The sequence below is a fragment of the Gilliamella sp. X-23 genome (assembly GCF_057063545.1).
The window spans coordinates 1-57,671 of the sequence record NZ_JBXSQG010000015.1 but is presented as its reverse complement, the minus strand read 5'-3'; the positions used below and the strand labels follow the sequence as shown (position 1 = coordinate 57,671).

The window sequence follows — 57,671 nt, the reverse complement described above, 5'->3', positions numbered from 1 at the left end:
CAGAGTGTTGGTACTAGAAGCTGACAGCGCCTTCTTCTGCTGAGGTTAAATTTTCACGGATAATAGTGAAAAGTTCACGTCCACAACCTTGATGAGAATCGGTGAGATCAAATGGGGCTGGTTGGCGTTTGGTTAGTTCTGCTTCGTCGACAAGTAGTGTGATTTCGCCAGTTTGTCCATTAACGCGGATCATGTCGCCGTCTTGGACTTTACTTAATAAACCACCATCATAAGCTTCTGGTGTGACATGGATAGCCGCCGGCACTTTGCCTGACGCGCCCGATAGTCGACCATCGGTTAATAAGGCAACTTTGTAACCTTTATCTTGTAGTACGCCTAGCGGTGTGATTAGTTTATGTAATTCTGGCATGCCAATGGCTTTGGGGCCTTGATAGCGTACAACAACTACGCAGTCTTTATCTAATTTGCCCGCTTTATATTCAGCATCTAAATCGTATTGGCTATTGAAAATAACGGCTGGGGCTTCGATAATTTGGTGCTCTGGCGCGATAGCCGATGTTTTCATTACCGCTCGCCCAAGGTTGCCTGACATGACTTTTAGCCCACCATGTGAGTTAAATGGTTTGTTTATTGAAGCAATGACGTTTTCGTCTAATGATTTGGTTGGACCTTCGCGGAAAACAAGTTGGCCATTTTCTAATATTGGTTCTTTGGTATAGCGGCTTAGGCCGTGTCCTGCAACTGTTTCAACATCTTCATGTAGTAAACCACCAGCCAATAATTCCCTCACTAATAAAGCTGTGCCACCAGCTGCTTGGAAGTAGTTGATGTCGGCGGGACCATTTGGGTAAATTCGACAAAGTAGTGGTACGGCGGTTGACAGGTCTGAGATATCATCCCAATTAATAATAATTCCTGCCGCTTTTGCCATCGCGACTATATGCATCGTTAAATTGGTTGACCCACCAGTTGCGAGTAATGCAACGAGTCCATTGACGATGACCTTTTCGTCCACCATTTTGCCAACAGGCATGTAATTACCTGATTGTTGGGTTAAGCGAGTAATTTGTTTGGCCGCTGCATTGGTTAATTCAAAGCGCAATGCGGTTTCTGGATGAACAAATGCAGCACCGGGTAAATGTAACCCCATCAATTCAATTACCATTTGGTTACTGTTGGCGGTGCCATAAAAGGTACAAGTTCCGCTTGTGTGATACGAGGCTGATTCTGATTCTAACAAATCTTCACGCGTTGCTTTACCTTCTGAATAAAGCTGGCGAATTCGGACTTTTTCTTTATTCGCTAATCCTGATGGCATGGGGCCTGCAGGTATGAAAATGGCAGGTAAATGTCCAAAGGTTAATGCGCCGACAAATAATCCCGGTACGATTTTGTCGCAAATGCCAAGGTATAAAGCGCCATCAAACATATTGTGTGAAAGACCAACTGCAACAGACATGGCAATGATGTCTCGGCTCATTAATGACAGCTCCATTCCGGGTTCACCTTGGGTAACCCCATCGCACATTGCAGGTACCCCTCCCGCCATTTGTCCAACCGCGCCCACTTCGTGCAGTACTTTGCGGATTTGTTCAGGGTAAAATTCGTAAGGTTTGTGCGCTGAAAGCATGTCGTTGTAAGAGCTGATGATGCCAATGTTGCTTTTTAGTATATTTTTTAGATCGTTTTTGTCATCAATACAACAAGCGGCAAAACCATGGGCCAAATTACTACAAGGCAAACTGGCGCGGGTGACTTTGTTGCTTATTGCCCTTTCTATTTTTTGTAAATAAGCTTCGCGTGATGCTTTTGAACGTTCAATAATTCGTTTTGTTACAGCTTGGACAGTTGAATTCACATTGACCTCTTCTTTGTTTTCTTTGTTCGCTTAAGTTTTATTTTATTTGTTTTTTTTAGCAATGGCATGTTGCGCGTATTACTTGCTCAGTATCATGCACAACGTCTTTTAATGGTTGTTCAATGTTGATGTTGTAGACATCTTTCTCATCGGCTGTTGGCTCTTCAAGTGTATCAAATTGCGATTGAAGCATGCCTGTTTTTTGGTAGTGGCCTGTGCGTTTCGCTAGGCGTTCAGCGATGACATCGAAACTGCCTTTTAAATAAATAAAATGTACGTTTTCATTTTCACCACGGATAATATCCCGATATTTTCGCTTTAACGCCGAGCAGATAATAATCGAAACATCGTTAACATTACTCATGGCAAATGCGGCATTGCTGATTAAGTTAAGCCAAGGCATTCGATCTTCATCATTTAAAGGTGTGCCACTGCGCATTTTTAAAATATTGGCTTTAGGATGTAAAAAATCGCCATCTAAAAATGCGGCATCTAAGTTATAAGCCACTTGTTTGGCTACCGCTGATTTACCACAACCCGATACACCCATTAATACAAAAACTTGTTTGTTTTTTTTCGTCATTGCAGTTCCTTCGTATACCTTTATCTGTTACGGGTAACATTTTTGCACGTTAATCTTTTTTTGCAATTGAAAAAAGTTTTTTTTGTGATCTGGATCAGATTTTATTTTTAATTCTTAAATAGATAGTGTTTTATCAATTATGATTGATGCCTCGTATTATCCATTTGAGGCTGATGTTTCTTTAGTTTTATATGGCGCATCGAGTATTCCCAAAAAAATGGTTAAGCAATCGATTCCTTTATTTAATCTCCTAATTTTACAAAGGCAATTTTGTTTGATTTAAGTAATAAGAAATAATTTGTACTGCCTAGATTCATAGTAAGCATTGAAATCACAATCAAGTATGGCTTACTATGAACGGTTTTATTCTTTATTTAGTGATATCTCCCATAATTTGTTTAAATGTTGAAAAAGAACAAAACCCCTTCGCATTAGTTGGGCAGTTTGTCATGGTTAGCGTAACTTTTTGTGGTGGATTATTACGATTTAATGGTGATAAATTGCGAATTTGTTCAGTGGATTGGTAAAAGTATTCTATTTTCATTAAATTCTCACCACTACGATTGTCGCGCCATTTTTGAAATACGACTTTACCTCCTATCGGTGTGGTTTCAAATTGATTAGGTAAGTTATAGGATTGAATTTGCATAGCGGAAAATAACGAAGCAATATTGGAATCGTGCCCCACTAAAAGAGTGAATTTAGCTGTCTCTCCATTGTCAGTAAAAGCGTGATTAATATAATTAACTAAATTTGCAGAAACATGTTTTGCCACGGTAGGTGAGCCAAATAGTACGGTATTATAATGCTCTTTAATAGCAACAAGTTGTTTAAACTGTTGCTCATCTTTTATTTTACCCCAAGCAACTTTTTTTAAAGGTGTTCCTTCATAATATTGTAAAATGAAGGCATCGGCAATGGATGTGCCGGTACGCAGTGGCCCAGTAATACCTGGTTCTTTTCCTTTTTCTATTATTAACTCTGTTGGTAAATCAATAAAGTCACACTGTTTGTCAGTGATGCAATTAGTTGATTTTTGATAATCAATTATCTTAGCCATATTTTGATATGCGTTGTTAAGTTTTTTATTTAAACCTGTAATACCATTTACATCCGCATTTTGGTTAATTGAAGCAATAGCAGCTTGCTTAAATTCAACACTATCATCTCTAATTACAGGGGAAAATAAGGGATCCATTTGACCAAGTTTTTCTTTATGAATGATCGGTAAAATACATCCAGGGTAGGCACCAACAATAAAAAATTGCCCTGTTGCAATCGTTCGTTGAAGACTATTAGTATAAATATAAATATCTTTTTCGTTTGGACAGTTATCGGCGGTTAATAATTTATTATCGGCTAACCACTGACTAAAATAGTGGCCAAAATAGCTTTCTAATGCTCCTCCTCGTGTCGTTAAATAACTGGCTGGCGTATCCCACTGTGGCCATTGATTGGGTGTGATTTTCCCTAGAGTACTTGTTGGACTAGCTAACGGAGCACGTAAACCATGGCGACTAAAAACCACGACTTGCTCTAGGGTGTAATCTTCATGATTATCTGTTGCATATGTTGAAAATGATACAATACATGCTAAACCGAATATCCCTTTTAATACTGTTTTTTTCATATGTTTTCCTCTGAATTATATAGATGATGATTTTATTGATGAAATGCTTAATTTTTTCTTTTTTATGATAATTGTTGTCAGCACAATGTTTTATAAGAATAAAAACTGGTTCTTGGTATTCGAGTTTTAATTGGATTATGCAAGAACGGGTTTCTTTATTTTTTGTAAAAAGATAATCCTTGATAAGAAGAAAAGAAATGAAATTTTATGCTATAAGTGATGGTGCTCACAAATTTTACCCTTTATGAGCAAGATAGTTGAAATTTACAGTCATTTAAACTAGAAACATAATGGGGTTTATGCTGAATTAAGTATGGTGAGTGAATTAGGCTTTTTTAATATAGATAATTGTATCGATTATTTTGTTTCGAGCGAAGGTATTGCATTGTTTTTTAATAATGCTTAAAACGCTCGAAACTAAAACTGCCAATAAATTATGATGCATTAGCTGTCTTTTTTACTCGTTCAACAAACATCATCACCACAAAAGCAATAACCGTTAAATAGATGATGTAAGCCCCATAAGTTGCTAACATATCAATCAGTGAACGCCCTCGCATGGCAAAATCACGGAAAAATCGAAATAACCAAACTAATGGAAACGCGTGGCTAACGTAGTATGTCCAAATAGGCATAATACCCACTGCCATTGTTGATCCTCCCATAATAAACCCAGGCGGAACTAAAAAGATCATTCTGCCCGCGCCTTCGCCCGGATTATTTGTTGTCCAAGAAAGTAAAAAGGCTAACCAACCAAAGGCAAGTCCTGTCATAAATACACTCGGCACAAAAGCAAAATAGTTACCTTCAAAACGTAGTTGCCCAAATATTACTAGTATAGCGGTAATAAGGGTTAATGCGGTTGTGTAAAATAGCGCATAAGGAATCGTTCTTGCTAATAAAGATAAGAAGCCTCTTTCTATGGCCATTTGCCACATACCAGTAACTTTTAATCGGCCAATAATCATCAATGAAGTTAACCCGTAAGTTAATGATGAGAAAAAGTAAACAAAATAAATAATTGTCGAAATTGTCGATGAACTTGCCGGATTAAACAGGTAACGTGTTTTTAGTTGCATGGGTGATAAGGTTGCTTCAATGCCTTCTTTACCAAGCCCTAATGCAGCAATTTTACCAACACTCAGTTCGGCACCTAATTCAGGAATATATTCGTTAAGGCTTTGTAGTACTTTGGCATTTTGTGCATCATTGGTGTCATCAGCAAAATAACCTAGGCGGACGGTTTGATCGCCTTTTTTTAGGCTTTTTTCTAAGCCTTTAGGAATATATAAAACACCTAAATTACGGTCGTGTGAAACTAACGTTATCGGGTTTACTGGCGATCTTATCACTTCCGTTACTTCAATATAAGGTGACGTATTGACTTTACTAATTAATTCGGTCGAATAATTTGATCCGTCAAGATCAATCACCGCAATTTTACCTTCAAATACGGCTCCGTGACTTAATACGATTGAAAATACCAGTGAAATAATTGCCGCTAAGCCAAGTGAAACTTTATAATAAGGGATAAAGTGACCTGACAACATGGCGTCAAGTTCTTCGAGCATAGATTTAATGATGTTTTGCATCATTGATCCACCTCAAGTGTCATTCCGGTTAATAATTTTGGAATCGATTCTATATAAATTCTAACTTGATAAGAGGTTAGATCGGCTTGGCCGCGTTCTCGTGTCATACGTAAATCGGCAAATGATGGCGCAGCGGTGGCAAAGCGGACTTTACCTTTTACTTCTTTATTCAGCGCAATCACATTAGCGGTGACAGTTGTGTCAGGTTGATAATCATTTACCATTTTTTCATTCACATAAATGTCGATATATTTACGGTTAGTCTCTAACAATACTGCGGGTGCGCCGTTTGGTACTATTTCGCCATCTTCAAACATCAGTTTTAATATTTTTCCATCTTCAGGTGCTCTTAACGTTAGTCGTTCATAATTGAGTTGTAACTGTTTTAATTCAGCTTCACCTTGCGCAAGTTGTGCTTTAAGCTGTGCTAATTGATTTTGGCGATTTTGGAGTTTTTGCCGAGCAATTAAGATGGACTTTAATGTCATGCCGGTTGCATTTTGCGTTTGTTCAAATTGGCTTATTTGTTCTGGTGTTGCGCCAATCATTAAAGTCGATAATTGACTTTCAATTTGCACAACTTGCATTTTGGCATTAATAAATGCATTACGTGCATTATCAAGTTGTGACTGTGAGTTGCCACCTGTTTTTCGTAATTGGGTTTGGCGATCAAATTCCGTCTTCGCTAAATTTTGAGCAGATTTTGCTGCTTCTAAATTGGCTTGTACTTCTTCAATTTTGCGCCAAGTTGTTAATTCTGAAAGGTTAGTCTCGTTTTCCGTAATTTCAATGGTTGCTTGTTCTTGATTGACTGCTGCTTTTTGACTATCAACTAAAGCTTGTAAGCGATCGATAGCCAGCTTGGTATCGATATCTTCTAATTGCATTAACCGATCACCTTTTTTTACCATTTGTGACTCTTGCACAAATCGTTGGGTGACTTTTCCGCCGACATTTTGAAAGGCAATATTAATTTCGTCAGCCGTTAATACGCCAGATTTAATGCTTTTGGCAACAGATACCGCATCATTTCTTGAACCTACAAAAATTAAAAATGAGCCAAACATTAGCAGAAGTAAAAAGATAACAGGAATTTTGACATTTTTTTTCATATATAGCTTATTTTCCATTTATTTAGTCAGCTAACTATTTAAGTAAAAAGAATGACTTTAATGATTAAAGTCCGTTATTTTCGTAATAATTTGCGCAACATTGCGATTAAAGACTCTTGCTCTTGCGAGTTTAGCACCTGCGCAAAAGCGCGAATCGATTTAAGGTGGTTGGGTAATGCCTCTTGAATCAGCCTTTCACCTGCATCTGTTAAAGTGATTAGGCGAGAACGTCCATCTTCACCACTTTTTGTCATCGAGATTAAAGGCTCTGGAGATGCCAGCATTCGCTTAACCATGACAGATACCGTCGCCGGTGTTACGCCAATGCGCAAAGCAAGATCGCTGGCACAGGTTTCACCTTCTGAAAACAGTGACATCAATAAGGCAAATTTCCCCTCAGAAACGCCGTAATCTTTATCTAATTGTGCATAGATATTCGCGCGAATGAGATCGGCGGTTGTGATTAAACTTAAAACCAGATCAACACCAGAAACTTCAACAATATCATTATTAAATCTTTGTGCACGTGCTAAGGTTTCACGTGAAGGAAGCTTTCTTGAATTGTAATTCAATTATCATTACTCAATTTATTTAGTCGGCTAATTATAATCGTTTAATTATTGTTGGCAACTTTTTTAACGGTTTTTTGTCGATTTGCTGGGTAATTAAGTCGGATATTTTGATAGGCATTTTTGATTTTTATCTATTTTTAAACAAGCCTTATCCTCAAATTATGGCTTCAACAATCACTCTTACTACTAAAGTGGTAATCCTTGAGGGTAGTTATATTCTGTACCAAGTTTCATACAATGTTATCAAAATAAAATTAAATCATTAAATTAAAATAAAATTGGAGTTTTTGTATGAGTAAAACCAATCTCGTTATTATTGGTAATGGGATGGTTGGGCATCGTTTTGTTGAAGAATTAATCGATAAAATGCAGTCCAATCAATTCAATATTACTATTTTTTGTGAAGAGCCGCGTCTTGCCTATGATCGGGTGCATCTTTCTTCTTATTTTTCTGGTCATACTGCCGAAGCGCTTTCTTTGGTTCGCGAAGGATTATACGAAGAGAATAATATTAAGGTTTTACTTAATGAACGGGTTATTTTAATCAATCGTCAGCGTAAGGAGGTGCATTCTCAACAAGGGCGAATTGTTGCTTATGATAAATTGATTATTGCGACCGGATCTTATCCTTGGGTGCCGCCGATTAAAGGTGCTGAGGGCTTGGATTGTTTTGTTTACCGTACGATTGAAGATCTTGATGCCATTCGAGAATGTGCGAAGCGTTGTAAAAAAGGTGCTGTTGTGGGTGGTGGGTTGCTAGGGCTTGAAGCTGCTGGCGCTTTGAAGAACTTAGGTATGGAAACGCACGTGGTTGAGTTTGCCCCAGTGCTTATGGCTGAACAGCTTGATGTGCAAGGCGGAGAACAATTACGTCGTAAAATTGAGGAGATGGGGGTCGGGGTTCACACCAGTAAAAATACCCAAGAAATAATTCATACGCCTGAAGGTAAAATCATGCAATTTGCAGATGGTTCTTCACTTGAAATCGATTTTATTGTTTTTTCAACCGGCATTAGAGCAAACGATAAATTAGCTCAACAATGCGAGTTAGAAATCGGTCCTCGTGGTGGGATTGTGATTAATGATTATTGCCAAACATCGGATTCTGATATTTATGCTATTGGTGAATGCGCTTGTTGGCAAAGCAAGGTTTTTGGTTTGGTTGCACCCGGCTATAAAATGGCTCAGATTGCTTTAGCGCATTTAATGGGGCAAGCCGATAAATTTGAAGGCGCCGATATGAGCGCTAAGCTAAAACTGATGGGTGTCGATGTTGGCAGTATTGGTGATGCTAAAGCGAAAACAGTGGGAAGTCGTAGTTATGTTTACTTAGATGAGACAGCGCCAGTTTATAAAAAATTAGTTGTTTCGGGTGATAATAAAAAACTCTTGGGTGCGGTATTGGTCGGCGATACGTCGGATTATAGTAATTTATTACAATTAATGCTTAATGATATGGATCTCCCCGAACACCCAGATACGTTGATATTACCAGCACATGCAGGCGCAAAGCCGACTATGGGTGTTGATGCGCTTCCCGATTCAGCACAAATTTGTTCTTGTTTTGATGTGACTAAAGAAAAAATTATCCATGCGATTAATGCAGGTTGTCATACAGTTGCAGCCATTAAGGCAGAAACAAAAGCTGGAACGGGATGTGGTGGCTGTATCCCACTTGTTACGCAAATTCTTAATTTGGAATTAGCTAAACAAGGGATCGAGGTCAGCGATGCCTTATGTGAACACTTTAAATACTCGCGCCAAGAGTTATATCATTTAATTCGTGTTGGAGGCTTAAAGTCGTTTGATGAAGTGATTAAAAAACATGGTAATGGCTACGGTTGTGAGGTTTGTAAACCCACGGTTGGATCGTTATTAGCTTCATGTTGGAATGATTATATTCTTAAAGATAATTTGATTCCTTTGCAAGATAGTAATGATATTTTCTTAGGTAATATTCAAAAAAATGGCACTTATTCTGTGATTCCCCGTAGTGCAGGTGGCGAAATTACACCAGAAGGATTAATTGCCATTGGTCAAATCGCTAAAAAATATCAACTCTATTCTAAAATTACCGGATCACAGCGTATTGGTCTATTTGGCGCACAAAAAGATGATCTGCCGGCTATTTGGAAGGAGCTTGTTGAGGCGGGTTTTGAGAGTGGCTATGCTTATGCTAAAGCGTTAAGAATGGCAAAAACCTGTGTGGGTAGCACTTGGTGTCGATTTGGTGTAGGCGATAGTGTGGGATTGGGGGTAGAACTCGAAAACCGCTATAAAGGTATTCGTGCACCACATAAATTTAAACTGGGTGTATCTGGTTGTACGCGTGAATGTGCCGAAGCTCAAGGTAAAGACATTGGGGTGATTGCCACTGAAAAGGGATGGAATCTTTATGTTTGCGGTAACGGGGGAATGAAGCCTCGTCACGCTGATTTACTTGCTGCGGATCTCGATAAAAACACACTAATTCAATTTATTGACCGTTTTTTGATGTTCTATATTCGTACTGCAGATAAATTACAGCGAACGTCAGTTTGGCTTGAAAATCTAGAAGGTGGTATTGATTATTTACGCAGTGTCATTATAGACGATAAGTTAGGTGTTAATGCAGAGCTAGAAAGTGAGATGGCGCGCTTACGTAAATTAATGGTATGCGAATGGAAAGAAACGGTTGAAAATAATGCAAACCAAATTCGATTTGCGCACTTTATTAACAGCAGCAAACGTGATGAGAATGTCCAAATTGTACCTGAACGCGATCAGCATCGACCAGCTACAGCCGAAGAACGTAAAGTAATGTTAGGGGAATAATATGAGTCAATGGATAACTATTTGTAAACTTGATGATATTTTGCCAGGCACTGGCGTTTGTGCTCTTGTCGGTAATGATCATGTTGCTATCTTCCGTCCTTATAATAATGCTGAGCTTTATGCGATTAGTAATATTGATCCTTTTGCTAAGGCAAGTGTTTTATCTCGTGGCATTATTGCGGAGCATGAAAATCAGTTATGGGTGGCAAGCCCGCTGAAAAAACAACGTTTTCGTTTAAAAGATGGCTATTGTTTTGAAGATGAACAATACTCGATCGCTCATTATGAAGTCATCGTCAATGATGATGGGATGGTACAAGTAAAGTCGCACTAAACCTATTTTTAAAAGGATAAAGTTGTTATGTATACTGAAACGATTAATAAATGTGCAGCCAATGCTGCGCGCATTGTTCGTTTGGCAAAAACGAATCCATTTGGTTTTTGGGTAAGTTCTGCTATGGCTGGGGCTTATGTAGGGCTTGGTATTATTTTAATTTTTACTCTAGGAAATCTCGTTGATCCTGCAATGAGACCGTTAGTTATGGGAGCAACGTTTGGTATTGCATTAACGTTGGTTGTTATAGCCGGATCGGAATTATTTACTGGGCATACCATGTTTTTAACGCTTGGTGTTAAATGCAAAAAAATTACCCATGGCCAAATGTGGTTGGTATTACCGCAAACATGGTTAGGTAATTTATTAGGATCAATTTTTGTAGCTGCATTGTATTGTTATGCTGCAACACCTTTATTATCCACAGATACCAGCTTGGTTCACGCCGCAGCTTTAGCCAAAACATCGGCTACGGCGTCCGCATTATTTTTTAGAGGCGTGTTATGTAACTGGTTAGTTTGTTTAGCAATTTGGATGGCTAATCGAGTTGAAGGCTCGGCAAAATTTATTGCTATCTGGTGGTGTTTATTAGCATTTATCGCTTGTGGTTATGAACACTCGGTTGCAAATATGACCTTATTTGCACTTTCGTGGTTTGGTCATCATAGTGATGCTTACACATTAACAGGAATTGGTTATAATTTGTTATGGGTCTCATTAGGAAATCTTGTTTCTGGTGCGTTATTTATGGGGCTAGGATACTGGTATTCAACGCCGAAAGCAGAGCGCCCAGCATAACGATTTAATTAACGAGATGTTATTACCATAATCAACCTAGGGGGGGAATGATAGTGAATAATTCCCCTTCTTTTAAAAAGCGCTAAATTGTTTAGTCTTCTATTTTGTTTTCATTGCTATTAGTGATACAAAATAACGGTGCGATTAAAAATAGGATAAGCAATAACATTCTATTATTAGAGGCTAGGTGTTGATAAATTTTTAAACAGAGAGTGTTCTATTTTGAGGTGCTATGGATTATTTTCCCCTATTTTGTAAGTTAGAAAACCGTGATTGCTTATTAGTCGGTGGTGGTGAAGTCGCTGAACGTAAAGCGCGATTATTGCTTGAAGCAGGTGCTCGCCTGACGGTAAATGCGCAAACATTTAATGAACAATTTATGTGTTGGCATGAGCAAAAGCAACTTACCCTAGCTCAAGGGGAATTTGATGCTGAATTACTTGATAATAAGTGGTTAGTCATTGCTGCGACAGATTGCCAAGAGACTAATCAAAAAGTAAGTATGGAGGCTGAAAAACGATGTATTTTTTGTAATGTTGTAGATGCTCCTAAAGCGGCAAGTTTTATTATGCCTTCGATTATTGATCGTTCTCCTATTATGGTTGCCGTCTCTTCGGAAGGGCATGCCCCTGTTTTGGCCAGATTATTGCGCGAAAAACTAGAGTCTATATTACCCCAACATTTAGGTAAATTAGCTAAATATGCTGGTTATTTACGCGATAAAGTTAAACTAACCTACCAAACAATGACAGAACGACGACGTTTTTGGGAAAGACTATTTTCGCATGATAGATTAGCTCAAGCGCTTGCTAATAGTGATTCTGATGATGTTGAAAAACTCACGAATGAGTTATTTGATACATCACTTGATGCTCGTGGTGAAGTCGTTTTAGTTGGCGCTGGGCCTGGTGATGCGGGATTATTGACACTAAAAGGATTACAACAGATCCAACAAGCGGATATTATTGTCTATGATCGATTGGTCTCAGATGACATTATGAATCTTGCTCGTCGAGATGCTAAGCGTGTATTTGTTGGTAAACGCGCAGGATTTCATTGTGTACCGCAAGAGCAAATAAACCAGATTCTTTTACAACAAGCGCAAAAAGGTAAGCGTGTTGTACGCCTAAAAGGCGGAGACCCCTTTATTTTTGGTCGTGGCGGTGAAGAACTTGAAACATTATTTAATGCTGATATTCCTTTTTCTGTCGTCCCGGGAATTACAGCCGCTTCGGGTTGCTCTGCCTATAGCGGAATCCCATTAACGCATCGAGATTATGCCCATAGTGTGCGTTTAATCACTGGTCATTTAAAGGATGGTAGTCGTCTTGATTGGCAAAGCCTAGCAGCTGAAAAACAAACGTTAGTGTTTTACATGGGATTGTCACAAGCTGAAAATATTGAAAAACAATTAATTAAGCATGGTATGAATGCAAATACGCCGGTAGCCATTGTTGAAGAAGGCACTACGACAAATCAAAAAGTAGTATCGGGCTTATTATGTGATTTAGCGCAATTATCTTTGCGGGCTTGTAGCCCAAGTTTAATTATTATTGGACCTGTTGTTGCATTACGTGAAAAGCTCAGTTGGTTTTCTGAACATTAATTGGAATAGGCAGGTTAGTTTTAGTTGTGCACAATTCTACGATTGTATTTTTTCGCCACTTATAAAAGGTTCAGTTATTCACTTTAAAAAATGGCTAATGAAATGAATCATTAGCCAATGAGTAAAGTATCTATCAATTTAATATGGGCATGATGCCTGCTAAATAATAAGACAAAATATCAGGTCGGGGTATCGACATCATCCCAATCCGCATTTTCAAAGCAAGTTAACCAATTTAATGCATAATGGCGTTCTTGAATAACATCACTTATAATCGATGCGGGGGGGTGCTTATCATTCATTCGAAAATCTGTGGTTATCCAATGTAAGCGGTAGTGCAAATCTAAAGCATCTAACAATTCACTAACAGGTCTTAAGGTCACTGTAGAAATGTCTTGCCCACTATGTTGCATTCCTTCGTCAACTAGCGATGAAACATTACAGATCGTATCAGCAAAAGGGAGCTCAGATTGCCAATTGATTGCCCATTGTAAAGGTAATAATGCTTCGTATTTCCAAGACATATCGATGACATCTTGCTCCGTTGGCTGCTCGCTATAAATAAAGTCACGTTCATTATTTGATAAAGCTGCAAACCCCGTTGGGCAACGCTCTTTAAATTCCATCGGATTAATCGGATCATTTTCTCGAAAGCTTTCGGCTTGAATGCCTGTTAACATTATCGCTAAAGCACGTTTAGCTACTTCTTCAGGTGTTCTAAGTATTACTTCGGATTCGGCAATAACCGGTGGTAAATGTGTCGGCGTATGCAATCCCAATTTGGCTAAATACTGCTCAGTTTTTGTTTTGCGCTTTAATGCTTCTGGTGGGTAAGGGATAACTGCATCTAAATCAATATCACCATCGGGATATTGCAATACTTCTCCATCAGGATTACGAATAGTTCCATCCGGTATCAATATAATGGCATTTGCCTGCCAGCCCCAAGTGGTAAACTCACTAAAATTATCTTCTTCAATCTCAAAGGCAAATTGATGTTTAACTCGTTGGATATGGCGATACAAAGCATAACGATGTGAATTCATCTGCCCATCTCCCGCTTGCATGACATAACCGATAAAACCATCAAGGTGTTTCATCAACTCAGAATCATCTAATCCGCGATGATATAAACGTTCACAAGGAAAATCAATGGCTGGTGGATGAGTGACTGTAGAATAAGCATTAATCAATATTGGCATTTCAAATATTCCTATTTCAGATTTTGTGTGTTTTATGGTTATAAATAGCGGATATCTTTTCGTCAAATTCTATTATAAGTCATCGTATCTTTCTAGCTTTGAATGCCATGCTTCATTTTTGTGTGTTGTGATTACCTTATTAAAGGCAAAGTATGATGATTTATCTATTTTTATTTTTCAATGAATAATTTTATTCCTTACCTTGTAAATACCATACTGTCATTTCCATTCGGGATTTAAAATTGAGTTTTTTGAATATACTTTTGATATGTACTTTAACTGTGCTTTCTACGATACCAAGTTCTTTTGCGATCAGTTTGTTTGATAATCCTTGGACTAATAAATTAAAAATTTCATTCTCTCTTGGTGTTAACAAGCTGACATCATGTATTTGCTTTGTGGTTGGTTGTATATTATGACGCATGTAATTAAGGATGATATGTGAAATAGCATTATCCATAATGAGCTTGCCGACCGAAATATCCTTTAGTGATGTTAAAAAGTCCTCTGGCTCCATATCTTTTAATAAATAGCCATCAGCACCGGTTTTTAGTGCGGTGATAATATCTTCTTTCGCATCTGATACCGTAAATATAATGATACGGCTAGAGATGTTTCTTTCTCGTAAATAGCGTAATATTTCTAGTCCATTAATATCTTGCATATTGATATCGAGCAGAATAATATCAGGATCAAGCTCTTCTGCTAGTTTTATGCCTTCTATACCAGAGCCTGTTTCACCCACAATTTCAAAATGGTTTACTGTATTAATTAACTGTTTTACACCATTTCTTAACATTGGGTGATCATCAATAAGAAGTATTGAACTGTTTATTTGTTCCATTTTTTTCTCATCTGCAATGGAATGGTTTTGTTCGCTTTGAATGTTACCACAATTTGTGTTCCTTGGTTGGGGTTACTATCTATTGCTAAATTACCATTTAGTATTTCGACTCTATCACGCATAATAATTAGACCATAATGATTATCTTTTTTTAAATCGTTTTGTAAACCAATGCCGTCATCTTTTATGCAAATAGAGATGATTTGGTTATCATCTATTTTTAAACTCACTGTGACATGTGAAGCTTTAGCATGTTTGTATATATTATTAAGCCCTTCCCTAATTACTTGTAATAAATGAAAAGCATATTTACTATTGATAATATTAAGTGGCAAGTGGTATTCAAACTGAATATTGAATTGTAATTTTTGATTAAATTCTTCAATTAATTCTATTAAGCTTGCATAAAAGCCTGTTTGATTAAGGCGTAAGTGAAAAGAGGTAATCAATTCTCTTAACTGAGAATAGCTGATATTGATCTCTTTGCGCATAGTTGCTAATAAATCAATACTGTTTTGAGATGTTAAATCTGACTGCATTTGTAAGCAGCTAAGGTGTATTTTTAAACAAGATAGTGATTGAGCGATGGAGTCATGTAGCTCTCTGGCCATGGCTGAGCGTTCTTTCATTAATAAATATTGCTTTTGTTGTTCTGTTTTTCTTTCTAGCTTCATTGCAGTGGTCATTTGCTCAATTAGTCCCATAATTAAGTTTTCTTGCTCATCGGTTAATATGATCTCTTCTGACTGTAAAGCGAATAATATCCCATATTTTTCGTCATCCTCTTGAAGATACCAATGACGTTGAAAACCATTTTTTTGATCAGGTTTTGATGAGATCAAACATGCACTGCAAGTGGGATTTTGGCAATAGGATAATTTTTGTTCATTATCATAACTGATTTGTTGGTAATGCTTAGGATCATCGGATTCATAAAAGCGAATTTGAAATTGAGTTAATGGGACTAATTCTTCCAGCTCGCGTAATATTTTTAAAAAACGTTCACATAATGGTTCTGAAGTATGTAGTTGCTTGGTTGCTTTATATTGAAAGGAAACGATCTTATTGGTTTGTTGTAGTTTAGCGGTTTTTTCCGCAACTTGTTGTTCTAGCAATAAATATTGTGACTCGATCTGAGTTGACATTTTATTGAAAGCCAGTCCTAGTAGATCAAATTCATTCTTTTTGGCTTTAATATCAAAACGTACCTTAAAATTGTGGTTCGAAATAGCTTCGGCCATATCAATTAGTTTTTTCCATGGAGCAAGAAGACAGTAACGTAAATAGTAGATCTGAGCGATAAGAAATAGAGCAATGATAACAATAAATAATTGTTGTATTTGGGAAATATGTTGAATTTTTTTCTCGGTATTTTGATCAATTTTATGCACTAAATCATTAATACGAACAACATAATTTTCAATGTCATTTTTTATATCATCCATTTTTTGTGCTTGCTTTATTTTAGTGGTAAGTCGAGTTTGCCAATCAGTTTCTAACTGATTAAATTCATTCATTAAGCCGTAGCGTTTTAAGAGCATGAGATGCTGCTTGGATGAAGAAATATCCATAAAAATGTTCAAGTGGCTATAGTCTTTTTCATTAATGGGAATCATGGTAAGCAGTTGGTAGTTCTTCATTCTCAGTAAACCTAATTGATTAACCATATATGTCCCACCTTTTGCATCATTGGCTACCTGAATTGAGAACGATAAGGCGACTAAAGCAATAGAGCCTAAAAAAAACATTAATAGCGTTAAACGATTAATAATTGATGCGCTGTAGCCAATTTTTCTTTTCGACATATAAACACTCAACATTATTTTATAATTTTATTTTAGATAAATAGTAATTTATGATTATTGTAGCCTGAAAAGAGTATACCTCTGATCTTTTTTGCAACTTTTTGCGATCTTTTGGCAAACAGCGCTTGCAACGAGGATAAATTTTGCGTAAAATTCACGCCCTATAAGATTAATCGTGCAGACATATATGTTTAATCAAGTAATCGTCTGCTTTTTATTGCGGAGTTAAGTATGTACGCAGTTTTCCAAAGTGGTGGTAAACAACACCGAGTTAGCGAAGGACAAGTCGTTCGCTTGGAAAAAATTGAAGTCGAAACAGGTGCAGAAGTTGTTTTCGATAAAGTTTTAATGGTAGCAAATGGTGAAGACATCAAAGTTGGTGCTCCGTTTGTTGAAGGTGCAACAATTAAAGCAGAAATTGTTGAGCACGGTCGTGGTGACAAAGTGAAAATTGTTAAATTCCGTCGTCGTAAACACTATCGTAAACAACAAGGTCACCGTCAGTGGTTCACTGATGTGAAGATCACTGCAATCGCTTAATAGGAGTATCGAACAATGGCACATAAGAAGGCTGGTGGTTCATCACGTAATGGTCGTGATTCCCAAAGTAAACGTTTAGGTGTTAAACGTTATGGTAGTCAAGAAGTTCTTGCTGGTAATATTCTAGTTCGTCAACGTGGAACTCAATTCCACCCAGGAACTAATGTAGGTTGTGGTCGTGACCATACTCTATTTGCCTTAATCGATGGACAAGTAAAGTTTGAAGTTAAAGGACCTAAAAACCGTCGTTATGTTAGCGTAGTTGCTAATAGCTAATTTAAAAGCGGTTCAAAAGTTATAGAAGCCTCACAGTTATTGTGGGGCTTTTTTCATTTCTTGAAATTTATATAAAATTGATGGCGATATGATAAAACGGCAAAATGTTAAATTAGGTTTTGCACTTGCCATGTTAACTGCAGTGATGTGGGGCATTGTGCCAATTGCAATTAAATATGCGCTAGTGGTTGTTGATCCATTGACATTAGCTTGGTCGCGATTGGCTATTTCTGCTCTTGGTATTACTATCTGGCTGGCTTATAAAAGGCAATTCCCTAATTTAATGATGTTTAAAAAACGTCGTCGCTTTATTTTATTGATGATTGCTGGGTTTGGGTTGTTGGGTAATTTTGCATTATTTGCAAGTGCTGTTCAGTATCTTTCTGCCACAACCTCTCAGGTAGTTGCGCAAACTGGCATTGTGATATTTATGATTTCAAGTGCTTTTATTTTTAAAGAGCGACTAAGACCGACTCAGATTATTGGTATTTTAGTATTACTTACAGGGCTTGCACTATTTTTTAATAAAAATATTGTCGACCTTTTTTCTAATATGTCTGCGTATGGTATTGGTGTTTGGCTTGGCTTATTGGCTTCGGTATCGTGGGCTTGTTATGCACTTGCTCAAAAAGTGCTATTACGAAAATTGCGTGCAGAACAATTACTTTGGTTAATCTACCTTATTTGCACTGTATTTTTGTTACCTTTTACCTCACCAAGTAAAATGGCAAATGCTGATGCAACCCAACTATTTGCTATCATATTTTGTGGTTTGAATACCATTATTGCCTACGGGGCGTTAGTGATGGCAATGGAGCGGTGGCAAGCTGCACAAGTGAGTGCAATAACAACCTTAACACCATTATTTGCACTGATCTTTTCAGATTTGTTCGCATTGATTTGGCCTGAAAAGTTTGCTATGCAATATTTAAATATTTTAGGTTATATTGGCGCAGTGTCTGTTGTTGCGGGCGCAATGTTTGCGACCATTGGGCATTACCTTTGGCATCCAAGAAAAGGCTGGCTAATTAACCGCAATAAAGGGGAAGAATAATGAAATTTGTTGATGAAGCATCAATTCGAGTTGAAGCAGGAGATGGTGGCAACGGTTGTGTGGGTTTTCGCAGAGAAAAGTATATACCCAAAGGTGGCCCTGATGGTGGCGATGGTGGTGATGGTGGTGATGTCTTTTTTATTGCTGATGAGAATTTAAATACACTTGTTGATTTCCAGTTTGAAAAAAATTATCGCGCAGAACGAGGTCAAAATGGACAAGGTTCTGATTGTACAGGAAAACGCGGTCGAGATATTACCGTTAAAGTACCTGTGGGAACACGCATCACGGATAAATATACTGGTGAAATTATTGGTGATTTAACGCGTCATCAACAAAAAGTGTTAGTTGCCAAAGGCGGATTTCACGGTTTAGGTAATGCGCGTTTTAAATCTTCAGTGAATCGTGCACCAAGGCAAAAAACCGATGGTACTCCAGGTGAAAAACGTGATGTATTATTAGAATTATTATTGCTTGCTGATGTTGGCATGTTAGGCTTGCCTAATGCCGGTAAGTCAACATTTATTCGTGCAGTTTCGGCTGCTAAACCGAAAGTTGCCGATTATCCATTTACGACTTTAGTGCCTAGTTTGGGGGTTGTTCGAATGGATAATGAGCAAAGTTTTGTTGTTGCTGATATCCCTGGTTTGATAGAGGGGGCATCAGATGGAGCAGGACTTGGTATTCGTTTTTTAAAACACCTTGAGCGTTGTCGTGTTTTAGTTCATTTAATTGATATGGCACCAGTGGATGAATCAGATCCGATAGAAAATGCTAAAGTAATTATTCAAGAAGTTCAACAATACAGCGAAAAATTAGCGAATAAACCGCGCTGGTTAGTATTTAATAAAATGGATGTATTAGGGCCCGAGGAAAGCGCTAAACGCGCGGCTGAAATTGCTAAGGCGCTTGACTGGCAGGATAAATATTATGTTATTTCTGCCATTAATCAAGAAGGCGTAAAAGCGTTATGCTGGGATTTAATGGAATATATCAATGCTCATCCACGTGAAGCCGAACAAGAAGAATCATCACCTGAAACAGTTGAATTTATGTGGGATGATTATCATCAACAAGCAATGGAAGAAGCTTTTGAGGATGACGATGATTTTGATGATTGGGATGAAAGTGATGAAGAGGGCGTAGAGTTTATTTATCAAAAATAATTAGTATTACGGTCTTTTTATCTGAATTTAGCTATTGTGTAAAATTGTTTTATAAAAGCAGAAAAGCAATCTTCTGCTTATTTTTGTTATTTTTTATCGAGTTGAATATAAAACTAGTTTTATGAAATAAGTGAGTAAGGTATTTATTTTCATTTAATTTAAGAAAGCCGAAAAAATGCTTGCTTTTATTAATGAGAATAATTATCATTATTGTGTACTTTGTTAGAGCCTAAACAGCTTCTGAAAAAGTATGACATTGCTCACATTGCTTCCAATGTTTGCCAGACTAGCATCGCTAAGCTGGCTTTTTTATTTTTGGATTATTCACAACTATTTTAATTTTCAAGTACTAGCTATTTGCTAATTCATTGTTGATGTCAAATAAAATGAGTAATGCTGCGCTGCCACCAAACTCTTTGGGGGCTTGGTGAAAACAAATGATGTGAGGGTGTTGTGCGAGCCACATTGGTGTTTGTTTTTTTAAGATATTCTTTCCATGCCCATACATAATACATGCGCAATGTGCTCTTTCACGCAAACATGCGGCGATAAGGGCTGCAATCTCTTTTTTAGCCTCTTGCTGAGTGAGTCCATGTAAATCTAAAAAAAACTCTGGCTCATAAAATCCACGGCGTAATTTTTTCACTTCATAGGGATCAGCATTTTCTCGACTATAGCTGATAGGATCTTGTTGCAATAGAGGTTGATAATTATCGGAAAAATAAAACTCAGCATGCGTTTTTTCATGTTGTAGTTTTTGTTTTTCCATTATTTTTTTTGAGCGTTTCATCGGTTTATGAATAACGGTATCTTGTTTTAGCTTTTTGGTATTACCAATACTACTTTTAAACAAGTTTATGTCATCTTGGTCTAAATTAAATTTATTTGGCATTAATTTTCACTCTGGGTAAACTTTTTCTTTAAATTCACACAAATCTTCTATAACACAAGAACCACATCTAGGCTTCCTGGCAATGCAAGTATAACGGCCGTGTAATATTAGCCAATGGTGACAATTTATTTTATATTCTTTTGGTACGACCTTCAGCAATTTTTCTTCAACTGCCTCGACAGTTTTACCTGGTGCAAAACCTGTACGGTTACTTACTCTAAATATATGGGTGTCGACGGCAATGGTTGGCCAACCAAAAGCGGTGTTTAGTATAACATTAGCTGTTTTTCTGCCCACACCTGGTAACTCAATAAGTGAATCGAAATTTTCTGGTACTTCGCCTTGATATTTATCTACTAAAATTTGACATGTTTTTATAATATTTTCAGCTTTACTGTTATAAAGCCCAATGGTACGAATATAACTTTTTAATTGATCAACGCCAAGTGCTAAAATTTGTTGTGCTGTATTGGCTACAGCAAACAGTGGTTTTGTTGCTTTGTTGACACTTACATCTGTTGCTTGAGCAGATAGAACAACAGCAATAAGTAATTCAAATGGCGTTTGGTATACAAGCTCAGTAGTTGGATCTTTAATATGATCTTTTAGCCTGTCTAAAATTTGAATTCGAGTTGATTGTTTCACAAAATAATTAATATCCCAAAATAGTTTGTTTGGTATTATATACTGTATTTGTAGTTTATCTGTAAGTTAAATTTAGTTGTTATAGACGTTTTAGTTTTGGCTATTAACGATATATGTAGATTGTAATTTTACAAAATAACTAATTTTTATTCACTCAAATACATAAATCGTCTGCTTTTTAGCATGGGCTTTTTGTGATAAGCTAGCCCACTATTTTAATTTCATAATACAAGGTTTGTTATAAAAATGTCGTTACCAATGATTGTTACCTTTGCTGTGTACATTTTAGGGATGATTGCGATCGGTTTTTTTGCGTTTCGTGCAACGCAAAACTTTGGTGATTATATTCTAGGTGGACGCCGTATTGGTAGTGTTGTCACAGCACTTTCAGCAGGTGCTTCGGACATGAGTGGTTGGTTATTAATGGGGCTTCCTGGTGCGGTTTTTTTGTTTGGTATATCACAAAGCTGGATTGCCATTGGTTTGATAATTGGCGCGTATCTCAATTGGTTACTGATTGCTGGAAGGTTGCGTGTTTTTACCGAAATCAACCATAATTCTTTAACATTACCCGATTATTTTGCTCGTCGATTTGATGATAAAAGTTCTTTACTTCGCATTATTTCTGCGGTGATTATTCTTATCTTTTTTACTATTTATTGTGCGTCCGGTGTGGTTGCTGGCGCAAAATTATTCGAAAGTACATTTGGTATGAGTTATGGTTGGGCGATGTTAGCAGGTGCTGGTGCAACAATTGCTTATACTTTTATTGGTGGCTTTTTAGCTGTAAGTTGGACTGATACTATTCAAGCAAGTTTAATGATGTTTGCACTTATTTTAACACCCACTATGGTTATGGTGAATGCTGGAGGTTTTTCTGATGCGATGACATATATTGAATCGCTTAATCCTAATTACACCAACTTATTTGCTCACATGGATTTTATCGCTATTATTTCATTGTTAGGTTGGGGACTTGGTTATTTTGGTCAACCACATATTTTAGCCAGATTTATGGCGGCTGATTCACATGAAGTTATGAAAAATGCACGTCGAATTAGTATGACTTGGATGGTTTTATGTTTAGCCGGAGCCATTACGGTTGGCTTTTTTGGTATTGCTTTTTTTTCCAATCATCCAGAATTTGTCTATTTGGTTAATAATGGCAAACATGAACGCATTTTTATTGAGCTTTCAAAGTTATTATTTAATCCTTGGATTGCAGGTGTATTGCTTGCAGCTATATTAGCAGCGGTAATGAGCACATTAAGTTGCCAACTATTAGTCTGTTCAAGCGCTATAACGGAAGATTTCTACCGCGCCTTTTTTAGACCAAAAGCAAAGCAAAAAGAACTTGTTTGGGTTGGGCGTATAATGGTGTTATTAGTTTCAGTTATTGCGATTTTATTAGCCATTAATCCAAATAACAGCGTACTTGATTTGGTCAGCCATGCTTGGGCTGGATTTGGTGCAGCATTTGGTCCAATTATTGTTTTTTCTGTATTTTGGTCACGCATGACACGTAATGGCGCATTAGCTGGTATGATAATTGGTGCAGTAACCGTATTGCTTTGGATTAATTTTAATTGGTTTAATCTATACTCTCTTATTCCTGGTTTTTTATTTGCTTCAATTGCGATTGTCGTGTTTAGCTTATGCGATAAAAAACCTAATGAAATAGTAGAAGATCATTTTAAACAAGCGTATAAACGTTATCATAATAAAACAGTATAAATTTCATTAAAGTAGAATATAAACGTAATAAATTTTAATAGGTAAAATATATGACAAAAAATGTGATCAAACAACTGCAAGAGCGTGGACTGATTGCGCAGCTTACTGATGAAAAAGCACTAATAGAACAAATTGAACAAAATCCTATTGCGCTTTATTGTGGTTTTGATCCAACAGCCGATAGCTTACATCTTGGGCATTTGGTACCGTTGCTTTGTTTAAAGCGTTTTCAATTAGCTGGACATAAACCTGTAGCTTTAGTCGGTGGAGCAACAGGATTAATTGGTGATCCAAGTTTTAAAGCCGTTGAGCGAAAACTCAATACTGAAGAGACAGTTGTTGAGTGGAGTGAAAAAATTAAACAACAAGTTTCACCATTTTTAGATTTTAATTGTGGTGAAAATGCGGCAATTGTTGCTAATAACTACGATTGGTTTAGTGGTATGAATGTGCTGACGTTTTTACGTGATGTTGGTAAGTATTTTTCAGTTAATTCCATGATCAACAAAGAGTCAGTAAAACAGCGTATTGATCGTGATGAAGTGGGTATCTCATTTACTGAGTTTTCTTATAGTCTATTACAGTCGTATGATTTTGCTTGTTTAAATAAATCGCATGATGTTGTTTTACAAATAGGTGGATCTGATCAGTGGGGAAATATTACCGCGGGTATAGATTTGACGCGTCGATTACATCAAAAACAGGTTTATGGTCTAACCGTGCCATTAATCACTAAATCAGATGGGACTAAATTTGGTAAAACTGAAAGTGGTGCCGTATGGCTTGATCCTAAAAAGACAAGTCCGTATAAATTTTATCAATTCTGGATTAATACTGCAGATGCGGATGTTTATCGATTCTTAAAATTCTTTACATTTATGCCGTTAAGTGAAATTGACGCATTGGAAGAAGAAGATAAAAATAGTGGTGTTGCACCAAGAGCTCAATATGTACTTGCAGAACAAGTTACTCGTCTAGTTCATGGTGAAGATGGACTCATTGCAGCAAAACGTATTACAGAAAGCTTATTTTCTGGTAAGTTAACGGATTTATCTGAGGCAGATTTTGAGCAGTTAGCCCAAGATGGTATGCCGACGTTAGTTGTTGAAAGTGACGTTGATTTACAACAAGCAATCGTTAATGCGCAGTTTGCACCGTCAAGAGGTCAAGCAAGAACGATGATTGAATCCAATGCCATTTCAGTTAATGGTGAGCGAAACACGACAACAGATTACCGTTTTGCTGATAGAGATAAACTTTTTAATCGTTATACTTTACTTCGTCGTGGTAAAAAATATTACTGTCTGCTAATTTGGAATTAATTTTATGAAAAATATTTTATCGATTCAGTCACATGTAGTCTTTGGTCATGCTGGAAATAGCGCAGCAGAATTTCCTATGCGTCGATTAGGTGTAAATGTTTGGCCTTTAAACACTGTACAATTTTCTAATCATACTCAATATCGTCAATGGACTGGAACGGTAATGTCTGCATCTCATTTAACTGAGATTGTTGATGGAATCAATGAAATTGATGAATTGAAGCGTTGTGATGCGGTATTAAGTGGCTATATGGGATCACCGGAACAAGGTAATGCCATTATCGAGATTGTTAAAAAGGTAAAAGCCGTTAATCCAAATGCGATTTATCTTTGTGATCCGGTAATGGGACATCCTGAAAAAGGTTGTTTTGTTGCACCAGGTGTCTCAGACGTTTTATGTAATACCGCTTTACCAATGGCAGATATGATGGCACCTAACATTTTAGAACTTGAAGAGCTTAATGGTAAACAACGTATTAATAATGTTGCCGAAGCTATATTAGCTTGTCGGGAATTATGTAAAAAAGGTCCGCAAACTATTTTAGTTAAACATTTAAGCCGTGCTGGATATAAAAAAGATCGTTTTGAAATGTTGCTTGTGACTAAAGACGAAGCATGGCATATTGACCGACCTCTCGTTGATTTTGGTGTAAGGCAGCCGGTTGGTGTTGGTGATATGACAAGTGGACTATTTTTAACAAATATTTTACTTGGAAAACCATTGGTTGAGGCCTTTGAACATACTACTTCAGCCGTATATGCTGTGATGCTTGAAACCTTAAAGCAAGATGAATATGAGCTACAATTAGTTGCTGCTCAGAATGAAATAGAAAAGCCTACACAGTGGTTTAATGCGAAAAAAATTGATTAATTATTAAAATGTGTAAAAATATGTAAAGATAAAATTAACTAACGATTAGCATTGAGTTTATGAGGGGATAATGGACGATATTTCATTAGGAGTAATGCTCGCGGGTTTGCGAGAACAAATGGGATTAACTCAAGATGATATTGCCAATAAAATTCATGTGCGAAAAACGGTGATTGATTATATTGAAAAGGACCAATTGCCTCATGCCCCTCTTGTTTTTGTCAAAGGTTATATTCGTTCTTATGCAGAAATTGTTGGCTTATCAGTAGATCAGTATCAGCCTTATCTCGATCAATTAACCAAACAATCTAAGTCCCAACAAAAAAAAATTCAAACGCAAACGTTTGTAACGAGAAAAACAAGAAAGGCTCCTTTTATCTTTATTGGTATATTTATTCTTCTTGGTGCACTTGGTATAACTTTATATTATATTAATAAAGACAATAAAAACCATTTTGTTGAAGTAAGTCATTATATTTCACCATCTCCTTCCAATCATGTTAATAGTTAGCAAATTTTCTTATTCTCATACAGACATTTGCTTTAAATCTTGTTAAGATTGCCAGCTAGTTATTTTGTTATATAATCAGGCATGTTATGAGTCATCAAGATTCACCTATTATTAGACGAGAATCTACTCGAATTTATGTTGGCAAAGTGCCCATCGGTGGAGGAGCGCCTATTGCTGTCCAATCGATGACAAATACTCGTACTACAGATGTAGAAAAAACGGTAGCTCAAATTCAAGCACTTGAACGTGTTGGCGTGGATATTGTGCGTGTTTCTATTCCAACAATGGATGCGGCCGAAGCGTTTAAATTAATTAAACAGCAAGCCAAAGTACCACTCATTGCTGATATTCATTTTGATTATCGTATTGCTTTAAAAGTGGCTGAATATGGGGTTGATTGTTTAAGAATTAATCCTGGCAATATAGGTAATGAATCAAGGATCCGTGCGGTTGTTGATTGTGCCAAAGATAGAAATATTCCAATACGCATTGGTGTTAACTCAGGATCACTTGAAAAAGATATCCAAGAAAAATATGGTGAACCGACACCACAAGCGATTGTCGAATCAGCTATGCGCCATGTTGACATACTTGATCGGCTTGATTTTGATCAATTTAAAGTTAGTGTTAAAGCCTCAGATGTGTTTACTGCAGTTGAAGCTTATCGATTGTTAGCTAAACAAATTAAGCAGCCATTGCACTTAGGCATAACTGAGGCTGGTGGCGTGCGGAGTGGTGCGATTAAATCGGCAATTGGGTTAGGTTTATTGTTATCAGAAGGTATTGGCGATACACTTCGAGTATCTTTAGCTGCTGACCCAACTGAAGAAGTGAAAGTTGGATTTGATATTTTAAAATCGTTACGTATACGGTCTCGTGGTATTAACTTTATTGCGTGCCCAACCTGCTCCCGTCAAGAGTTTGATGTCATTAATACTGTCAATACGCTAGAACAGCGGTTAGAAGATATTATCACACCAATGGATGTGTCTATTATTGGGTGTGTCGTTAACGGCCCTGGTGAGGCGTTAGCTTCAACCATGGGTGTTGCTGGTGGTCATAATAAAAGCGGTTTTTATGAAGATGGTGTTCGCATTGGCCGTATTGATAATGAACAAATGATTGATGAACTAGAAACTAAAATTCGTGCTAAAGCATTAGTCTTGAAAAACAGAATTGCAGCAACTGAATTATAATTTTATTAAATAGCGAATAAATAAATGACAGAGAAAAAAATCCAATCTATACGAGGGATGAATGATTTACTCCCAACAGACAGTGCAAGTTGGCAACAGATCGAAAAAATTGTCAAAGGTGTTTTAAACAGCTATGGCTATAACGAAATTAGAACGCCAATTGTTGAAGATACTGCGCTATTTAAACGAGCTGTTGGTGAAGTCACCGATATTGTTGAAAAAGAGATGTATACTTTCAACGATCGTAATGACGAAAGTATTACCCTACGCCCAGAAATTACTGCCGGTTGTGTTCGTGCTGGCATTGAACATGGTCTTTTTTACAATCAAGAACAGCGCCTTTGGTACTTAGGGCCCGCTTTTCGCTATGAAAAACCACAAAAAGGGCGTTATCGTCAATTCCATCAATTTGGTGTTGAAGTTTTTGGACTTGAAGGGCCAAATATTGATGCTGAACTTATCCTTTTAACTGCACGTTTTTGGAAAGCTTTAGGTATTGAAAAGCATACTTCTTTAGAACTCAACTCTATTGGTTCACTAGAAGCAAGAGCTAATTATCGAAATGCTTTAGTTGCTTTTCTTGAGCAACATAAAGATAAATTGGATGAAGACTGCTTGCGTAGAATGTATACTAATCCATTACGTGTTCTTGATTCAAAAAATCCAGTTGTACAAGAGCTACTTAATCGGGCACCAAAATTGTTTGATTATTTAGATGAAGAATCTAAACAACATTTTGAAGGTTTATGCCGTTTATTGGATAATGCTGGAATAAAATATAATATTAATCAAAGATTAGTCCGTGGTTTAGATTACTATAATCGTACGGTTTTTGAATGGGTAACCAGTAGTTTAGGTGCGCAGGGTACCGTGTGTGGTGGTGGTCGTTATGATGGGTTAGTTAGTCAACTGGGTGGACAACCAACCCCAGCAGTTGGTTTTGCAATGGGTGTTGAGCGTTTAGTTTTATTGGTTCAAGCAGTTAATCCATCTATAAATTGTGATAATTCGATAGATGTTTATATGATTTCATCTGGCGATGAAAAGACCATTTCAGCTGCACAAAATATTGCAGAGCAGTTACGAGATGGTTTACCTAACTGGAGAATCATGACAAATTACGGTAGTAGCAATTTTAAGAAACAATTTACCAAGGCTGATAAATTAGGTGCTAAAATAGCTGTCATTATTGGTGAAAATGAACTAGCTAATCAGTCTGTAACGATTAAAAATTTACAAACAGGCGAACAAGTTGAAGTTGCACAAAAAGAAGTCGTCCAAACTTGTTTGTCGATAAAGTAAAAGAAATAGGAGAAAAACGTGAGTTATCAGTTATCGAGTGAAGAACAACTTGAAGAGATAAAAGGCTTTTTTGCTAAAACATGGAAAATTATGGTTGCGGTCCTTGTGATTGGATTATTGGCTTTTTATGGCTGGCGTTATTGGCAATCATATAAAGCTGAAAAGGCGATAGAATATTCAGATAAGTATGAACAACTAATTGCTCAATTAGATAATACTAAAACAGATTCTGTTAATGAACTCGTCTCTTTTGCTAAAGACAACGACACAATTTACGGTGTATTTGCTAATTTACGTGCGGCTAAATTTTATGTTGAAGCCTTAAAAGACTACTCTGGTGCACAAGTATTATTGGTTGATGCATTAAAGAAAACCAGCTCAGAACCAATTAAAACAATTATTAATATTCGTATTGCACGTTTACAGTATCAACAAGGTCAATATCAAGAAAGCTTAACAACACTAAATCATGTTGCTAATGAAAATTGGAGCGCAGTAATTAATGATCTCCGTGGCGATATATTGGTTAAAATGACGCGTTATGTTGAAGCGATTGATGCTTATAACGTGGCTTTAACTTCTTCCCCAACTCAAGATTTAGAAGAAAGCATTAAAATGAAGCTGAATCAAGCTGAATATTTAAAAGCAAAGCAACAAGCAGAACAAGAAGCCCAAGCAACCAAAGAAAAGGCAGAACAAGAAGTTCAAGCAGCTAAACAAAAAGCCGATCAAGAGGCGAAAGCAAAACAAGCTGAAACAGAAGGAAGTAACAATTAATTTATCCTGCTATAAGGGTTATACTATGAAGTTATCAAAATATCTTTTTACTGGTGTTTTTATGTTTTCACTTGCCGGGTGTTCTTTATTCGGCGGGGAAGAAGAAATAGTTCAAGTTTCCCCGTCCCCAACGGTAAACAACCAATTTCCTATTCAACAAGTGTGGCGAAATAGCACTGCAGGCAATACTCATATCTATTCATTATTAGGTCCGATTAATTATGATAATGCTATTTATGCAGCAAGTCGTAGTGGCCAAGTTAAAGCCATTGATTTATCGAGTGGTAACACATTGTGGGATGTAAACTTATCACAAAGTACACTTTTTAGCAGTAAAACAGCACTATTTTCTGGTGGTGTAAGTGCTGATGATAAATATGTCTATGTGGGCAGTGAGCGTGCTGTTGTGTATGCATTAGATCGTCATGACGGTAAAACAGTGTGGGAAAAAACAGTAAAAGGCGAGGTGCTTGCTCGACCTGTACCATCTGAAGACAAATTAATCATCCATACTGCAAGTGGTATTCTTCAAGGTCTTAATCGTGATACAGGCGACAATTTGTGGGATGTAGCCTTCGAAGTTCCCGCACTGTCGCTAAGAGGCAACTCTACACCGACTATCGCTCATGGTGCAGCTATTGTTGGCGATGATAATGGTCGAGTAAATGCTTACTACATTAATGACGGTCAATTAATTTGGCAACAACGTATTTCACAACCATCGGGCTCTACTGAAATTGCAAAATTAAATGATGTTGATTCTACACCTGTAGTTGAAGGTAATTTAGTTTATTCCGTTGGTTATAATGGCAGCGTCGTTGCGCTTAATTTAAGTAACGGTCAACCAGTTTGGCATAAAGAGCTTGGCTCTATTCATAGCTTTGCTGTTGATACTAATCGATTATTTGTTATTGACCAAAACGACAACGTTCAAGCTATTGCTAAGAATGGTGGCAGTGAACTTTGGACACAATCAAACTTTGCGCATCGTCAGTTAACCGATCCTGTTATTTATCAAGGTTATGTTGTGTTTGGTGATTTTGAAGGTTACTTATATTGGTTAAATGCTGAAAATGGTGAACTTGTAGCAAAAACACAAGTGAGTAGTAGTGGATTAATATCTAAACCATTAGTAGTAGACAATAAAATTATTGTTCAAGCTAAAAATGGTGATATTTACGCTTTTACAAAAAATTAATATACAAAATTATAGTAAGTTAGAGAAGAAACATGGTACCTGTTGTAGCACTTGTTGGTCGTCCAAATGTTGGGAAGTCGACTTTATTTAATCGGTTAACGCGAACCCGAGATGCATTAGTGGCGGACTTTCCTGGATTGACGCGTGATCGCAAGTATGGACGTGCAGAAATCAAGGGCCATGAGTATATTTTGATTGATACTGGCGGTATTGATGGTACTGAAGATGGCGTTGAGAGCTTTATGGCAGAGCAATCCCTACAAGCCATAGAAGAGGCCGATATTGTTCTTTTCTTAGTTGATGCCAGAGCAGGAGCAATGCCAGCTGATCATGCTATCGCCAAGCACTTACGTTCTCGCCAAAAAGCCACTTTTTTAGTTGCTAACAAAATTGATGGTATCGATGCTGATAGTGCGATTTCTGATTTTTATGGTTTAGGATTAGGCGAAATTTACCCCATTGCAGCCAGTCATGGTCGAGGTGTAAGCTCATTAATTGAAACTGTATTAGATCCTATTTTTCAGTTTGATGATGAACAAAATAGCGATTTTGATGGCGAGGAACAATCTAACGACTTATCTCAATGTTATGATGATTCCGAGGTTGATGATACAGAATCATTAATCAATCAGCCTATCAAAGTAGCTATAGTTGGACGCCCAAATGTAGGTAAGTCCACACTAACTAATCGTATTTTAGGGGAAGATCGCGTTGTTGTATATGATATGCCTGGTACAACGCGCGATAGTATCTACATACCGATGACACGGGATGAGCGTGAATATATTCTGATTGATACCGCTGGTGTGCGTAAACGTGGAAAGGTCACCGAAACGGTTGAAAAATTCTCCGTTATCAAAACGTTACAAGCAATTGAAGATGCCAATGTGGTTATCTTAGTTATTGATGCTAGAGAGGGAGTTTCGGACCAAGACTTATCGTTACTTGGTTTTATTATAAATAGTGGACGCTCACTTGTTATTGCGGTTAATAAATGGGATGGTTTGTCACAAGATATCAAAGAACGAGTTAAAACGACACTAGATGATAGGTTAGACTTTATTGATTTTGCGCGAGTACACTTTATCTCTGCACTTCATGGTAGTGGTGTTGGTAACTTATTTGACTCCATTCAAGAAGCGTATGATTGTGCAACACGTCGTGTTAATACGGCATTATTAACTAAGATTATGCAAATGGCACAAGATGACCATCAGCCGCCTTTGGTGCGTGGGCGTCGTGTTAAATTAAAATATGCACATGCCGGGGGTTATAATCCACCCATTGTCGTTATTCATGGTAATCAAGTTGAAGATTTACCAGATTCCTATAAGCGTTACTTGATGAACTATTTTAGACGTTCGCTAAAAATTATGGGCTCACCAATTCGAATTCAATTTAAAGAAGGGGCTAACCCATTTGAAGGACGAAAAAATAGTTTAACCGCATCGCAACAGAGGAAACGACGCCGATTGATGAAACATGTTAGAGGACGAAAATAGTTTATGTCAAAACCGAAGACACTTGAACTGGGGCAAGAAGGCATTTGCCCACAATGCCATCATCAAATGCGAATTGTTTCACCACAACATTGTGAATGCGATCAGTGTCAGCAGCGTTATCTTGAACAATATATTTGCCCAATTTGTCAGCAACATGCTCAAATGATTAAAGGATGTGGGGCTATTAATTATATTTGTCATACTGATGGTTTGATTTCCAGCAGTAAGGTGATATTTCATTATTTACCAGAATAGAAGACTTTATCTATATTCAAGCCATAAGAGGTTATTTTATGCGAATTATTTTATTAGGTGCACCGGGAGCGGGAAAGGGAACTCAAGCACAATTTATTATGCAAAAATATGGGATCCCTCAAATTTCAACTGGTGATATGTTACGTGCAGCAGTAAAAGCGGGTACAGCGCTTGGTTTGCAAGCAAAAGAATTAATGGATGCGGGTAAATTGGTTACTGATGAACTTGTTATTGCATTAGTGAAAGAGCGTATTGCGCAAAGCGATTGTGCTAATGGCTTTTTATTAGATGGTTTTCCTCGAACTGTTCCTCAGGCTGATGCTATGAAAGCTGCTGGTATTGATGTCGACTATGTGCTTGAATTTGATGTACCTGATGCAGTGATTATTGACCGCATGAGCGGACGTCGCATTCATGCTCCTTCAGGCCGTGTTTATCATATCCGTCATAATCCACCGAAAGTTGAAAATGTGGATGATGTGACAGGTGAACCATTAACCACTCGTAAAGATGATAGTGAAGATATTGTGCGTAAACGCCTTGTCGAATATCACGATTTAACTAAACCACTGATAAATTATTATCAGCATGAAGCAAAAGAAGGGCGTACACACTATTTCCGTGTAGATGGGACCCAGCCTGTTGCTGAAGTAACAAAAGAATTAGCTAAAATTTTAGGATAATTGATTATCAAGTTAAATAGCAAGATATTTAAATCTATCTTGCTTTTTCTGTTAGTTATATTATTGAGTCGCTTTAAGGGCTTGTTCTAGGTCTGCGATAATATCGTCAATATGTTCAATGCCAATTGATAAACGAATCATTTCTTGGCTGACTCCCGCTTTTTTCAGTTCTTCATCATTAAGTTGACGGTGTGTTGTTGATGCCGGATGACAAGCTAATGATCGTGTATCTCCAATATTCACCAAGCGAATAATCAGCTTTAAAGCGTCAATAAATTTTGCTCCTGCTTGTTTACCACCCTTTATACCAAATGATAAAATTCCTGCAGGTAAACCATTATCCATCTGTTTTACTGCTAAGTGATGTTCTGGATGACTATCAAGACCTGCGTAATTCACCCAGCTAACTTGTGGATGAGATTCTAGGTATTTGGCAACTTTAAGTGTATTTTGGCAGTGTCGCTCTATTCGTAAAGATAACGTTTCGAGACCTTGTAACAATAAAAAAGCATTGAATGGTGATAATGCTGCACCCATGTTTCGTAGTGGAATGACACGACATCGAGCAATATAGGCAGCGTCGCCAAATGTTTCAGTATATGAAACACCATGATAAGATGGATCAGGTTGATTTAACATTGGATATTTGTCAGCATACTTTTTCCATGGAAATTTACCTGAGTCAACAATCATTCCACCTAAGCTATTACCATGCCCACCAATGTATTTAGTTAAAGAATGAACTACAATATCGGCACCAAATTCAAATGGACGGCAAAGCGCAGGGCTTGCAACAGTATTATCAACAATTAAAGGGATGCCATGACGATGTGCAATAGTTGCGAGTGCTGTTAAATCAACAATATTGCCAGCAGGGTTACCAATACTTTCACAATATATTGCTTTAGTTTTATCATCAATTTGTTTTTCAATTGCTTCAAGATCATCATGTGGAGCAAATTTTGTTGTAATACCAAAATTTGGTAAAGTGTGAGCAAGTAAATTATAAGTACCGCCATATAATTTTGACACCGAAACAATATTTTCACCACTAAAAGTAATGGCTTGAATAGCATAAGTGATGGCTGCCATGCCTGATGCTACAGACAATGCGCCAATACCGCCTTCAAGTGTAGCGACACGAGTTTCAAGTACGGCATTAGTTGGATTAGTAATTCGTGTATAAATATTACCTGCTACTTTTAAATCGAATAGATCGGCGCCATGCTGAGTATCATCAAAGGCGTAAGAAGTTGTTTGATAAATTGGTACAGCGACTGAGTGAGTTGTTGGTTCAGGATTATAGCCTGCGTGGAGAACAGCTGTTTCTGGTTTCATATTAGAGCCTCTTAATTATAACAATAAGGCTCTATTTTGTGCAAAAAATATCAAAAAAGTAAAGTATTATAAAACCATTCTTACAATATCGATTTCGCCCAATTCTTTATAAAGGTTCTCGATTTGATCAATATGGGTAGCATTGATTGTAATTGAAACCGAATGATAATTACCTTTGCTACTCGGTTTGATTGATGGTGTATAATCACCCGGAGCGTGCCGCTGGATGACGGATACAACTTTGTCGACAAGTTCAGGCTTGGCTTCCCCCATGACTTTATAGGTAAAAGAACATGGGAACTCTAATAATTCATTTAATTTTGTTGGTTGCATAATCTTAATTTTCTCAGTTACTGGTTCAATATATCGGTATCAAGAATGATTAATATATATAGGCGGTTTAGCATTCTTCAAGTAACGAATAATAAACATCGCTTTTTTAAGTATATATTTTGATCTATGATAAGGAAATTCTAATATAGTGAAATAAACGTATCTTGCTATTTACCAATAAGGCTAAACATCATGTCATCTAATTCCAACCATAAAGAACCTTTCGGCACATTATTAGGTTATGCACCAGGCGGCGTTGCTATTTATTCATCTGATTATGAAACTTTGGATAAAAAACAATATCCAAATGATGCATCATTCCGTAGCTATTGTGGATATGAGTATATGGGATATAAATGGCAATGTGTTGAATTTGCAAGGCGATTTTTATTTTTAAATTATGGGATCGTATTTACTGATGTAGGAATGGCGCATGAAATTTTTTCGCTACGCTTTTTAAGACAAGTAGTTAACGAGGCTATTTTACCTTTGCAAGCATTTGCCAATGGCAGCAAAAAAATGCCAGAAGCAGGCTCTTTATTGATATGGGATGATGGTGGTGTATTTGATAGAACGGGTCATGTTGCGGTTATCACTGAAGTATTTGAAGACAAAGTACGGGTTGCAGAACAAAATGTCATCCATACACGATTACCTATTGGACAGCAATGGACGCGTGAACTTCAGATGTCCGTAACGAATGAAGGTTACCAATTACATGATACGTTTGATGATACTAAGATCTTAGGATGGATGATCCAAACTGATGATACAGAACACAGCTTGCCACAACCGACAGTTCCTAATCCATTATTGACTATTCATAGTGCTCACCTTAAAAATGAAGGGCAATTTGACAAAAAATGGCTCAATGAGTTAAATCCATTAGAAAATGCCTATGTATTAGCTGCAGGTCATGCCATTAGCCATGATGATCATTATCGCTATTTCACGATTTCGGAAAGTGCTGAACAAGAATTAATTCGAGCCACTAATGAGTTACATCTAATGTATTTGCATGCGACTGACAAGGTTTTAAAAAATAATGATCTACTAAGGAACTTCAATATTCCCGAAATACTGTGGCCAAGGTTAAGACTTTCATGGCATCAACGGCGTTACCAAATGATAACAGGGCGATTAGATTTTTGTATGGATGAACGTGGCTTAAAAGTGTATGAATATAACGCTGATTCAGCCTCGTGTCATACCGAAGCGGGAGAGATTTTACAAAAATGGGCGGATCAAGCTGGGTTAAATATAGGTATTAATCCTAGCTGTGGTTTACTCAATTCTTTAGCTGACTGTTGGCGGCATAGTGATGCTCAACCTTTTGTTCATATCATGCAAGATAATGATAGTGAAGAAAATTATCATGCATTATTTATGCAAACAGCCCTTACTCAAGCAGGGTTTGACAGTAAAATTTTGAGGGGACTCAATGGGCTAAAATGGGATAAACGAGGTCAACTAGTGGATGATGAAGATCGCCAAGTTACTTGCGTTTGGAAAACATGGGCTTGGGAAACTGTATTAGAGCAACTTCGTGAAGAAAGCGAGGCGCAAATTGCCGGCTTGCCGATCCGTACTTGGCATCCAGACAATACGGTCAGGTTAATTGATGTATTATTGCGACCAGAAGTATCGGTTTTTGAGCCATTATGGACGGTGATCCCAAGTAATAAAGCCATTTTGCCAGTATTATGGTCATTGTTTCCAAATCATCGCTATTTATTAGAATCATCGTTCGAACTTAATGAAAGCCTAATTAAAAAAGGTTATGCCGTAAAACCAATAGCAGGACGTCGTGGAAGTGATATTGAATTAGTAAGTAATCAAGAACAGATCCTTGATAAAACCGTTGGACGTTTTGCTAAGCAAGAAAATATTTATCAAGAATTATGGTGCTTGCCAAAAGTCGAAGATCGCTATCTACAGTTATGTACTTTTACAGTTGGTGGTCATTATGGTGGTACTTGTTTACGTTCAGATCCTACATTAGTGATAAAAGGCGAAAGCGATATGCAACCATTACGCGTATTAACAGATCAAGATTTTTTAAAATAATTTTTTGAAAACTTTCAGGAAAGTATGTGTTTTAGTATAAATTTATAACAGGATAGCAGAGTCATAATTAACTTGAAAAGTTTTATAAAACAGATTGTTATATATTTTTATTTATAGTTTATATAAATCGTTTTATTTATAGTGACACTTATCAAAAATATGACTAAAAATTTATAATATCCATAATGATATCAATTACAATAATAGTGTTTTCTGTTAAACTTATTTTTGTTGTGTACAAATTCTAAGAAATAAAGTGATAGGAAGAAATAGAAAGGAACATATGGCAAATACATTACTTCGAAGTGGTGATATCAAAGATTTCAAAGTGTTGGGGCATGATGGTAAAGCTGCCTACTTAGTTGCTACTCAAATCCGTGAAATGTTTAGAGTAAAATTAGGAAAACAATATGCCGATTATTTAGCCATTCCTCAACGCAATGATCAGGGCAATATTATTGATTGGTATATTCCTTTTGATTCAAATCAGCCTGATGGGCAGTATGATATTATTCCTTGGACTTCAGCTAGTGAATCTGAGCAACAGTCAGCGCTGGCTTTACTGAAAGAATTTGAACATAAAGTGATGAGTTTCGGCAAACAGCTAGCCAGTAATCCTAATTTAGAAGGTGATCAACTGCTTTTTAGCCGTCTCATTTATGATCCAAAAAATAATGTTGATAGTGCCGAACCTAATTTGATGGCAATACGTTTTCCAAGTAATCAATTTGTTTATATTGTTAACGGTAAACCGGTGATTACTTTCTGGGGATTTGTGTATCCGCACACCTCTCAGAGTAATTCTCCATTCTATAGTTTAGAGCCGGTAGCAAAAGTTTCACAAGCAGCAACGATTACTTCCGTGCAAACTCCTATCGATAATAGACCATGGTGGAAACGTTGGTGGGTATGGTTGCTAGGGTTATTGCCGTTATTGTTGCTTTTGTTAGCCTTATTTTTGCTACGTGGTTGTTGGTTAAAACCTGAGATATCGATTAATCCGAATGTATCTTTAGATAATAACAATATTAGTCAACCTGAAAAGGATGACAAGCAGGATAAAAAAGCGACAGAACCAGAATTAAAAACTGAGCCAAGAGGTGTGGTTGTTGATAATCGGTTGGGTGTCATGGGTAACGCCATACCAAATGGTACCATTTTAGACAATACAACCAATACTCCGACTAATCTCGATCTAGCAAGTGATTCGGTTGATCATTCTGTAGCACCAGATAATGCAAATGAGGGGAATAATTCTTCAAATCCAGATGCTCAAGATAATAAAAACGATCAAGTGACTCCGCCTGATACTGGTAATACAGATGATAAATCAACGCCTACCGATCCTGGTAAAAAAGATGACACAGAAGCTCAAAATGGACAAAATGGGCAAGATAAAAATAGCGCCAACCAAACTCCTTCACCATCAGATAAAGATAATAAAGCGAATTCTAACGCTGCGGTTGATCAAACAAATAATTTAGCTTTACCAGCAGATGCAATCAAGCAAGGATCCACAAAATTCTTAGATGGTCAATGGTCTGCCAATGGCGGTATTCAAGATAAAGCCACAGGTAAACCGTTGCAATTAAGTTATAACTTTAAAGATGGTAATGGCGAAGTCACTATAACGCGTAGCGATGGTGTGAAATGTACGGGTAATGTTGGCACTGATATTAAAAATGCTAATCTAGGTATAGCAGGTAATACAGAGGCTGTTTGTAGTGATAACACCAAATATCAATTGCCAAAAATTCAATGTACACCAGGCAAAGATAATAAAGCTGATTGCCAAGGAATTTATAATAATGGGACTTCATTCCCGATAACGATGAAAAAACAATAAAGGTTGTATATGCTTCCAGAATTACGCAATTATGGTCAAGAAGTGACACTAATTATGAATAGTGGCATTCAGTTTCTTGATTTTGCACTTAAAATCGATTGGAAAGATAATCAATGGCGCAGTAAAGTTAATGGGGCTTTTATTGACCCATCAGAAAGTGGCGCACTCATCAGGTTGATTGAAGATGTGGAAAGTGGTCAATTTTTTACACCTGATAATCCAACATTTGCTGTCAAACCAACACAAGAAATTAGTGTTGATCAGTCGTTAAAATTATACGATGGTATTTGGTTACCTGTACCTGTTTTGCGTTCAATACCGCCAGAACGCTTTGATCAAGGGCCGCATAATTGGAGTCGAGTTCGAATTGTTAGTATTCCTGAAGGTGAAGATCCTGATGGCAATACACATCGAATTACGTTTGCTTTTGATACAAAAGTATTTGCTAACTTACAAGATGTGGCTTACCTTGCTCCAACCGAAAATGATGTGATGACTGGTGCAGTCTTTAGTTTAGCACATCGTTCAGATCAGGTTTCATGGTATTTAGAGCTTAAATGGATAACCAGCTGGTTAATTGATCTCTTTCAAGAGTTAGCACCACAATCTGAACGGTTAAAGATCCATAAAGATGATCTTAATAAAGAAATTAAAAGTAAATCTTATTATGGACACTACCTAAATATCATCCATTTACTTGCCGATTCATTGCAATTACCGACAATTAAAATTGTGTCAAACAATAAAGATGATGTGGTGAAATCAATTCCTGTCGATATGATTTTAGATGTGGGTAACTCACGCACTTGTGGGATTCTAATTGAAGATCATGCTCAAGATAAAGATAGCTTAAATCATCGTTATGAGCTTGAAATCCGTGATTTAACTCAGCCTGAGCATATCTATAATGAACCGTTTGAAAGCCGAGTAGAATTTGCCCAAACTTTTTTTGGCAAGGAACATTTTTCTTTGCAAAGTGGACGACGCGATACTTTTCGTTGGCCAAGTATTGTTCGTGTTGGTCAAGAAGCAAGCCGACTTGCTAGTCGGCGTGAAGGCAATGAAGGTGCAACGGGACTTTCAAGCCCAAAACGTTATTTGTGGGATCAAGATAAATATGAACAAGGGTGGCGTTTTAACTCTCATTATGTAAAAAGTGATCATGAACCATTTGCAACAGCAGAGCCTTTTTCTAGTTTAATTAATGAATATGGTGAAGCGTTGCATATTCTTAGCAATGATATTCAAGAAGAATATGATCGCAAAATGCCGGTTTTCCACCCAAAATATTCTCGTAGCTCCTTGATGACGTTTATGTTATGTGAAGTATTAATGCATGCATTAATGCAAATGAATAGTGTTGCTCAGCGCAATAAACTAGAGCATGCGAAAACACCACGTAATTTACGTTCAATCATTTTAACAATTCCGCCAGCCATGCCAAAACCCGAACAAGCAATATTTAAAAGTTGCGTATATCAAGCCATCGGTTTGGTTTGGAAAAGCCTTGGTTGGGATAGTTCAGATGACAATATTGATTTCAATAATCCTGAGCAATTAAAAAGTGTTTGGCCAAATATTCCTGAAGTTTATATCCAATGGGATGAAGCGACTTGTGGCCAAGTTGTGTATCTTTTTAACGAAACACAAAATAATTATAATGGGCGATGTGAAGAGTTTATTGCCTCAATGATTCGTCCAGATAAAACCAATAAGCAAAGGTTAACTATTGCAACGGTTGATATTGGTGGTGGCACGACAGATTTAGTGATTAACGATTATCAATTAGACTATGGCATTAACGGACAAGCCAATAGTAGTAATGCTTATATTGTGCCAACACAGCGTTTTCGTGATGGATTCAAAGTGGCTGGTGATGATATTTTGCTCGATATTATCCAAGATACCGTTATAACAGCTTTAACAAATGGTTTGAAACAAGCTGGAATTGCAGACCCTAACCCAATTTTGTCTACAATTATTGGCTCTCAGCAACTATCAATTCAAGATGCGGTATTACGCCAGCAACTTACCTTACAGTTATTTACACCAATTGGGTTACAAATATTAAAATCGTACGAACTTTATGACCCATTACACGCTGAGCAACATGTCTATCGCTCTACCTTTGGTGAATTATTACAATATAATATGATGACCGATAACGTGCTTAATTTTATTAATGAACCCATTAAGCGCGCATTAAATAATCCTGATTTTTCAGTACTTGACTTAAGTATTGAGATTAATCTTAAACGTATTCATTATTTGTTTATTCGGGGCGATTATTACAATATTTGTAAAACGTTTGATGCGTTATCCGAAATTATTAGTTGTTATCAGTGTGATGTTCTTTTGTTAACTGGTCGTCCTTCGCGTTTACCGGGTATCCAAAGTTATTTCAGATCACGCTTATCCATGCCTGCTGGACGAATTTTACCTTTGCATGGTTATTATACTGGTGGTTGGTATCCTTTCCATAAACAAGAAAGAATTGATGATCCTAAAACAACGGCAGCCGTGGGGGCGATGCTGTGCTTTTTAAGCAAGAATTTACGATTACCTAATTTCTATTTTAGATCTTCTAATATAGATTTATATTCAACCGTTAAGTACATTGGACTTTTAGATAATCTTAATATGATTAAAAAAGAAAATGTCTATTACCAAGATATTGATCTGGATAATCCTGATTATGATTTTCCTGATCTCTCATTTGAAATTCGAGGCACTACAAGACTTGGCTTTAGGCAACTTGAAGTTGACCGTTGGCCGGCATCGCCTATCTATATTTTAACGATTGAAAACAGTGAGGTAGCTAAGCGATTAAGTGCTGAAGGCGTCGTACTAGAAGTGACTTTGGGCATAAAAAATAAACAAAAAACGGTCGAAAATTTTTATATTAAAGATGTAAAAGCTTCTGATGGGCGAGCCTGTAATAAAAATCAGGATATTAAACTCAGTTTAAATACCATGGTTAACTCGGGGTTAATAAGTACGCAATATTGGCTTGATAGTGGAATGATAAAACGATGAAAAACTTAAACGAACAACTGCCTAAATCTTGGGATCAGGTCTATCAAGCATCTGCAAAGGCCATTGAGTGGGTGAATCAAACACGCCATTCATCTAAACGTTTAAATAGCGAAGCGGATAACTTAATTTTGGATTTGCGGCGGTTACGTAACAGCGCAAAACGATTGGGAGATGTATCAACGAAATCTGTTGCAGTTGGTTTTTTTGGATTATCACAGGCCGGTAAATCTTACTTAATTTCAGCACTTGCAGCCGGTGAAAATGGTAAGCTTGAAACGGTTGTCGATAATGAAGTGTTAGATTTTATTGACCATGTTAATCCCGTAGGTAGTGGCAAAGAGGCGACGGGGCTTGTCACTCGCTTTAGCCGTATTGCCAAAGGTGGCATACCTAACTATCCATTAGAATTAAAATTGTTTAAAGAGATCGAAATTGTCAAAATCTTGATAAATGCTTATTTTAAAGATTTTGATCAGCAAAAAGTATCTAATAAAATTGAGTTTGCACCGTTAAATCAGACAATTCAACGCTTGGAAAATCAGAAACAAACCAATTATGTCGGTGGTATTAGCGAGGATGATATTGTTGATCTTTACGATTATTTATCTGAAAACTTTGGTAACTCGCTTGAAGAATTAAAAGGCGGATATTGGGAAAAAGCAACGCACCTTATTCCTTATTTATCAGTAGCAGAGCGTGGCGAGCTGTTTTCTGTCTTATGGGGGGGAATTACTGAACTGACGATAATTTACACTCAATTAGCCACCACATTATCAAGTTTACACCATGCTGAAACTGTGTATGCGCCGCTTTCAGTATTAGTGAAAGATAATAATGGCACCAAGTCGCAAATTGACAGTATTATGAATGTCGATATTCTTGAGCGATTAAATACCGACAAAGATTCATCGATTACCATAACGCCGTTAAATAGTGAACCAACATCAATATCTTTAGCGCAATTGGCTTTTTTAACCGCCGAATTAATTTTCCCATTAGTCAATAAAACCAGAGTGCCAACTTTTGAAAATGTGGATTTACTTGATTTTCCTGGATATCGAGGTCGTTTAAATTTGATATCGATTTCAGATGTGAAGGAAGGCAACCCTATTGCTCAGCTTTTATTACGGGGTAAAGTTGCTTATCTTTTTGAAAAATATACTGATAGCCAAGAAATGAACGTGCTAGTTGTTTGCACGCCGTCAGATAAACAATCTGATGTTAATGATGTTGGTCCAGTACTTGAGCGTTGGATCGATAAAACCCAAGGTGAAACTGCTGAAAAAAGAGCGACGAAAAAAGCAGGATTATTATGGGCAATTACCATGTTTGATAAACGCATTGGTACCTCATTAACTCTATCAGAAGACAATCTTAAAAATAGCTGGGGTAAAGGTGGATTACTTCAGCAAACTATTTTAGAACGCTTTGGTAGTTACGATTGGTTAAGTAACTGGTCTAACGAGCATCAATTTAATAATGTTTTTCTTGTCCGCAAACCGGGATTTGATGTACCGTTTTTAAATGTCGAGCCGAACACTTGCCAAGAGCAATCTTATAATGAAAATTATCAAGATAAAATGAATTTATTAAGAAATACATTTGTGCAAAATAGTGATATCAAACAGTACGTGTTCCAGCCAGAAGAAGCATGGGATGCCATGTTAAAACTTAATGATGGTGGTATAGGGCGAATTAGCCAATACTTAGAACAAGTTGCTATTACCGAAGTCAAACAGCAACGAATTGTTGAACAACTTAATGAAAAAATTGAATATATTATTAATATGCGTTTTGATACTTGGTATCAAGCGGACAATGATGAAGAACTAGCCAAGAAAAAACAAATTATTGCTGATGTTGTTAAAGAGTTACAGAGCAAAGCACTATTATTAGGCGAGCTACTTAAAGCGTTTGAATTGCCGGATCAAACCATTAGAGCGCTTTATCATTCCAATACTGTCGAAAATGAAACTCAGCAAGCTGGCAATGATAATTTATTAGATAATTTATCCAATGATTTTGGTTTAACTGCTGATTTTGAACTATTTTCTGATGTTAATTCATCATCAACCACCAAACAAACCACAATATTACCTACCGAATCAAAGTTTGCAAAAACAGTTTTTTCGGCATGGTTAGAGCATTTAAGAAATATTGTGCTAGATAAGCATATCTTGCAGTTTTTCGGTATCAATCAAAAATCGCTCTCTTTTATGGTAGAAGAACTGATTACTGCTGCAAATCGAATAAAACTTGAAGCAAGTTTAAGCGAACGCATTTTGAATAATGAAAACACAGGTAGTAAACGCGATGATCTAGAGTCTAGACAAGTCAGCACTATTCATACCTTACTGGCAGACTTTATTGCTTGGCTTGGTTTTATTCAAGGGCAAACAAGTGATATACCAATGAGCAAAGTTAATCAGGGGAAACCAATATTTTCTTCACCACTAAGCGAATTTAATGTGCAATCATCGCATTTGTTACCAAAGCTGGACGACAACACTAAAAATTATTCTCAGTATGCAATATTTGATTGGTTTATTGCCTTTGCTATGCTTGCGCAAGAAAATGTAGGGCATCATGCAGGACGCGAAATTAGCCAGGAACAAAATAGCCGATTGGGCGAAATTCTTGCTTTTTTCAAGCAATCGCGGATTAATTAAAAATAACAAAGTATAGTAGGAAAGTCTTTTTGAGCGAAAAGACCTTTCCTATTCAATAGCTCAGATAAACAATACTCACATATTTGAGTATAAAAATAGAGGATATCATGGCATTAAGAATAGAATTAGATGGTTATAAACCCGGTATTGCGAAGTTTTTAGCTCAAAAATGGAGTGGTAGTTCTGACATTGATATGCTTATACAACGAAATCAAGACGGCTATTATTTATCGGGTTTGAATCAATGGAGCCCTGAAAAAAACTGGCACTCCGTTGAAAATATGTCTGTTGATAATGGACAACTAACAGGACAAATTGGTGAATGGCTGGTCGACTCTTTATTATCACAAGAAAGTCAGATTCGATTTCTTATACAAATTCGTGATAAGCAAAATGAGAATTATGTTGATGGGGGCGTTGTAAGTATTGCTGATTCGGTTCTTGCATCAACCGCATTAAACTTGCAAACCGCATTACCAAATGACGAGCAAACTATAGCGCAGCCAGATCCTGTTAGTGATTCTATTATTGAAGATCAAACACCATTAATTGAAGAATCTAGCATTGACGCTGAAAATGAAACGTTAGCCGAACCTATCGAACCAGAACCAGAAATAATACCAGTGGAACCAGTTAAATCGAAAAGTCGCCTAGGGTTAATTGTGGCTATTATTATCGGTTGTATAGTACTAATTGGACTTGGCATGGCTGCATGGTATTTTTTATTTTACAAAAATCAATCACAACCAACACCACCAACTCCAGCAGTGCAAATTAGTGGTCAATGTAGTTTGAACAACGCCTCTACTGATGATTTAACCTTTATTCAACAATGTTTACAGACCAAGCCAGAGACGGATGCTATTATTCAAATCATTACTGAAGCTAAAAAAACTGAAAAATGTAATATTGCTCAGCGGTTATATGCAAATCAGGCTCAAACTAATCCTAAAATTGCGATGTTATATGCAAAAGAGTATGACGAAAAATATTATGAAGCAAATAATTGCTTTAAAGCAGATAAAGAAACGGCTATTTATTGGTATGAAACGTCTTTGACCAATGATGCAAATAATACGTTCGTTAAAGATCGTTTAACCGAATTACAAAAATAATGAGGAGCAAGAATGAATAAGCTAGCTATCTCGAAACTCATTGGCACACTAGGTCTAACATGCCTACCTTTGGTAGGGTTTGCAACTGAGCCACTTAAACAGGCTGGAAAAACAACCCTATACCAACGAGTACTAAGTACCCCAACGTGTGAATTAAAAAACAATATTACCGATGCTACAGGCAAATCCTTGCCTGCATTTTCCCGTTATTATGTTTATGAACGCAAAAATGACAATAATCAAGAGTGGCTTAGTGTTGGTCCAGATTCTTATGGAAAAACCATTGGTTGGATTAATAATTCATGTGCGATAGCTTGGAATATGCAAATGACATTGGTTTTTACAAATCCAGTTGATCGTGATCCTTTGCTCTTTTTTAAAGACAAGGCTGCATTAACGGCGATTGTTGATGCAGACAAACCTGAAGCTTTATTAAAACCTATTCGTGATGCATTAAAAGCAAATAAACCCGCTTTAGAAGTAGTGGCTCAAGAGCCGAAAGAGTTCGTTGATTTTAAAAGTAACTTCTATTTATTACCTATTTTACAAGGTGAAGAAGTGATGAATGGGCAAGGGTTTTATGAGCGAGTATTAGAAGTGGCCTCAGTCAGTAAACAAGAATCATTGATAAAAAATAACACAAAACCAACAACTACCCAAACGACTGATGATAGTGCTAACCAAGTAGCTCCTTTTAAAGCCGCCATAGTGTTTGTTATTGACTCGACTATTTCTATGGATCCTTATATTTCAAGGACTAAGGAAGCGGTAGAGCGAGTTTATCAACATATTGAAAAAGAAAATTTGCAAAAACAAGTTAAGTTTGGATTGGTTTCATTTCGGTCAAGTTTAAAGGCATCAGATAAGCTTGAATTTGTGAGCAAAATTTTTGCGGATCCTAATAAAGTTAAAGATAAGGAAGACTTTAAACAACTGAGTTCTTCGCTTAAACAAGCTACCGTTTCTACCTCGTATTTTGCTGAAGATTCTTATGCTGGTGTCGCTCAAGCATTAAATGATATTAATTGGAATAGTTTTGGTGCGCGTTATATGATTTTGATAACCGATGCGAGTGCAATTCCTGGTGATGATAAGCTCTCTAGTACAGGCATGGATGCGGCGCAATTAAGACTTGAAGCTCAGCATAAAGGTGTTGCGATTTATGCATTACATTTAAAAACGCCAAGTGGTGCAAAAGATCACCAAATTGCGGCCGCACAATATTCAGACTTAACGTATAACGATTTTATTCATAAATCACTTTATTACCCAGTGAATGCAGGTGATGTAAATGAGTTTGGTCACAAAGTTGACTTGCTAGCAAAAGCATTGTCTGAACAAGTTAAACTTGCTTATAAAGGTGAAGCCTCTGTTGGTAATGCCATCAATGCAAAAGACGATAACTCAGACATGTTAAAAGATGCATTGCTACTAAGCAAGGCCATGCAACTGGCTTATTTGGGCGATGTGAAAGGCACTCAAGCGCCGTCAGTTTTTAAAGCATGGATTGCCGATAAAGATTTTGTCAAACCGACTATTCCAACAGCAGAGCCACGTATATTATTAACAAAATCGCAACTAAGTGATTTGAGCGATGTGGTTAGCAAAATTGCTAATGCGGCTAATGATGGATTGATTTCTGCCGATGATATGTTCTCCCAGCTTCGTTCTGTTGCGGCTGCAATGGGGCAAGATCCAAGTAAATTAAAATCTGATTCTGTCACAAAAATTGCTGACTTAGGTTTGCTGGGGGAATATTTAGATAATATCCCTTATAAAAGTGATGTCACTGGACTTGATCAAGATACATGGAAAAGTATGAGTGGGCTTGAACAAGAAAAATTTATCCGTAATTTAAACAGTAAGATTCGCTATTATCAAAAATGTAATGCGGATGTCGATCGTTGGATTTCATTAGCTGACGGTAGTGATCCTCGCGAAAATGTTTATCCTATACCATTAGAAATGTTGCCGTAAGATGTTAAATATTAAGCAATTATCGATTTCACGCTCAACAGGCAAATCCTTTTTTAGCGTTTGCCTGCCTACGCTTACTGTCCAAGCGGGTGAAGTTATTGTGATTCAAGGTGATAGTGGTGCGGGTAAAAGCACTTTACTTGAAATGGTGGGAATGATTTTAAAACCAGACCAAATTGATGGTTATAACTTAGTAGTTGATAATTGTGATATTGATATCGCAACGCTAATCAAGCAAGATAAAATCGAAGAACTTGCTGATATTCGCGCTCAACATTTAGGCTTTATGCTGCAAACCGGTGGATTACTGCCATTTTTGACGATTCGTGACAACATTTTATTATCGTTGAAGTTATTACAAAAAAAAGTGGATAATAGCCGGTTTGATTATCTAGTGGAAAAACTCAATATCGTTCATTTGCTCAATAAATATCCTAAACAGTTATCAATTGGTGAAAGGCAACGGGCTTCTTTTATTCGTTCTATTATTCATAAACCAGCGTTGTTACTTGCCGATGAACCGACTTCGGCATTGGATCCCTATAATGCAAATTTACTGTTTGATTTAATTATTGAACAAGCTCAGCAAGATAAAATTGCGGCCATGATTGTCACACATGACTGGCAACGCATAGCTAATAAAAAATTATTTACTTTATCGGCCAAGTTAACCTCGCCACAATCATCAGAATTTTCACCGTTACAAGATAAGGCGTAAAAAATGACTAAAGCAATATCAAAATGGTTACTTGTTACTCGTTTATCGTTAGCGGACTTATGGTATGACAAAAAAGTATCATTTTGTATTATTGCCTCAGTAATATCAGTGATTACCCCCTTGTTATTGTTATTTAGTTTAAAGTACGGGGTTGTTTCGCAGCTTCGAGAACAATTACTCAGTGATCCGCAAAATTTAGAAGTAAAAATTGTGGGGAATTTGCAACTTAAAGATGAAATGTTTGAGTGGATAAAACAGCAACCTGAAACAGCTTTTGTGATTCCACTCACGCGTTCATTAAATACGCAAGCTGATTTAATGAAAGATGCTAGCCATTTCGTCAATAATGCCGAAATTATTCCCACGGCTAAAGATGATCCAATAACAAAAAATTTGTCATTACCTAATAATAAAAAACAAATTTTATTAAGTTCATTATCAGCCGAAAAAATGCAAGTCACGATGGGAAGTCGTGTGAAAATGGTGATCACAAGGCAGCTTGATGGAAAACTTGAAAAAGGAATGACTGAATTAGAGGTAGTTGGCATTATTCCCGAAAATCGTTATAGTCGTGCAGCGGCTTTTGTCTCTTTAGATTTACTGATTGATATGGAAAACTATTATGATGGATATCAAAGTGATGTTTTTGTGACTTCTACTGGACAATTAAATCCACCTAATCATACGTCGTTTGCGCGAGCCCGTATTTATGCAGACTCACTGGATAATGTTGCTCCATTAGCATTTAAATTACGAGAAAAACATATCGAAACACGTACCGAGGCTAATGCAATTGAAAACATGCAAGCGATTGATCGAGTGCTTAATTTTATTTTTAGCGTTATTGCCATTACGGCAGTATTGGGATGTATTTTATCATTTACCGGGTCATTTTTATCGAATATTGAACGTAAACGCAAAGATATTGCTTTTATGCGATTACTTGGATTTCGCTCGAAAGGCATTATGCTTTATTTAATTAACCAAGCAATGATTTTGAGCTGTTTCGCTTTTATAATCTCTTGTGGGCTGTTTGCGGTAGGAAATTGTGCTTTTAATTTAGTTTTAGGTAAAAATTTACTTTCACAATCCGTTGTGAGTCAATTACAATTTTATCATCTTATTATTGCATTTTTAGTGACTTTATTTATTTCAGCGGGCATTGTGGTTATAGGAGGGCGACGTGCTATTCAAATTCAACCAGCAGAAAGCTTACGTGAAGCATAATTATACCCGATTAGCTTGTTGGGGATTGGCTACAATTAGCTTACTACCGGCATTAAGCTTTGCTGAACCTTGGGATAGTAAATTGTATAATCCCAAGCCTGCAAAAGATGATGTGATTTTACCGATGCCATGTGACGGTAGTTTAGTGATGAAAAAGGTATTTACCCCTACCAATAAACCGCTAGATGATGTCAAAGTCATTTTAGGAAGCAATCAAAAAGAGCTCGGTTTTGCCGAGTATGCCACGCCCAATTATATTGCTGGTAGCTTTTCTGACTCAGGTAAAGAGCGCTATTATTTGATAGGTAAATATGAGATTACCGCATTGCAATATCAATCCGTCATGAATGATACTTGCCCAACTCCTAAAGTGAATCTTTCCTTTCCTATCACGGATATTAGCTGGTTTGATGCGATTGCTTTTACAGATAAATATAATCGTTGGTTAATTGAAAACCAGTCAAAAATAAAATCAATTAATTTACCTAATGGCTATGTCCGTTTACCCAATAATACGGAATGGGAATATGCCGCGCGTGGTGGCTCAAAAGTGACAGAATCGGAATTTAGAGAATCACGATTCCCTATGACTAAAAATCTCGAAAGTTATGCGTGGTTTTCTGGTGCCAAGTCTGCTAATGGTAAATTGCAACTTATTGGTAGGTTAGATCCTAATCCCCTAGATCTGTATGATATTTTAGGTAATGCGAGCGAAATGATGTTTGATTCGTTTAGAATGAATAAACTTGATCGCTACCATGGCCAACAAGGCGGAATGATTGTTCGTGGGGGCAGCTATTTAACGCCCGAATCTTCAACTACCAGTGCTTTTCGTACTGAAAAGCCTTTCTATGATGATGAAAGTGCTTATAAAAGTAAAGATGTTGGATTTCGCTTAGTTTATACAACTGAAGTGATGAATTCGAACGATAAAATCAAAGAGCTAGACAAAGAATGGAGTCAATTAGGTAGTGAAACGGACAGCGCAAAAAATGGTAATGTTGTCAGCGAGCTTGAAAAAATTACTAAACAAGTTGACGATGAAAAAACAAAAAAAGAATTAAATCAACTCAATGCTCTTTTACGTAGCGCTAATCAAGCTCGTGATGAGCAACGAGATCGTTCTATACAATCGGCATTACAATTAGGTGCATTTTTGTGTGCTAATGTTTCAGATTTGAATGGCAAGTTTGAGTATAATGATAATTTATATAAAACAATGATTAATGAAGTTTGTGATCCAAAAGAAACAGATACTTTGGATGATGACAATATGTGCTCAAAAGTGAAGCTAGATAATTTAAAACAGGTTGTTGATGAGTCTAAAAGTGCTCGGGACTTTATATTGAAATATTATTCCGATACGATTGTTAATACGGCGTCAAATTATGAGAAAAATACGATTAATGATCAAGTTAAATCAACACAATTTATTCTAGAAAATAGCGGCAAAGCGAATATGAGCGATTATTTAAAACTCTATTTCAAACATATTAATCAATATATTGAATCGGGAAAGATCGAGCGAACAGCTTGGCTACAAACGTGTAATGAGATAAAAGGAAAAAAATGATGAATAAAATTATAGTAACGCTGACTTTATGTATATCCCTTATTTTAACAGGGTGTCAAGGCTCAGGAGGAGTAAGTTCTAGAAATGTTGACCCAGCATTAACAAAAAGTAATACGGCTAAATTTTTTAGCAAATCAGCTTGGCAATCTTGTGCTATCGGTGCCGGTTTAGGCGGTATTGGCTGTATGTTAGCAGGTGGAAAAACAGGGGTATGTCTTGCGTCTGCAGCGGTTGGTTGTGGTGTTATGATGGGGGCTAACTATTATCTAGACAGTAAGCGAGCTGAATATGCTGATGATGAGACGCGTTTAGATGTTTATATTCAAGACGTTCAAAAGAACACCTATGAAGTACAAGCGGTGACTGAAACAGCTAAAGCGGTATTAGATAAGAATTTAGCAACACTTAATGTATTAAATAATCAAATAAAAAATGACACGCTAAATAAAAAACAGGCACAAAATGATTTAACACAAATTGATGCAAATATTGCTTATTTAAGAGACAAATTAAAACGCATGAAACAAGTTGAAAATGATTGGGTTTCAATATCTTCTGAAGAACGACAATCAGGTGTTAGAGTATCAAGACTGGATCAACAAATCAGTCAATTACATAAACAAATTGCAGTACTTGAAAATCAAATTAATCTTGTGACTAAACAACGTTCAGCAGTTAAGGTTAGCTAATTATGAAAAAAAGATATCTTCTATTACTCAGTCCATTTATTTTTTTAGCTGGTTGTTCAACAACGCCAGAACAGTGCGATCCGACTAATACCAACATTGGAATAATGGATAAGATCAGCTGTAATTATTCAGGCAATTATCAGGCTCGAATTGATCAGAAAAAACAAATTCTAGAAAATGAAGTAAGAGCTAATCAGCAGTTTAAAGAGATTTATGCCACCATCGAGAAGCAAAAAAATGCCACCTCGTTAAGCATTAAACAGAAAAAGGCACAGCAGCAAAAGTTGAAAACGGATTTGACTAAACTGACCAATGAAGTAAAACAAAAAGCCAAAGGTCGTGACGACTTGCAGGCTCAAGTAAAAGATATTGAACAGCAACTAAATAAGGTCAACAATTCAAATAGTTCTGAACTTGAAAAACAAGTTGAGCTTGAAAAGTTAAATAAAAAGCTGCAACAATTGCAAAAAGCACTGAATATATAAATATATTTTTATGAAATCAATGTTTAAATAAAACAGAAGCTAAATAAAAGGGAATGAATTAGCAATGCAGCGAATAACAAGAATTATTTTTGATCATAACCATTCTGAAAAGATGCCTTTATTTGATCAATATAATTCTTTGTTAGCATTGCTAAAACCGCATTTAACTGAACGTACTTTTTCGATTTTAGCTATACCAAGGTTGATTGATGATAATCAATACATTGGATGGTACAGCCCTTTAGAAGGGCAGCCTATCTTATTGAGTGAAATTAGCGATCAATCACATAAAGCTAAGATAGAAAAAACGTTACAAAATCGTATTAACGATATTGAAGCTACGGTTAAGTTAATGTCAATCACTGCTGAGCAGCAGGCATTTATTTCATCATGGTTACCTAGAATTAAAAGTTTAGGTAACTATATTTATGTGATTAATGATGACCCAGTTATTGTCAATACCTTTGAAGATCCCATTTTACCTGCACCAGTCCCAGTCATTCCACCAAAATCATTTTGGCGTTGGTGGCATTTTTTACTTTTAGCCTTATTAATCCTTGGTTTATTGGGTATTCTTTGGTATTTATTTTGTCCATATGGAAAAGAAAAGCCAGTGATTGCTGATGTGGAACCTGTCATTACTCAGCCTGTTGAAGAAAAGAAACCCGATCCAGTTGTTGAGCCACCTAAAGAGGAACAACCCGTTGTAAAATCGGAACCTGAACCGATACCAGAGCCAGCACCTAAAAATTGTATTACTCGTGAAGAAATTGCAAATAATACTGACAAGCCTAAAATGGTTATGATATTTGACAATTCAGCATCAATGTCATTGACATTGATGGAGTCTCAAGCCTCCATTAATCAATACTTAAATTCTGATTGGTATTCAATGACCGAACAAGAAGCTGATGCATACGAAAAACGTATGACACGTTTACCTAATCGTTTATCAAGTAGTAAAAAGGTTGCATTATCGACGATTGATAAAATACAACCCGATGTTAATATTGCGTTAGTTACCCTTTCTGCTTGCCCTGCTGCACAAACTACCTCTTTTTATCATTATGAAAATAGAGGTAAGCTAAAAAATAAAATTAATCAGTTAAATCCATTAGAAAATAACAGTGCAACGCCTTTATATAGTGGTGTAAAACAAGCTAGTAAAATGCTTGATGGCGTAAACCATGATGATTACATCTTAGTAATTAGTGATGGCGAAGATAATTGCACCAAAGCGAATATTTGCACTTTAGCCAGCAAGATCGCAGCTCAACAACCCCGTCTAAAGATAAATATTGTCGATATTGCTGGACAACATAAAATTGACTGTGTAGCGGAAAAAACAGGAGGTAAGGTTTATATCGCTCAAAATCCAACACAGATAGTTAAACAAATGAATAATGCCGTTTCGAATATGAATATTAGTAAACCGATATGTGAATAATTATTTACAAATAATACTAGATAATTGAATATCTCGTTTTTGGTATCGTAAAAACGTTTCAAGTTACTGCAATTTTAGTATAAGAATAATAGTCAACTGCAAGGAATTAAATCAATAATGCAACGAATAACGCGGATAGCCTTTGATTATAATAACCCAGAGAAGATATCTCTATTAGAACAGTATCATTCCTTACTATTATTATTAAAATCACATTTAACCGATCGTACTTTTTCGATTTTAGCATCACCAAAGCTAATTGATAACAATCAATACTTAGGGTGGTATACCAACCTTGAAGGGCAACCACTTTTACTTGATAGTATTGCTGACAAATCGTATAAAAATAAGATAACCAAAACGTTACAAACACGTATTAATGATATTGAAAATGCTGTTAAGCTAATGCCATTAAGCGGTGAAGAGCGAAGTTTAGTTTCAGCATGGCTTCCAAGAATTAAAAGTTTAGGTAACCAAATTTATGTGATTAATGATGAACCGGTTATTGTTAATACCTTTGAAGAACCGGTTTTACCTGCAGTGGTTCCCGTTATTCCACCAAAGCCATTTTGGCGTTGGTGGCATTTTCTACTTTTAGCCCTATTGCTTATTGGTTTACTTGGTATTCTGTGGTATTTATTTTGCCCATTTGGTAAACAAAAGTCAGCGGTTCGCCATCCAATGGCAGTTGTTGTAGTAAAGAAACCTGAACCCAAACCTGAACCTAAACCAGAACCTAAATCGACCCCTGAGCCTGTTAGTGAGCCAAAAGAAACTGTGCCAGAAGAACCTACGCCAACAGTAATCTCTGAGCCAAAACCAAAACCAAAACCAAAACCAAAACCGGTGCCACCACCAGCACCAAAGGTAAAAAATCCACCTAACTGTGTAACCAAAGAAGAGATGAACAAAGATCCTAATCCATCTAAAATGGCAATAGTATTTGATAATTCACCATCGATGACAGTGACATTGGATGAATCGCCATCAGAGGTTGAGCGATACTTTGGATATTTGTGGGATGGTTATGGCCGTAATATGTCAGAGGAAGAAAAAATCAAATACGAAAAGCGTATGACGCGCTTACCAACTCGCTTATCAGGTAGTAAAAGTGTAGCAACTTCTAGCATTGACAGCATACAACCGAACATTGATATATCGCTAGTAAGCTTAACGAATTGCCCAGCAGCCGATGTTTCGCCATTTTATAAGTACACTAATCGCGTGTCACTAAAGCATAAAATTAACCAATTAACACCCTCTACAACAAGCGGGGCTGGAACACCTTTATATAGTGGTCTAGAAAAAGCCAGTAAAATACTAGATGGTATAAAACGTGATGATTATATTCTTATTATTAGTGATGGCGAAGACAGTTGTACAAGAAATAATATTTGTACTTTGGCTAACTATATTGCTGCACAAAAACCACGATTAAAAATTAACATTGTTGATATTGCTGGCGAACATAAAATAGATTGCATTGCTAATGCCACTGGAGGAAAAGTCTACATAGCCCAAAGTCCACAAGATATGATTAAACAAATGAACAATGCGGTCTCAAGTTTAAAAATCAACAGGCCAATATGCCAATAAAAACAAAATAGGGAGGGATAACTACTGTAGGTTACCCTCCCAAACAATCCTTATCATCAACAAATTTGGCTAAAATTTATTGAAAATTACATTGATTTTATTTAATTTAAAAAAAGCTTCAACCCACAAAGTAATATCTCTCACGTCAAAGTTTAACCAAAGCTAGTCTTAACAACTCTTTGCAAACTGCTTGAGTTTAAATCTCTTTCAAATGCGATTAAAAAAATAAAATAGGAATTTATTCCTAAAAATGGATAGCTCACTATTTAATTGATTATTTTTTATTTTAAAATCTAATAAATATTGACTAATCTTTTAATTTTTATCTATTTAATTTTATTATTGTTTTTTAATATTTCCTTACTATTCTTTGCAAAAAATCCCATCCGGATTTTATGTTTAACGGCTATACTTATATATCAACTAGATTTATTTGACATCCTATTAATATTATTAACAGCGTTGTTGCTATTGGTATTTTCATTGTAGTACAGCGTTATTGTTCTAGTTTTAAAACGCATGGAGCATCAATACTAAAAACTTGGTACGCCCAATAGGGATTGTTGGGCGTGCTAACCACATTTTATTAGCAGCACCTTCTCAAGATAGAAAAAGACAAACACAATATCCTTTAGGTAGGAAAGCTAGTTTTTATAAAGGGGCATTTTCATAAAAAAATAACCCACAAGACATCAACAAAATCTCAATCTCCCTATAATTAACAAAACTTTACAAATATTTAACAAAAAAACTAGCGCATTATTACTCAACCGGTTATAATTTAATCGCTTTAAAAGCAAGGGAAAGCTCGTCAGTCGAGCGGTTAATTATAAAAAGTGTAAATAAAACAAAAAATTACTTGACAGGATGATCGAAATGCGTTACCATGTATGGCACATGGCACATGGCACATGGCCTGCCAAACCTATGCCTTAAATCTTTTTCAATTTCACCGTAGTCTAAATCAGACACAGTTCTTATTTTCATCACCGAAGTCATTTCGCGTAGCGAAATCGACGCCGTCATCGAGGTTTTTTCAGGCGATGTTTTCGGCGGGTTCTTCGGCAAAATTATCGTCGATATCCAAGTGGTTATTAAGACCGCCATTACTATCCAAACCGCCATTATGGTTTAGACCTTTATTGTTATCTAAATCGGCATTATTCTTTGCGTCATTGTTGTTATTGTCATATACGCAGGGGGTAGAGGCGTTAACGGCACATACATCAAGGGTTATAGAGGGGAGTGCGCCGTATTTAACGTTCGACGGTGGTCGAACAAAGGCAATAGATACAGATAGTTTATTGTCTATTAAGTTGCGGGATGGTACAAGGTACACACCGTCAACTAATCCATCAAGTGCTACAAATCCAATAAGATTACCTTATGCAGGAAGTACTTTGGGAGATATAGATATGTTAATCCCATCATCAGTGAATTCAGTGAGTTTAAGTGATTTAGTCACTAGGTATAATTATTGGGGAGATGATGATGGGGATGGACAGGGAGCTAATGGAGTAACGGCTACAGGGAGTATATCGGTATCGTTTAGGGATAAAAATGGCAATACCGTTAGTCGTAGTGATACATTAAGTATTTGTGGTGCTCCTTATAAGGTAACATTAAGAAGTACAGGAGGAAGTTTAACTACCCAGTATGGAGTGCCAAGGAGTAGTAATTTTAGTGTTCGGATGGTGTCATATTATATCAATCCGTATGATGGTGTTTGTCACTTTGTCCAGTCCGCAAGGCCAATTCTTACTTATGCTTACGCAGGCCATGGCTGGGATTCATCAGGATCAGGTAAGGGTTTTTTAACTCAGTCAACAGATTATGCATCTTACAACCGAAATTTTCCTACAACGGGTGCTGATGGGTTGTATTTTGACTTAGAGATGCCTGCTGGAGTCGATGCAAGTCAGTTGACGTGGTCTCCGGTCACTCGTAGTGGAATAACGGCTACAGTGACAAGTGTAACAGCTAATGAATCATGGATTCCTAGTGTTGATAGAGGAAAAGTTGTCGCACGAGTTAAGTTAAGTGGTCCTAGGGCCGATAGTACTCAGATAAATTCAGGTAATCCTAGTCCTCTAGCTGTCCCCTCTTTGCCACAGACCTTCGAGTTAGTCGGTAGGGATAGTCGTGGTAATGGGGTGAGGTATGGATTTGTGTTACAGAAGTGGTTCGTCCATCGCGGTGATAGACGGGCTAGTCGGTCTGGCCAATACAATTGGTGTGGAAGTTTGGGTTATCGTTTGCCACAAGTAAAGGATTTAACCACTGCAACCAGTATTAGACGTAATGAATGTTACAAGCGTAGCATAGGTGTTGGGCTTTTCTCTGAGTGGGGCCGCATGAGCTACTATGGTGTGGGCTTCTCCGGCTACCTCTACTGGACAGACAACGTGCCAAACCGCGCTGCCCATTCGTGGGACGGCCAAGTCTACAGCCCCGTAAGCAACGACCCCAATTCGGGTGTTTGCACCACACCTTAGTTATTAGCGTTTAGTCCTTAATCCTTGGGCCGCGGGGGTGGTTATGGTGCCTGAGAGGACAATCTAACAAAGAATAACGCCCCCCGCGTCAGTTGGGGCGTTTTCCCTTAGGGTTGCGCTGTTGCGGTGAAGCCACAATCGCGCCGCCCCCGCCGCCGGCGCTGAAAGCGTGGTCGGCAATCCTAGTGATTACGCTGTAGCTATTTTATTCACCCAAGCTCAAAACGTCCGAAACCACCGCACCCAATCCATCCTATTCCCCAAAACAAAAAAAGGCCTGATTTTCCGCCAAAAATCGGTCAGAAAAGGTATTGATTTTATTAAAGTTTTTTTGGCTGTTTTTTATCCAAAAAACCTCACCAAAACCATTCCCCAAAACACGCCACCAAAAGCTCAACTTTATACGCTTAACAAAACTTTACAAA

At 36.9% G+C, this 57,671-nt stretch carries 46 protein-coding genes; 33 read left to right on the top strand and 13 right to left on the bottom strand.

Annotated elements, in window-relative coordinates:
* Positions 1-13: 13 nt before the first annotated feature.
* The 6 genes from edd to ACYH9I_RS09805 all read right to left on the bottom strand — a co-directional run bounded on the left by edd (position 14) and on the right by ACYH9I_RS09805 (position 7,308).
* Complete coding sequence (gene edd / locus ACYH9I_RS09830; RefSeq protein ID WP_483560557.1) at positions 14-1,819, bottom strand: phosphogluconate dehydratase; 1,806 nt, start codon at positions 1,817-1,819, stop codon at positions 14-16.
* 55 nt (positions 1,820-1,874) lie between these two features.
* Positions 1,875-2,402: a gluconokinase, GntK/IdnK-type gene (locus tag ACYH9I_RS09825; protein ID WP_091348480.1), complete on the bottom strand. Its 528-nt coding sequence runs from the start codon at positions 2,400-2,402 to the stop codon at positions 1,875-1,877.
* Between the two features lie 370 nt (positions 2,403-2,772).
* Positions 2,773-4,032, bottom strand: coding sequence for a bifunctional glucose-1-phosphatase/inositol phosphatase (gene agp / locus ACYH9I_RS09820; protein WP_483560556.1), 1,260 nt, complete (start codon positions 4,030-4,032; stop codon positions 2,773-2,775).
* Positions 4,033-4,466: 434 nt separating this feature from the next.
* Complete coding sequence (locus tag ACYH9I_RS09815; RefSeq protein WP_483560555.1) at positions 4,467-5,627, bottom strand: ABC transporter permease; 1,161 nt, start codon at positions 5,625-5,627, stop codon at positions 4,467-4,469.
* Entirely contained in the window at positions 5,624-6,736 is a 1,113-nt protein-coding gene (locus ACYH9I_RS09810) for an HlyD family secretion protein (RefSeq protein WP_483560554.1), read from the bottom strand. Before ACYH9I_RS09810 ends, ACYH9I_RS09815 begins: the two co-directional genes overlap by 4 nt.
* 74 nt (positions 6,737-6,810) lie before the next feature.
* Positions 6,811-7,308, bottom strand: a complete 498-nt coding sequence (locus tag ACYH9I_RS09805) for a MarR family winged helix-turn-helix transcriptional regulator (RefSeq protein ID WP_483560553.1) — start codon at positions 7,306-7,308, stop codon at positions 6,811-6,813.
* Positions 7,309-7,599: 291 nt separating this feature from the next.
* Between ACYH9I_RS09805 and nirB the strand changes: the two genes are divergently transcribed.
* From nirB to cysG, 4 genes are all read left to right on the top strand, one after another.
* On the top strand, positions 7,600-10,122 hold the full coding sequence (nirB, locus tag ACYH9I_RS09800; RefSeq protein WP_483560552.1) for a nitrite reductase large subunit NirB: 2,523 nt from the start codon (positions 7,600-7,602) through the stop codon (positions 10,120-10,122).
* Between the two features lies 1 nt (position 10,123).
* Positions 10,124-10,456 (top strand): nitrite reductase small subunit NirD, encoded by a 333-nt coding sequence (gene nirD, locus ACYH9I_RS09795; RefSeq protein ID WP_174797938.1) that lies wholly within the window; start codon positions 10,124-10,126, stop codon positions 10,454-10,456.
* 27 nt (positions 10,457-10,483) lie between these two features.
* Positions 10,484-11,254 carry a nitrite transporter NirC gene (gene nirC / locus ACYH9I_RS09790; RefSeq protein ID WP_174797939.1) on the top strand — a complete coding sequence of 257 codons (771 nt, stop codon included), beginning with the start codon at positions 10,484-10,486 and terminating at the stop codon, positions 11,252-11,254.
* A gap of 232 nt (positions 11,255-11,486) precedes the next feature.
* Entirely contained in the window at positions 11,487-12,860 is a 1,374-nt protein-coding gene (cysG, locus tag ACYH9I_RS09785; RefSeq protein WP_483560551.1) for a siroheme synthase CysG, read from the top strand.
* 179 nt (positions 12,861-13,039) lie between these two features.
* Here the strand turns inward: cysG and ACYH9I_RS09780 are convergent, their stop codons facing one another.
* From ACYH9I_RS09780 to narX, 3 genes are all read right to left on the bottom strand, one after another.
* Positions 13,040-14,062 (bottom strand): DUF4272 domain-containing protein, encoded by a 1,023-nt coding sequence (locus tag ACYH9I_RS09780; protein ID WP_483560550.1) that lies wholly within the window; start codon positions 14,060-14,062, stop codon positions 13,040-13,042.
* A 190-nt stretch (positions 14,063-14,252) separates the two neighbouring features.
* Positions 14,253-14,906 (bottom strand): two-component system response regulator NarL, encoded by a 654-nt coding sequence (gene narL, locus ACYH9I_RS09775; protein ID WP_483560549.1) that lies wholly within the window; start codon positions 14,904-14,906, stop codon positions 14,253-14,255.
* A complete protein-coding gene (gene narX, locus ACYH9I_RS09770) occupies positions 14,894-16,711 on the bottom strand; it encodes a nitrate/nitrite two-component system sensor histidine kinase NarX (RefSeq protein WP_483560548.1) in 1,818 nt (605 codons plus the stop codon). Before narX ends, narL begins: the two co-directional genes overlap by 13 nt.
* A 231-nt stretch (positions 16,712-16,942) precedes the next feature.
* Here narX and rplU point away from each other — a divergent pair, with 231 nt between their 5' ends.
* The 4 genes from rplU (at position 16,943) to cgtA (ending at position 19,747) form a co-directional block, all read left to right on the top strand.
* Positions 16,943-17,251, top strand: a complete 309-nt coding sequence (gene rplU / locus ACYH9I_RS09765; protein WP_025314436.1) for a 50S ribosomal protein L21 — start codon at positions 16,943-16,945, stop codon at positions 17,249-17,251.
* 15 nt (positions 17,252-17,266) lie between these two features.
* The gene (gene rpmA, locus ACYH9I_RS09760; protein ID WP_034915250.1) at positions 17,267-17,527 is read left to right on the top strand and encodes a 50S ribosomal protein L27; all 261 of its coding nucleotides are present in this window, start codon (positions 17,267-17,269) and stop codon (positions 17,525-17,527) included.
* Between the two features lie 88 nt (positions 17,528-17,615).
* Complete coding sequence (locus tag ACYH9I_RS09755) at positions 17,616-18,581, top strand: DMT family transporter (RefSeq protein WP_483560547.1); 966 nt, start codon at positions 17,616-17,618, stop codon at positions 18,579-18,581.
* A complete protein-coding gene (cgtA, locus tag ACYH9I_RS09750; RefSeq protein ID WP_483560546.1) occupies positions 18,581-19,747 on the top strand; it encodes an Obg family GTPase CgtA in 1,167 nt (388 codons plus the stop codon). Before ACYH9I_RS09755 ends, cgtA begins: the two co-directional genes overlap by 1 nt.
* Before the next feature lie 349 nt (positions 19,748-20,096).
* Here cgtA and smrB read toward each other — a convergent pair whose 3' ends face one another.
* Positions 20,097-20,639, bottom strand: a complete 543-nt coding sequence (gene smrB, locus ACYH9I_RS09745) for an endonuclease SmrB (RefSeq protein WP_483560545.1) — start codon at positions 20,637-20,639, stop codon at positions 20,097-20,099.
* Between the two features lie 6 nt (positions 20,640-20,645).
* Complete coding sequence (gene nth, locus ACYH9I_RS09740) at positions 20,646-21,284, bottom strand: endonuclease III (protein ID WP_483560544.1); 639 nt, start codon at positions 21,282-21,284, stop codon at positions 20,646-20,648.
* 240 nt (positions 21,285-21,524) lie between these two features.
* Between nth and putP the strand changes: the two genes are divergently transcribed.
* The 11 genes from putP to adk all read left to right on the top strand — a co-directional run bounded on the left by putP (position 21,525) and on the right by adk (position 32,635).
* The gene (gene putP, locus ACYH9I_RS09735) at positions 21,525-23,018 is read left to right on the top strand and encodes a sodium/proline symporter PutP (RefSeq protein ID WP_483560560.1); all 1,494 of its coding nucleotides are present in this window, start codon (positions 21,525-21,527) and stop codon (positions 23,016-23,018) included.
* A gap of 50 nt (positions 23,019-23,068) precedes the next feature.
* Positions 23,069-24,340 (top strand): tyrosine--tRNA ligase, encoded by a 1,272-nt coding sequence (gene tyrS, locus ACYH9I_RS09730; RefSeq protein WP_483560543.1) that lies wholly within the window; start codon positions 23,069-23,071, stop codon positions 24,338-24,340.
* Positions 24,341-24,344: 4 nt separating this feature from the next.
* Positions 24,345-25,211 (top strand): pyridoxal kinase PdxY, encoded by an 867-nt coding sequence (gene pdxY / locus ACYH9I_RS09725; protein WP_483560542.1) that lies wholly within the window; start codon positions 24,345-24,347, stop codon positions 25,209-25,211.
* Between the two features lie 70 nt (positions 25,212-25,281).
* The gene (locus ACYH9I_RS09720; RefSeq protein WP_483560541.1) at positions 25,282-25,722 is read left to right on the top strand and encodes a helix-turn-helix domain-containing protein; all 441 of its coding nucleotides are present in this window, start codon (positions 25,282-25,284) and stop codon (positions 25,720-25,722) included.
* Positions 25,723-25,808: 86 nt separating this feature from the next.
* A complete protein-coding gene (ispG, locus tag ACYH9I_RS09715) occupies positions 25,809-26,918 on the top strand; it encodes a flavodoxin-dependent (E)-4-hydroxy-3-methylbut-2-enyl-diphosphate synthase (RefSeq protein ID WP_483560540.1) in 1,110 nt (369 codons plus the stop codon).
* 24 nt (positions 26,919-26,942) lie between these two features.
* The gene (gene hisS / locus ACYH9I_RS09710) at positions 26,943-28,220 is read left to right on the top strand and encodes a histidine--tRNA ligase (protein WP_483560539.1); all 1,278 of its coding nucleotides are present in this window, start codon (positions 26,943-26,945) and stop codon (positions 28,218-28,220) included.
* An 18-nt stretch (positions 28,221-28,238) separates the two neighbouring features.
* A complete protein-coding gene (locus ACYH9I_RS09705) occupies positions 28,239-28,997 on the top strand; it encodes a YfgM family protein (protein WP_483560538.1) in 759 nt (252 codons plus the stop codon).
* A 25-nt stretch (positions 28,998-29,022) separates the two neighbouring features.
* Positions 29,023-30,195: an outer membrane protein assembly factor BamB gene (bamB, locus tag ACYH9I_RS09700; RefSeq protein ID WP_483560537.1), complete on the top strand. Its 1,173-nt coding sequence runs from the start codon at positions 29,023-29,025 to the stop codon at positions 30,193-30,195.
* A gap of 32 nt (positions 30,196-30,227) precedes the next feature.
* Positions 30,228-31,697: a ribosome biogenesis GTPase Der gene (gene der, locus ACYH9I_RS09695; protein ID WP_483560536.1), complete on the top strand. Its 1,470-nt coding sequence runs from the start codon at positions 30,228-30,230 to the stop codon at positions 31,695-31,697.
* A gap of 3 nt (positions 31,698-31,700) precedes the next feature.
* On the top strand, positions 31,701-31,952 hold the full coding sequence (locus ACYH9I_RS09690; protein WP_483560535.1) for a YfgJ family double zinc ribbon protein: 252 nt from the start codon (positions 31,701-31,703) through the stop codon (positions 31,950-31,952).
* Positions 31,953-31,990: 38 nt separating this feature from the next.
* Positions 31,991-32,635, top strand: coding sequence for an adenylate kinase (adk, locus tag ACYH9I_RS09685; RefSeq protein WP_483560534.1), 645 nt, complete (start codon positions 31,991-31,993; stop codon positions 32,633-32,635).
* 60 nt (positions 32,636-32,695) lie between these two features.
* Here the strand turns inward: adk and ACYH9I_RS09680 are convergent, their stop codons facing one another.
* Positions 32,696-33,973 (bottom strand): bifunctional O-acetylhomoserine aminocarboxypropyltransferase/cysteine synthase, encoded by a 1,278-nt coding sequence (locus tag ACYH9I_RS09680; protein ID WP_483560533.1) that lies wholly within the window; start codon positions 33,971-33,973, stop codon positions 32,696-32,698.
* A gap of 66 nt (positions 33,974-34,039) precedes the next feature.
* Positions 34,040-34,306 carry a DUF493 family protein YbeD gene (gene ybeD / locus ACYH9I_RS09675; RefSeq protein WP_085247195.1) on the bottom strand — a complete coding sequence of 89 codons (267 nt, stop codon included), beginning with the start codon at positions 34,304-34,306 and terminating at the stop codon, positions 34,040-34,042.
* A gap of 192 nt (positions 34,307-34,498) precedes the next feature.
* On the opposite strand from ybeD, the gene gss reads away from it, so the two are divergent.
* From gss to ACYH9I_RS09605, 14 genes are all read left to right on the top strand, one after another.
* Complete coding sequence (gene gss, locus ACYH9I_RS09670) at positions 34,499-36,373, top strand: bifunctional glutathionylspermidine amidase/synthase (protein ID WP_483560532.1); 1,875 nt, start codon at positions 34,499-34,501, stop codon at positions 36,371-36,373.
* A gap of 283 nt (positions 36,374-36,656) precedes the next feature.
* A complete protein-coding gene (locus tag ACYH9I_RS09665) occupies positions 36,657-38,219 on the top strand; it encodes an SrfA family protein (RefSeq protein ID WP_483560531.1) in 1,563 nt (520 codons plus the stop codon).
* 9 nt (positions 38,220-38,228) lie between these two features.
* Positions 38,229-41,255 carry a virulence factor SrfB gene (locus tag ACYH9I_RS09660; RefSeq protein WP_483560530.1) on the top strand — a complete coding sequence of 1,009 codons (3,027 nt, stop codon included), beginning with the start codon at positions 38,229-38,231 and terminating at the stop codon, positions 41,253-41,255.
* Positions 41,252-43,924, top strand: coding sequence for a putative virulence factor (locus ACYH9I_RS09655; protein ID WP_483560529.1), 2,673 nt, complete (start codon positions 41,252-41,254; stop codon positions 43,922-43,924). The genes ACYH9I_RS09660 and ACYH9I_RS09655 overlap by 4 nt, the downstream gene beginning before the upstream one ends.
* A gap of 107 nt (positions 43,925-44,031) precedes the next feature.
* Positions 44,032-45,039, top strand: a complete 1,008-nt coding sequence (locus ACYH9I_RS09650; protein WP_483560528.1) for a hypothetical protein — start codon at positions 44,032-44,034, stop codon at positions 45,037-45,039.
* Between the two features lie 12 nt (positions 45,040-45,051).
* A complete protein-coding gene (locus tag ACYH9I_RS09645; protein WP_483560527.1) occupies positions 45,052-47,016 on the top strand; it encodes a vWA domain-containing protein in 1,965 nt (654 codons plus the stop codon).
* A gap of 1 nt (position 47,017) precedes the next feature.
* Entirely contained in the window at positions 47,018-47,734 is a 717-nt protein-coding gene (locus ACYH9I_RS09640) for an ABC transporter ATP-binding protein (RefSeq protein WP_483560526.1), read from the top strand.
* 3 nt (positions 47,735-47,737) lie between these two features.
* A complete protein-coding gene (locus tag ACYH9I_RS09635) occupies positions 47,738-48,961 on the top strand; it encodes an ABC transporter permease (RefSeq protein ID WP_483560525.1) in 1,224 nt (407 codons plus the stop codon).
* The gene (locus tag ACYH9I_RS09630; protein ID WP_483560524.1) at positions 48,951-50,534 is read left to right on the top strand and encodes an SUMF1/EgtB/PvdO family nonheme iron enzyme; all 1,584 of its coding nucleotides are present in this window, start codon (positions 48,951-48,953) and stop codon (positions 50,532-50,534) included. Before ACYH9I_RS09635 ends, ACYH9I_RS09630 begins: the two co-directional genes overlap by 11 nt.
* Entirely contained in the window at positions 50,534-51,223 is a 690-nt protein-coding gene (locus ACYH9I_RS09625; RefSeq protein ID WP_483560523.1) for a hypothetical protein, read from the top strand. The genes ACYH9I_RS09630 and ACYH9I_RS09625 overlap by 1 nt, the downstream gene beginning before the upstream one ends.
* Before the next feature lie 2 nt (positions 51,224-51,225).
* A complete protein-coding gene (locus ACYH9I_RS09620) occupies positions 51,226-51,708 on the top strand; it encodes a hypothetical protein (protein WP_483560522.1) in 483 nt (160 codons plus the stop codon).
* Positions 51,709-51,772: 64 nt separating this feature from the next.
* A complete protein-coding gene (locus ACYH9I_RS09615) occupies positions 51,773-53,155 on the top strand; it encodes a VWA domain-containing protein (RefSeq protein WP_483560521.1) in 1,383 nt (460 codons plus the stop codon).
* Between the two features lie 117 nt (positions 53,156-53,272).
* On the top strand, positions 53,273-54,751 hold the full coding sequence (locus ACYH9I_RS09610) for a vWA domain-containing protein (protein WP_483560520.1): 1,479 nt from the start codon (positions 53,273-53,275) through the stop codon (positions 54,749-54,751).
* Between the two features lie 890 nt (positions 54,752-55,641).
* Complete coding sequence (locus ACYH9I_RS09605) at positions 55,642-57,246, top strand: hypothetical protein (RefSeq protein WP_483560519.1); 1,605 nt, start codon at positions 55,642-55,644, stop codon at positions 57,244-57,246.
* Positions 57,247-57,671: the final 425 nt, after the last annotated feature.

What these genes read in the sequence shown, in the direction of transcription:
- ACYH9I_RS09825 (WP_091348480.1), bottom strand. Translation starts at nt 2,402, where the DNA reads ATGACGAAAAAAAACAAACAAGTTTTTGTATTAATGGGTGTATCGGGT.
- agp (WP_483560556.1), bottom strand. Translation starts at nt 4,032, where the DNA reads ATGAAAAAAACAGTATTAAAAGGGATATTCGGTTTAGCATGTATTGTA.
- ACYH9I_RS09815 (WP_483560555.1), bottom strand. Translation starts at nt 5,627, where the DNA reads ATGATGCAAAACATCATTAAATCTATGCTCGAAGAACTTGACGCCATG.
- ACYH9I_RS09810 (WP_483560554.1), bottom strand. Translation starts at nt 6,736, where the DNA reads ATGAAAAAAAATGTCAAAATTCCTGTTATCTTTTTACTTCTGCTAATG.
- nirB (WP_483560552.1), top strand. Translation starts at nt 7,600, where the DNA reads ATGAGTAAAACCAATCTCGTTATTATTGGTAATGGGATGGTTGGGCAT.
- nirD (WP_174797938.1), top strand. Translation starts at nt 10,124, where the DNA reads ATGAGTCAATGGATAACTATTTGTAAACTTGATGATATTTTGCCAGGC.
- nirC (WP_174797939.1), top strand. Translation starts at nt 10,484, where the DNA reads ATGTATACTGAAACGATTAATAAATGTGCAGCCAATGCTGCGCGCATT.
- cysG (WP_483560551.1), top strand. Translation starts at nt 11,487, where the DNA reads ATGGATTATTTTCCCCTATTTTGTAAGTTAGAAAACCGTGATTGCTTA.
- ACYH9I_RS09780 (WP_483560550.1), bottom strand. Translation starts at nt 14,062, where the DNA reads ATGCCAATATTGATTAATGCTTATTCTACAGTCACTCATCCACCAGCC.
- narL (WP_483560549.1), bottom strand. Translation starts at nt 14,906, where the DNA reads ATGGAACAAATAAACAGTTCAATACTTCTTATTGATGATCACCCAATG.
- narX (WP_483560548.1), bottom strand. Translation starts at nt 16,711, where the DNA reads ATGTCGAAAAGAAAAATTGGCTACAGCGCATCAATTATTAATCGTTTA.
- rplU (WP_025314436.1), top strand. Translation starts at nt 16,943, where the DNA reads ATGTACGCAGTTTTCCAAAGTGGTGGTAAACAACACCGAGTTAGCGAA.
- rpmA (WP_034915250.1), top strand. Translation starts at nt 17,267, where the DNA reads ATGGCACATAAGAAGGCTGGTGGTTCATCACGTAATGGTCGTGATTCC.
- ACYH9I_RS09755 (WP_483560547.1), top strand. Translation starts at nt 17,616, where the DNA reads ATGATAAAACGGCAAAATGTTAAATTAGGTTTTGCACTTGCCATGTTA.
- cgtA (WP_483560546.1), top strand. Translation starts at nt 18,581, where the DNA reads ATGAAATTTGTTGATGAAGCATCAATTCGAGTTGAAGCAGGAGATGGT.
- smrB (WP_483560545.1), bottom strand. Translation starts at nt 20,639, where the DNA reads ATGCCAAATAAATTTAATTTAGACCAAGATGACATAAACTTGTTTAAA.
- tyrS (WP_483560543.1), top strand. Translation starts at nt 23,069, where the DNA reads ATGACAAAAAATGTGATCAAACAACTGCAAGAGCGTGGACTGATTGCG.
- pdxY (WP_483560542.1), top strand. Translation starts at nt 24,345, where the DNA reads ATGAAAAATATTTTATCGATTCAGTCACATGTAGTCTTTGGTCATGCT.
- ACYH9I_RS09720 (WP_483560541.1), top strand. Translation starts at nt 25,282, where the DNA reads ATGGACGATATTTCATTAGGAGTAATGCTCGCGGGTTTGCGAGAACAA.
- ispG (WP_483560540.1), top strand. Translation starts at nt 25,809, where the DNA reads ATGAGTCATCAAGATTCACCTATTATTAGACGAGAATCTACTCGAATT.
- hisS (WP_483560539.1), top strand. Translation starts at nt 26,943, where the DNA reads ATGACAGAGAAAAAAATCCAATCTATACGAGGGATGAATGATTTACTC.
- bamB (WP_483560537.1), top strand. Translation starts at nt 29,023, where the DNA reads ATGAAGTTATCAAAATATCTTTTTACTGGTGTTTTTATGTTTTCACTT.
- der (WP_483560536.1), top strand. Translation starts at nt 30,228, where the DNA reads ATGGTACCTGTTGTAGCACTTGTTGGTCGTCCAAATGTTGGGAAGTCG.
- ACYH9I_RS09690 (WP_483560535.1), top strand. Translation starts at nt 31,701, where the DNA reads ATGTCAAAACCGAAGACACTTGAACTGGGGCAAGAAGGCATTTGCCCA.
- adk (WP_483560534.1), top strand. Translation starts at nt 31,991, where the DNA reads ATGCGAATTATTTTATTAGGTGCACCGGGAGCGGGAAAGGGAACTCAA.
- ACYH9I_RS09680 (WP_483560533.1), bottom strand. Translation starts at nt 33,973, where the DNA reads ATGAAACCAGAAACAGCTGTTCTCCACGCAGGCTATAATCCTGAACCA.
- ybeD (WP_085247195.1), bottom strand. Translation starts at nt 34,306, where the DNA reads ATGCAACCAACAAAATTAAATGAATTATTAGAGTTCCCATGTTCTTTT.
- gss (WP_483560532.1), top strand. Translation starts at nt 34,499, where the DNA reads ATGTCATCTAATTCCAACCATAAAGAACCTTTCGGCACATTATTAGGT.
- ACYH9I_RS09665 (WP_483560531.1), top strand. Translation starts at nt 36,657, where the DNA reads ATGGCAAATACATTACTTCGAAGTGGTGATATCAAAGATTTCAAAGTG.
- ACYH9I_RS09660 (WP_483560530.1), top strand. Translation starts at nt 38,229, where the DNA reads ATGCTTCCAGAATTACGCAATTATGGTCAAGAAGTGACACTAATTATG.
- ACYH9I_RS09655 (WP_483560529.1), top strand. Translation starts at nt 41,252, where the DNA reads ATGAAAAACTTAAACGAACAACTGCCTAAATCTTGGGATCAGGTCTAT.
- ACYH9I_RS09650 (WP_483560528.1), top strand. Translation starts at nt 44,032, where the DNA reads ATGGCATTAAGAATAGAATTAGATGGTTATAAACCCGGTATTGCGAAG.
- ACYH9I_RS09645 (WP_483560527.1), top strand. Translation starts at nt 45,052, where the DNA reads ATGAATAAGCTAGCTATCTCGAAACTCATTGGCACACTAGGTCTAACA.
- ACYH9I_RS09640 (WP_483560526.1), top strand. Translation starts at nt 47,018, where the DNA reads ATGTTAAATATTAAGCAATTATCGATTTCACGCTCAACAGGCAAATCC.
- ACYH9I_RS09635 (WP_483560525.1), top strand. Translation starts at nt 47,738, where the DNA reads ATGACTAAAGCAATATCAAAATGGTTACTTGTTACTCGTTTATCGTTA.
- ACYH9I_RS09625 (WP_483560523.1), top strand. Translation starts at nt 50,534, where the DNA reads ATGAATAAAATTATAGTAACGCTGACTTTATGTATATCCCTTATTTTA.
- ACYH9I_RS09620 (WP_483560522.1), top strand. Translation starts at nt 51,226, where the DNA reads ATGAAAAAAAGATATCTTCTATTACTCAGTCCATTTATTTTTTTAGCT.
- ACYH9I_RS09615 (WP_483560521.1), top strand. Translation starts at nt 51,773, where the DNA reads ATGCAGCGAATAACAAGAATTATTTTTGATCATAACCATTCTGAAAAG.
- ACYH9I_RS09610 (WP_483560520.1), top strand. Translation starts at nt 53,273, where the DNA reads ATGCAACGAATAACGCGGATAGCCTTTGATTATAATAACCCAGAGAAG.
- ACYH9I_RS09605 (WP_483560519.1), top strand. Translation starts at nt 55,642, where the DNA reads ATGGCACATGGCACATGGCACATGGCCTGCCAAACCTATGCCTTAAAT.